Origin of the sequence: Lacrimispora sp., assembly GCF_046972725.1 — a bacterium.
In the GTDB taxonomy this organism is placed as follows: Bacteria; Bacillota; Clostridia; order Lachnospirales; family Lachnospiraceae; genus Lacrimispora.
This window is the reverse complement of the sequence record NZ_JBKVXF010000007.1, coordinates 1-56725: the sequence shown is the minus strand read 5'-3', so window position 1 is coordinate 56725 and position 56725 is coordinate 1. Positions and strand designations below refer to the sequence as shown.

Genomic DNA, 56725 nt, shown 5'->3' with positions numbered 1-56725 from the left:
GTAGCAAAGGAGTTGAAGAGAAGAAAAGCAAGAAAGGTTTTTGTATGTGCCACCTTCGGTCTTTTCACCAACGGCCTTGCAAAGTTTGATGAATATTATGAGAATGGTTTTATTGACCGTATACTCACCACCAACCTGGTATATCAGACACCGGACCTTCTCTCAAGACCGTATTATATCGATGTGGATATGAGCAAATACATCGCACTGATTATAGATAATTTGAATCATGATGCTTCTTTAAGCGATCTTTTGAACCCGACGACCAGAATTAACCGGGTACTGGAACGCTACCGCTCCGGTGACAGGTAATTTGGGGTGGGAAGATGGAAAAATTATCCAGTCAAAAGCTGATGTTAATTGGCCTGACACTTTTCTCCATGTTTTTTGGGGCGGGAAATCTTATTTTTCCGCCCTTTTTAGGTTCGCTGGCTGGCTCACACACATGGACAGCCATGATTGGTTTTGGGATAACAGCAATAGGATTTCCCGTACTGGGTGTGGTTGCCGTAGCAAGGTCCGGAGGATTTTATGAGCTTGCAGAGCGGGTGCATCCAAAATTTGCCTTTGTCTTTACGCTGCTTAATTATTTATCCATCGGGCCATGTCTTGCAATCCCAAGAACGGCGAGTACCTCTTTTGAGATGGCAGTGGTGCCGTTTTTGGGAAATGACCCCTTTCCTGCCGCACAGTTTTTATATTCGGCTGTGTTTTTTGCCATCGCTTTTGCAGTTGCACTGAATCCGGACCGATTGACCCAAAGGCTTGGAAAGATTTTAACGCCCTGCCTGCTTGTGCTGATCGTTGTGGTCTTTGCAGGCTGTGCCGTACACCCGCCAGGTACGTATGGAGCACCGGCAGAGGCATATAGGTCAGGTCCTCTGATCAAAGGCTTCCTGGAAGGATACATGACCATGGATACCTTGGCAGCCCTGACCTTTGGAGTAGTCATAGCCTTAAACATAAAGGCCATAGGGGTAGAAAAGGAATCCGTTGTAGTCGGAGAGACTATAAAGGCCGGATTTATCGCAGGCGGAATCCTGGTTCTTGTATACGGTGCGCTGGCTCATGTGGGGGCAGTAACCGGAGGTGCCTTCGGACCTGCGGATAATGGTGCCCGGACACTGAATCAGGCAGTGCGTTATCTTTACGGCAATACGGGACTTGTTATGCTGGCGGCCATCTTTTTTATCGCCTGCTTAAATACATGCATCGGTCTGATCAGCTGCTGCAGCAAGTATTTTTGTACCATCGTGCCTGGAATCCCATACCGGGTTTGGGCTTTGATATTTGCGGCAGTAAGCTTTATTATCTCCAATGTAGGTCTGACCAGAATACTGGAAATCTCGGTTCCGGTATTAAACGCCATTTATCCGGTGGCGATCGTATTGATTCTGCTCTCTTTTGGGTTTCGGGATGGAATGAGGTGGAGATCCGTCTATATTTGTTCTGTTGGCTTCACAGGTGTTGTCAGCGTTCTTTCCGCTTTGGAACAGGCAGGAATCATATTGCTTCCGAAAGCCCTTTTAATGCTGCCACTTTATACCATGGGGCTTGGCTGGATCGTTCCGGCTTTGGCGGGTATGATGGTTGGAATCTTGTTAAAGTTTTTTATAAATAAGGAGAATTAAAAAAGCCGTGGTACAGGATAACGTCTGTATCACGGTTTTTTCTATAAGTCAATTTATTTCCCAAATCTAGATTTCCACCAAATGATAAGGAATCAAATTAGCAGTCAGCATCTGAGCCTCTCTCTGATGGCAGGTAAAGATAATGATTTGATCCGAGTAAGTCCCTACCAGCCATTTTAAAGCGGTACGCAGCCTGTCATCATCGTAAAGGACGAAGCTGTCATCAAAGATGAATGGCATACGTTCCCTGCCTTCCTGAATTAGGGTGGAGGCAGCAAGACGGAGTGCTAAATATACCTGGTCCATGGTTCCGCTGCTGACCTGCTCTAATGGAACCAGCTTGGTTTTTGTATTTAAAAATACATTTAAATTCTCATCCACGCTCATACTGGTATAGATTCCGCCGGTGATTCCTGCGATTAAGTCTGATGCGGTACGGTTTAAATACAGGCCAAAGGAATCCCGAATGGAAGAAGACAGGCTGGTCATGGTTTCCAGAGCCAGATCAATGGCGGAAATCTCTTCCCTGATCCGGTCATTTTCCCCTAAAATGTGTTTCAGCCCTTCCGCCTGAGTCTTACAGTTGGAAAGATGCTCCAGCTTCTTTTCCAGCTCCCATTGGCTTTTTTGCTGCTTTTCAATGAATTCTCCGCAGCCTTCCTGCTTTTTTTGGAGCTGTTCGATTTCGGCAGCTTTTTGGGTGATTGCAGCTTCTGATTTGACCACAGCAGAGCATAACCGGGTAAATTCAGCCATTCTGGCCTGAAAGGCACGGATGGCTTCCGTGGAAATCTCCGTATTTCCCAAATGTCTGGAAAGGATTTCCTGTAATATCTTTGCACTCATTTCCATATCCTTCTGGCTGTGTTTCAGCTTTAAAAATAAAAGAAGGCCGATGAGGTAAAAGATAATGGCAACACCCATGAATACACCCATAAGAAGCAGCAGGTCCAGCCCGTAATAAGCCGTAAAGTAATTGGATTCTCCCAGATAATAAAGAATTCCCACGCCGCATAAAAGCATGGTTGCAACGATCAGGGAAAGAATGGAGAACACCTTTCTCGGCTTTTTGCTACAGGCTTCTTTGGCTTCCATATATTCATCAAAGTTTTCCTGTGCCTTGACAGAATAAGCATTGATGGAGTCCTGGTCCGTAAACTGGTTGCTGCTTAAAACCTGTCTGCCTCTGGCTACCTTTTTAATGAGTTCTTCCTTTTCCGCCTGCCGTTCTTCCAGTGTAGCCTTTACTTTCGAGCGGAGCTTCTGATACTCTGTGATCTGGTTTTCATATTCCGGTGAGGAGATTTCTTTTTCCGTATTTCGTATCTCACTTAATAAAGAAGTATAGGTACGTGCGGCTTCAGGCACCATCTGAGATTCCAGTTCTTTTCTCTGGGCTTTTAAAAATGCAGAGGCCTTAGTGATGTTGAGGGCAAGGTTGCCCGTATTATTTAAGTTTGCTATGTAATTCTTAAGCTCTGAGACCATACCCTCATCGGTGGCGCTCTTTAACTGCCCGATGCTCACTGTATTGATATAGGCCGTTTCGCTCAGCCCGCACAACAGGTCATCTAAAAATGCTTTGGTAGGTTCGATTTCCCGTCCCGCCGTCTCATCAACAATCTTAAATTCCTTTTTGTTTTTCTGAAAGGTACGTTCGATCCGGTAGATGTGATCCTTGTGTTCCAGACGGATCTGCCCTTCGTAGGTCCCGCTGTTTTCCCAGGGTTCATATTTGGTGTAAAGGTCGTTCTTTGAAGCTCTGCCCCGCTGGCGTTCAATGCCGAAAAGCATGCCGCGGATAAAGGTATGTATGGTGGATTTTCCTGCTTCGTTCTTTCCATAGACAATGTTGAGCCCTTCCCCAAAGGTTAAGTTCCTGCCGTGGAATTTTCCAAAGCCATTGATGTAGATATCAAGTATTCTCATGGGATCAGCTCCTTTCGTCCGTTGTGCGAAGCAGTGCATGAATGCCGTAATAGAGGGCTTTTTTCTCCACCGGGCTCATCTCCGGTTTTTGAAGGGCCTGGATAAAGAAACCGATCATATCGCTGGAATGTTCGGCAAAGAGGGCGGAAAAGTCATATTGGGGCTCGGATTCATCAATGATCTCCATAATTTTAAAACGGGTGGAAAGCATGTCTAAATCAAAGGAGATATCAGGATCCCTCATTCCCCGGATGCGGAAGCGGAAAATATTTTCTGTTCCCCGGTTCTGTATCTCCTGAGTGATTTTCATAGCCAGCTCGGTATTGGTGGTGGCTGTGGTAACATTGACAGCCAGGGAGATGTACTGGAGCTTGGCCAGAGGAATAAACTTTAAGGAAGAGACCACACGGGTCACCTCATTGATCTCTCCGACCATCATGCCGTGGTGCCCGGACTCCGTCTTATCGAGAGGCTCCAAAGAACCGGCAAAGGCCATCCGGTTCTCTAACAGTATCTCCGGCCGGTGGATATGGCCCATAGCAATGTAGGAAAAGTCAAGGTTTGCCATAGCCCCCTTATCAAAGGGGATGTGGTTTGCGTCTCCGCCGTGTCCAAGAAGCACATGGATCCGTCCGTTATTAGGCACTTTTAAGTGGTCCAGGCGGTTTTCCGGAATCTCAGCGGAATAATAGCTGAAACCGTAAACCTCTGTGTTGATCTCCTTAAAATAAACGCTTTCCAGTTCCTCTCCCATTAAATAGGTCACATTGGGAGCCCAGGTAAAGCTTAAAAGAGCGGAGTTTTTCCGGATCCGGTCGTGGTTACCGGCGATGATGACCACATGCACAGATGGAATGGTGGAAAACAGATAGTTTACTTCCTTTAGATCTTTGGCAAGGGGCTGCCGGTGGAATAAGTCACCGGCGATGAAAAGGCAGTCGGCCTCCAGGATCCTGGCCTGGGTTACTGCCTTTGCAAAGGTATCCTTAATATCCTGGCACCGCTCCTTGCTCCAGGGCTTATCGCTGTCCGGGCTCATGCCCCAGTGTACATCTGCAATATGTATGAATTTCATTGTCGTTACCTCGCTGGTCCTATGTGTAAAGATACCACAAATTCCCTGCCGGAAGAGGAAGGGAATTTGTGGTACCGGCTTAAAGTTCGCAGTTGTTAACGGTTCTCGGGAACGGAACCACATCGCGGATGTTGGCCATTCCGGTTAAATACATCACACAGCGCTCAAAGCCTAAACCAAAGCCTGCATGGCGGGTGGAGCCGTATTTTCTTAAATCAAGGTAGAACTCATAATCTTCCTTGTTGAGTGAAAGCTCGTCCATACGTGCAACAAGCTTATCGTAATTATCCTCTCTCTGGCTGCCGCCGATGATCTCTCCGATTCCCGGAACCAGACAGTCCACAGCAGCTACCGTTTTGTTATCCGGGTTCATCTTCATATAGAAAGCCTTGATTTCCTTGGGATAATCCGTAACAAATACCGGCTTTTTATAAAGCTGTTCGGTTAAATACCGCTCATGCTCAGTCTGTAAATCACAGCCCCAGAAAACTTTATAATCAAATTCATCGTTATGCTTTGTAAGAAGCTCAACGGCTTCTGTATAGGTGATATGGGCAAAGTCGGATTCCAGAACATTGTTTAAACGGTTCAGTAAGTCCTTGTCCACAAACTGGTTGAAGAAATTCATCTCTTCCGGTGCATTCTCCAGAACGAAACGGATCACATATTTTAACATGGATTCCGCCAGTGCCATATTGTCATTTAAATCTGCAAATGCCATCTCCGGTTCGATCATCCAGAATTCAGCCGCGTGGCGGGTGGTGTTGGAATTCTCCGCACGGAAGGTAGGTCCGAAGGTATAGATGTTTCGGAATGCCATGGCATAGGTTTCGCCGTTTAACTGTCCGCTTACGGTTAAGTTGGTAGGCTTTCCGAAAAAGTCCTGGGAAAAATCCACGTTGCCGTCTTCGGTCTTAGGCACATTATTTAAATCCAGAGTGGTCACCTGGAACATCTCTCCGGCACCCTCGCAGTCACTTCCTGTAATGAGCGGAGTGTGTACATAAACGAAATCTCTTTCCTGGAAAAACTGGTGAATGGCATAAGCAATCAGAGAACGTACCCGAAAGACTGCCTGGAAGGTGTTGGTTCTTGGACGCAGATGAGAAATGGTCCTTAAATACTCAAAGGAGTGACGTTTTTTCTGAAGGGGATAATCCGGAGAAGAGGTTCCCTCCACAGTAATCTCCGTCGCCTGTATCTCAAAGGGCTGCTTTGCATCGGGAGTTGGAACCAGAGTTCCTGTCACAATAATGGCAGCGCCGACGTTTAATTTGGAAATCTCAGCAAAATTATTCATGGTATCATGATAAACCACCTGAAGGGGTTCAAAATAGGAACCGTCATTTAATACAATAAAACCGAATGCCTTGGAATCACGCAGGCTCCGCACCCAGCCTCCGACCGTAACCTGGGTATTTAAAAATGATTCCTGCTTTTTATATATATGTCTTACTGTTGTTAATTCCATAATAGCTTCTCCTTTATTTGTTCGCATACTTACTAAGATTATACTGTATTTTCGGCCTTGATTCAAGGGGGGCACAGTGCAAAAACTCCATATATGGCTGAAATTGTAAAAAAGTTGATGCAAACACGAAAAATGTCGGAAATTGCACAAAAAATAAAGGTATAAAAACAAAAATTTGTTCACTATTTTTAAAAAGTGTGGTATAATGTAGAAACAATAAAATACACAGCAAGAGGTGATAACGTGATTAAAAAAGAGATGATTGCCATGCTTTTGGCAGGCGGACAAGGCAGCCGGTTAGGGGTGCTGACGCAGAAAGTAGCCAAACCAGCAGTATCCTTTGGCGGCAAGTACCGTATCATCGATTTTCCGCTGAGCAACTGCATCAATTCAGGAGTAGATACAGTAGGCGTTCTGACCCAGTATCAGCCGCTGCGTTTAAACACCCATATCGGAATCGGAATTCCCTGGGATTTGGACCGCAATGTGGGCGGAGTTACCATTCTTCCTCCCTATGAAAGGAGCAAAGGAAGTGACTGGTATACCGGAACGGCCAATGCCATCTACCAGAACCTGGAATATATGGAGACATATAATCCGGATTATGTGTTGATCCTGTCCGGAGACCATATTTATAAGATGGATTATGAGGTCATGCTGGAATACCATAAAGCCAATCATGCAGATATCACGATTGCTGCGATGCCGGTGCCGATAGAGGAAGCGAGCCGGTTTGGGATTCTTATTACAGATGAAAGCAACAGGATTACGGAATTTGAGGAAAAGCCTGCAAATCCCAGAAGCAACCTGGCCTCTATGGGCATATACATATTCAGCTGGAAGGCGTTAAAGGAAGCACTGATCCGCATGTCAGATGTACCGGGGTGTGATTTCGGCAAGCATATCATTCCTTTCTGTTTTGAGGAGGGAAAGCGGGTGTTTGCTTATGAATACAACGGTTACTGGAAGGATGTAGGGACCCTTGGTTCTTACTGGGAGGCCAATATGGAGCTCATAGACATCATACCGGAATTCAACCTTTACGAAGAATACTGGAAGATCTACACAAAAAGCGACATCATTCCCCCGCAGTATGTTTCGGAAGATGCGGTCATAGACCGGAGCATTATAGGAGAAGGCTCTGAAATTTACGGAGAAGTCCGCAATTCTGTCATAGGTGCCGGCGTTGTCATAAAAAAGGGGGCTGTAGTGAAAGACTCTATCGTTATGCGGGAATGTGTGATAGGGGAAGATGCTGTAATCAATAAATCCATACTTGCGGAGAATGTAGCGGTTGGAGCCGGAGCCCAGCTTGGAATCGGAGAATATGAAAAAAGTAAATACGATCCCAAGGTCTATCAGTTCGATCTGGTAACGGTAGGGGAAAACTCCGTGATACCGGAACAGGTAAAGGTGGGAAAGAATACGGCAATCGTTGGAGATACCACGCTGGAGGATTATAAGGATGGGGAGCTTGCTGGCGGAGACTACATTATAAAGGCAGGGGGCATGCGATGAGAGCGATAGGGATTGTATTAGCAGGCGGAAACAGTAAGAGGATGCGGGAGCTTTCCAGCAAAAGGGCCATTGCAGCCATGCCCATTGCAGGAAACTACCGAAGCATTGACTTTGCCCTCAGCAATATGACCAATTCCCATATTCAGAATGTGGCAGTGTTGACCCAGTATAATTCCAGATCCCTGCATCGGCATTTAAGTTCCTCCAAATGGTGGGATTTTGGGAGAAAGCAGGGCGGACTGTTTGTCTTTACTCCTACCATAACCGCGGAAAGCAGCGACTGGTACCGGGGGACCGCAGATGCATTGTATCAGAATCTGGCATTTTTAAAAAGCAGCCATGAGCCTTATGTGGTCATTGCCGCCGGGGATGGCATCTATAAACTTGATTATGGAAAGGTATTGGAATACCATATTGAGAAGAAGTCGGATATCACTGTGGTATGTACGGAGCTTCCCGCGGGAGAGGACATTACCCGTTTCGGACTGGTACAGACCAATCAGGATGGAAGGATCACGGATTTTGAAGAGAAGCCTATGGTGGCTTCCTCCAATACCGTATCCTGCGGTATTTATGTGATCCGGAGACGGCAGCTGATCGAACTGATCGAACAGTGCGCCATGGAGGACCGTTATGATTTTGTCAGTGACATTCTGGTACGTTACCGGAATTTAAAACGGATATACGCCTATAAAATGAACACTTACTGGAGGAACATCGCTTCGGTGGATTCCTATTATAAAACCAACATGGATTTTTTAAAACCGGAAGTCAGGGATTATTTCTTCCGCCGGTATCCGGATGTTTATTCAAAGATCGACGATCTGCCGCCGGCAAAGTATAACCCGGGCGCTGCCGTAAAGAACAGCCTGGTATCCAGCGGCAGCATAGTCAACGGAGTTGTTGAAAATTCCGTTTTGTTTAAGAAGGCTTACATAGGTAACAACTGCGTCATTAAAAATTCCATAATTTTAAATGACGTTTATATAGGAGATAATACGGTCATTGAAAACTGTATTGTGGAAAGCAGGGATACGATCCAGGCCAACACCACCTATATAGGGGCACCTGACAATGTAAAAATTGTCTTGGAAAAAAACGAAAGATACACATTATAAGGAAATGTGACGGGAAGGGGCTTAACATGCAGATTACAGACGTGAGAGTGAGACGTATCGAAAAAGAAGGAAAGATGAAGGCTATTGTATCAATAACACTGGATAATGAATTCGTAATTCATGACATTAAAGTCATTGAAGGGGAAAAAGGGCTATTCATTGCCATGCCAAGCCGTAAGGCAGCAGACGGGGAGTACCGGGATATCGCGCATCCCATCAATTCCAATACCAGGGATACCATCCAGAAGGTGATTCTGGATAAGTATGAAACCACTGCAATGGATATGCCGGAGACAGCATTTGCTTAATAAGAAAATGAGATCCGCAGACAGAAGAACCATCTGTTTGCGGATTCATTATTTACACCATATGGGTTTATGGTTATAATAGAAGTCAGCATTTTTAGAAAGGCAGTTGAACATATGACAATTAGAATCGGTATTGCAGGATATGGAAATCTTGGAAAAGGTGTGGAATGTGCCATAAGGCATAATCCGGATATGGAGCTGGCAGCTGTATTTACCAGAAGAAGCCCGGACTCGTTAAAGATATTGACAGAAGGCGTGAAGGTATATGCCTATGAGGAGATCGTGTCAAAGAAGGATTTCATTGACGTGCTGATCCTTTGTGGAGGAAGTGCTACGGATTTACCGGTCCAGACACCGGAGTTAGTAAGGCATTTTAATGTTGTAGACAGCTTTGACACCCATGCAAAGATCCCGGAACACTTTGCAGCCGTTGATGCAGCTGCAAAACAGGGCAAAAAGGTGGGAATCATTTCTGTAGGCTGGGACCCTGGTATGTTTTCCTTAAACCGCCTGTATGCCGGTGCTGTTCTGCCGGGAGGCCATGACTATACGTTTTGGGGCAGGGGCGTCAGCCAGGGGCACTCGGATGCCATCCGCAGAATTAAGGGCGTAAAGGATGCCAGACAGTATACGATTCCCGTTGATGAAGCCTTAAAAGCGGTCCGTGAAGGCAAAAATCCGGAGTTGACCGTAAGAGAAAAGCATACCAGAGAGTGCTTTGTAGTAGCAAAAGAGGGAGCTGACTTGGAGCGGATCAGAGAAGAGATCGTGACCATGCCAGATTATTTCTCTGATTATGATACTACCGTGCATTTTATCAGTGAGGAAGAACTGATGAGGGATCATAAGGGAATTCCCCACGGCGGCTTTGTGATCCGGACAGGAAGTACCGGCTGGGAGGATAACCACAGCCATGTGATTGAGTATAGCTTAAAACTGGATTCCAACCCGGAATTTACCGCTTCTGTGCTTATTTCTTATGCAAGAGCTGCTTATCGCCTGAATCAGGAAGGACAGAGCGGCGGCAAGACTGTATTTGATATTGCACCGGCGTATTTAAGTTCTTTAACCGGAGAAGAATTGAGAAGACATCTGTTATAAATCGGCAGCAGGAGGGATAGAATATGGCAGTCACAAAGGAAATGGTCCTTTATTACCAGCCGGAGAAGGCAAAGCAAAACGGGAATGATACCAAATCTGCAAAGTTAAAAGCGGTGTTGGTGCGAATGGGGATCCGGATCAGGAATATTACCCAGGACCAGATGAATCAGACCGTAGGATATCTGGCCGGATATGATGGTTTTGAAGAACGTGACTTCGAGGAGTGTCCTTTGGTGGAAGAAGAGATTCTGGTGATGAAAAACTTTTCAAACCGACGGGTAGACGAGCTTTTGATGAGCCTGAGAAGGGCCGGCGTACCGAGGATCGAATTAAAAGCAGTGGTCACGGATACCAACTGCAAATGGAAGTTTTATGATCTGTATGAGGAACTGAAAAAAGAACATGAAGTGATGTCGGGAAATCAGGAATCCTTAGGGGAATCTGATTCTGGCGAATAAAGAAAAGCCGTATGCAGCTCTTAATAAAGCTGTATGCGGCTTTTGAAAATTCTGTTTATTGGTATTCAAAGACATTGGCCCATTGATTCAAAAGCTCTGCTTCTTCCGGCCGTTTCTTAGAGAGCTGTGCGGCTGCTACAATGGGTAGCCAGGACTGGACATATTTCTTTGCGGTACCTGTTTTTTTGCAGAACATATCCATGTACATATCTGCCTTTTTCTGGTCCTTAAGGCAAAAAAGGAGATACGTTCTTGCCACATCAGCACTGGCATTGCCCTGAGTGGCATGCACCCAGTCTAAGACGTAAAAGGTTCCGTCGTCTTTTACAATAATATTGGAGGGATTAAAATCTCCGTGACAGAGTTTTGTGTGCTTTGGCATACTGTCCAGGCGGGTCTGCATATCATACCGGCTCACATCTCCCAGTTCTTCAATCTCCGAGATCTGCCGTGCCATCTTATCCTTTAGCTTATTTAACAGAGGGCATTGCTTTGCCATGACCGACAGATGAAGATCCACCATCTTTTCCATGTAATCCGGTAATTGATCCGGATGCTCCTCCATAAGCTGTTCCAGCGTCTTTCCTTCAATGAATTCAAAGGTAATGGACCATTTGCCTTCAAAAACACCGACTTCCAGTACCTTTGGAACCTTGATTCCGCCGGTTTCCTCCACCCGTGCGGTGATCAATGCTTCGTTCAGGACCTCAGCCTTAGGAAAGTCTGCATGAAATACCTTAATTGCCTTATCCCCATCCCGGTATACCGTTTTTGTTGCAGTTGCAGCGATGACTTTTGCTTCCATAAAATACTTCTCCTTCCATTATTGCGTACAATTGATGTAGGAATCACGTATTTATATTTTACTACAAAACATATAAAAAGTATAGAAATAACAAAAAAATATTGTGTAAATTGTATAGAGCACGTCTGTTAAAAGGAGAACACCCGCACCCCGTAAGCTGGAAGCGAAAATGCGATGGAGTACTCTTTTTCATTCCATTTCAGAGCTTGTGCAGGGTATGACAGAGATTTTTTTCCGGCAGGGTAAAGACCGTGGCTTTCGTCTAGAACAAGGGTATATTTCCCCTTTTTTGGAACGCCCACCCGGTAATCCATCCGCTCTACCGGCGTGAAATTCAAAACAAACAAAAGGCTGTTCCTGCCATCGGCACTGCGGCGGATAAAACTGAAGATACTCCGCTCACTGTCATTGGCATTGACCCAGGAGAAACCTTCCCAGTCATAATCCTTTTCATAAAGGGCAGGAGATTGTTTGTAAAGGTGTAAAAGATCCCTGACGTAGTTTTTTAAATCCATTCCAAGAGGCTCTTCTGCCAGATACCAGTCAAGGGAAGTCTTTTCATCCCATTCGTGGAATTGTCCGAAATCCTGGCCCATAAACAAAAGCTTTTTACCGGGATGTCCCAGCATAAAGGTATAACCCACTTTTAGATTTGAGAATTTATCTTCAAGAAGACCCGGCATTTTTTCGATCATGGAGCATTTTAAATGCACGACTTCATCATGAGATAATACAAGTATATATTTTTCACTGGTAAAATATGTAAGTCCAAAGGTCATTTTATGGTGATTGTATTTTCTGAAATAAGGGTCCAGCTTCATGTATTCAAGAAAATCATGCATCCAGCCCATATTCCATTTAAACGTAAACCCAAGGCCGCCGTTTTCCGGGGCTTCCGTTACCTTTGGCCATGCAGTGGATTCCTCTGCAATGACCATGGCTTTGTTTCCCCGCTTTTTTAAGACACTGTTTAGATGCTTAAAAAATTCTATGGCTTCCAGATTTTCATTGCCTCCGTTCCGGTTGGGCACCCATTCTCCGTTCCCTCTGCCGTAGTCCAGGTAAAGCATGGAGGCAACGGCATCCACACGGAGCCCGTCTACATGGAACTTCTCTACCCAGTACAGGGCGTTGGCAATGAGAAAGTTATCTACTTCGTATTTGCCGTAATCAAAGACTTTGGTTCCCCAGTCCGGATGTTCTCCTTTTTGGGGATCGGCATACTCATAGCAGGCCTGCCCGTCAAAGTCAGAAAGTCCGTGTGCATCCTTTGGAAAATGGGCCGGAACCCAGTCCAGAATGACGCCGATACCTTTTTGGTGCAGATAATCAATGAAATACATAAATTCTTTTGGAGTTCCATACCGGGAAGTAGGTGCAAAGTAACCCGTTACCTGATATCCCCAGGACCCATCATAGGGATGTTCGGCAATTCCCAGAAGCTCTACATGGGTATACCCCATCTCGGCGACGTAATCTCCCAGCTCATGGGCCGCTTCCACATATGTATAAAAGCCATCCTTTTCTTCTCTGTTCTTCTTCTTCCAGGAACCCAGATGAACTTCATAGATGCTGACGGGACCGTCTATGGCATCTTCTTTTTTCCGTTTTGCCATCCAGGCATCATCGTTCCAGACATAACCGGAAAGATCCGTTGTAACAGAAGCGGTCTGAGGCCGGTATTCTGCCTCAAATGCGTAAGGGTCCGCTTTAAAAAGCATCTTACCGCTTTGGGAAGTGATTGCGTACTTATAAAGCGCCCCAACAGAAAGACCTGGAACAAATGCCTCCCAGATTCCTGAATCAGCCAGGCATGTCATGGGGTTTTTATCCGGATTCCAACCGTTGAAATCACCCACTACGCCGACCTGCTTTGCATGGGGCGCCCACACCGCAAAATACATTCCGTCTTCTCCCATATAGGTTTTCGGGTGAGCACCCAGCTTTTCGTAGATTTCGTAATGCTTTCCGTTATTATAAAGATAACGGTCTACCTCGGTAATAAAACCAGTTCCGATTCCATTTTTTTCTTCTGCCATTTGCTCACTCCTCCGTGATCTTTAAGATAGCACTCTGTGCTTACCGTTAGCAATTGGAAGCGTGTTTGCTTCCTGCAGCTTCAATTCCTGGCTTTTAAAGCGGCGCAGGAGAAACTGGTAACGCAGCTGGGCCGCATTCAGTTCATAGATATAGCAATCAATAAGCGTGGGGTCGACCACATGTTCAAAGTGGTTTCTGGCGGCATCAATGGCTGTTTTGGAACGCTCGATTTCATATCTGAGTCTTCGTTCCTCTTCTGATGCGGTCAGGCGTTTTTTAAAAGTTACATGCTTCATTCTACCATCTCCATTTCATAATTTTTACAATATATCTATAAAATTCATTATAACTGGAAAATGGCTTTTTATTCATAAATTACATGTATAACCGGTTATTTACAGGCTTTTGTCTAAAAGTTCCTGCATGTGCCGCCCAAGGCAACACAGCTTTTTGGTGCTGTCTCCAATGGTTAAATAGTAGTAGTTTGCTGTCCCTTCCTTACGGACGCCGATCAGTCCGGCTTCTTTTAAAATCTTTAGATGGTGGGAGACAGCGGGACGGGAAAGACTGGTATTTTCTGTAATGTCCTTTACATTCATTCCCTTAATGGATGGTGGGGTGTGTCCGTAAGCAGAAGCCGTAACTTCATTTCCTTTACTGTCATAAAGGCCGGCACGGGCAAGGGTTTCAATTATGGTAAGACGGACCTCATCTCCAAGGGCGATAAAAAGGGGCATACAATCCTTAAAAAGCAGATGAAAGTCCTGGGCTTCCATTGGTTGCTCCTCCTTTGGTTTAAAAAAATAAACTAAGTTCATCTTACCATCAAGCAATGGAAACGTCAATCCCCTGTCGAGAAAAATTTTTGTAATTTATGCTGTATATACGAATAATATTTCGACAAAATTGTTGAAATGTTACATAAAATGATATGGTTTCTCGTTGTTGGCCTGCGGTTTTTTTGTATACAGTATTTAATAAAAAAACAGTTGACATTTTAGCTTCTCCTGTGCATAATGGTATTATATTCCTGTATGCGTTCTGCGTACAGCCATTCAATTATTTCAAGAACTATGGAAGACGGTTCCATAGTCCCAAAGCTGATATTCCAGCATGAATTCCAGAGTTGACAGTAAGAAAAGAGGTGGATTTTATCGTACAGTATTTTATTTTGCTGTTTTTTTTAGGGGCGGCAGCTTACTTTGATATCCGGGAACACCGGATTCCCAACTGGTGGCTGCTCCTGGGAGTGGTAAACGGCATATTTCTTGCCGTATTTCAAGCAGGCAGTACTTCCGCAGATTTGTATTTTCTAAAGGCGCCATTGTGGTTCCTTTTCCGGCTGCTGGCAGTGACTGCAGTGTTTTTTTTCTTTTTTCTCTGCCGTATGATCGGTGCAGGTGACATTAAGATGGCTGCGCTGATATGCGGGTATCTTGGCTTTCGTACCGGATCTGTGGCAATCGGAGCCGGGTTTCTTATCGGGGCGTTCTGGTCCCTGATCAAAATGGCAGGCAAAGGCAGTCTCTTATACCGCTTTTCCTGTTTTCTGACCTACATCAGGTATGTATTCCAAACAGGTAAAATAACTGCTTATTACCGTCCGGACAGGGATGGGTATGATATGGTCATTCCATTGGGGGTGTGTCTTTTTTTAGGCACATTGATTACCATAGTGGCTTTGCAGTAAAGAGGGAGGTTTTTATTTGTCAGATCGAGTGATGGCGGTTTTTGATGCGGATCCGTTCTATGCGGAGAGATTTGCAGATTTCGTAAACCAGAAGAAATATGTTCCTTTTCATGTAATGGCATTTACAACGCTTGAAAAGCTGATAATTTTCGGAGGTGCTCATGAGATTGAAATTTTGATGGTCCATGCATCTGTTCCCCAGGAGGAGATCGCAAAAGTAAGTGCGGTACAGGTAGTCCTTTTAACCGATGGAGAGCCGGCTTGTGTTGAGAAGCCCTATAAAAGTATTTACAAATACCAGGCGGCAGACAGCATAATGCGGGAGGTAATGGAATGCTGCTGCGCCGGTGCAGAGGAATCTGGCAGTACCATGATTTCCGGCACCAGCCGGATCATAGGCGTCTATTCTCCGGTCAACAGGTGCTTAAAGACTTCGTTTTCCCTTACCATGGGACAGCTTTTATCCAGAGATCTAAAGGTGCTTTATATGAACTTTGAGGATTGCTCGGGGCTTGGAAGACTGATCGGTGAAGAGCACAAAGGCGGTTTATCCGATCTGTTTTACTACTACAGTCAGGAAAAGTATAACTGGGTCCGCCTGGGATCTCTTGTCTATACCTGGGGAGAACTGGATTATGTGCCTCCGGTGCGTTATCCGGAAGACTTAAATCAGATAACAGCTGAAGACGTGGCGGATCTGGTGAGCCGCATTGCCAGAGAAAGTGCGTATGAGTTCATCATTCTGGATCTTGGCCAGTTTGGGAAGAAGGCTGTGGAAGTGCTTGAAGTCTGCGATGAAATTTATATGCCGGTGCAGGAAGACTGTATATCTGCCGCAAAGGTGGAGGAGTTTGAGGAATATCTATCTGCTTGCGGACATGAATCTGTTAAGGCGCGGATTCAGAAGATCAAGCTTCCTTATCACAGCAGCTTCGGACGGAGAGATTCTTATCTGGAGCAGCTTCTGTGGGGAGAACTTGGAGATTATACGCGGCAGCTTTTAAGAAAGCAGCCATAAGGAGGAGCGCATATGGATGAGGAAAAGCGGAAAAGAATGCGGGAGGAGATATTCAAGGAATTAAATGAACAGCAGCAGGTCACCGATGAGGAGCTGTATGCCATTATAGACCGGAGGATTCTGGAATACGGTCAGGAAACCTTTCTGCCGCTGAAAGAGAAGATGGAATTTCGAAGCAGGCTGTTTGATTCCTTCCGCCGTCTGGGAGCCCTTCAGGAACTGGTGGATGACAAGGAAATAACGGAGATTATGGTCAATGGGGCCCATCAGATATTTGTAGAAAGAAGCGGGAAGGTGGAACGGTGCGGCAGGACCTTTGACAGTCAGGAACAGTTGGAAGACACCATTCAACAGATCGTAAGCCGGATAAACCGCACCGTCAATGTATCAAGACCCATTGCTGATGCCAGACTGCCGGACGGATCCAGGGTTCATGTAGTGCTTCCTCCCATTGCTTTAGACGGTCCTGCAGTAACCATAAGAAAATTTCCCAAGCCAATTACCATGGAAAAGCTTTTAAGGCTTGGGGCCGTTACAGAGGAGGCCGCCCATTTTTTAAAAGCCATTGTGGAATCCGGTTATAACATCTTTGTATGCGGCGGGACAAATTCGGGAAAAAGTACGTTTTTAAATGCGCTGTCCGCTTATATTCCAAAAGATGAGAGAATTGTGACCATTGAAGATTCTGCGGAGCTTAAAATCACTCAGATCAAAAATCTGGTAAGGCTTGAGACCAGAGGAGCCAATGGGGAGGGAGAAGGAGAGATTACCATAGGAGATTTAATTAAAGCCTCTCTTAGAATGAACCCGGACAGAATTATCGTCGGAGAAGTCAGGGGAAAAGAAGCCCTTGATATGATATCTGCCATGAACACGGGTCATGACGGCAGTCTCAGCACCGGCCATGGCAACAGTCCCAAAGATATGCTCTCCAGGCTTGAGACGATGGTCCTTATGGGGGCTGATATTCCCCTTGCGGCAGTAAGAAGCCAGGTTGCGGCCGCCATTGATATTTTGATTCATCTTGGAAGATTAAGGGACAAAAGCAGAAGGGTTTTATCCATTGTGGAGGTAGCTGGTTATGAAAATGGTGAAATCAGACTTAACCCGTTGTACCGGTTTGAAGAAGATTATGAAAAACGGGACAGCAGCAAAGCGGTGCGGGGAAGTCTTAAAAAGGTGGGAAACATGGAAAACACCGAAAAACTTAAAGCCGCAGGCATTGAATTATGATAAATACGTTCTGGCACCAATGGAATGGTGCATGTATGGAAGCCAGGGCCTGATTCTTTCAGGGCTGTTCGCCTATGTTTTTTACCGCAGTTTCATAATATTTTTATTACTTCTTCCGTTCGGATACATTTACCCTGTCATAAAAAGAAAAGAACAAAAAGAGAAAAGGCTGCAGCAGTTAAACCTTGAATTTAAGGAAGGGATCTTACTGTTATCCTCCTTTTTAAGTGCCGGGTATTCGGTTGAGAATGCATTTTCCTCTTCCGTAAGGGAACTGGTTTTACTCTATGGAGAACAGGGGCTTATCACAAGAGAATTTAAACACATTGAGAATCAGATAAAGATCAACCGTTCTGTGGAACAGGCCCTTTCAGAATTTGCGGTACGAAGCGGACTTGAAGATGTGAAGAATTTTGCAGAAGTTTTCTCTGCCGCAAAAAGAAGCGGCGGGGAACTGGTATCCATTATCAGTCATACGGCGAATGTAATCCGTGATAAGGTTATGGTCAGACAGGAGATTCTGACAATGACAGCGGCCAAGCAGTTTGAGCAGAAGATCATGAACATGATTCCTTTCTTTATTGTCTTTTACATTGATATAACCTCTCCCGGATTTTTTGACATTATGTATACAACGGGAATCGGAAGGATTTTAATGACCGTCTGCCTGGCTTTTTATCTCATAGCATTTTTCATAGCTAAGCGGATTATGAACATCGAAATTTAAGGAGGAGCCATGTGGAAGAAACGTGGAAAGGGCTGGAAGGTGTTCTTTACCAGGCAGCAGGCAGTCTGTGTAGCAGCGGGAATCGGTCTTTATGCTTTTATGGCCATTGCTTCCGGACGGAATGGAGGAACCATATCAGATGGAGGCGGCTTAAAAAGGGCCGGCCCGGGCCAGGGAGAAATAACCTATGAGATTGAGGTATCAGGTCTTGATAAAGAGGAAGAGCACAGGAAAGTACCGGTAAGAATTCCCGTCAGTGAACGCCGCTATTCAGAGAGAGAAGCAACGGAATTATTTGACCGGCTTGAGAACCGTCTGGAAAAAGAGATACTGGGAGAAAATAAGTCTTTAGCAGAAATCCACAGCAATTTAAGTTTAAAAAGCGGTCTTGACGATTACGGAGTCAAGCTTAGATGGGAGTCGGACAATCCGGAACTGGTGGATTCCCTTGGAAATGTACATAATGAAAGGACAAAGGAGCAAGGAGAGCCGGCGGTACTCCGTGCCCGTGCCCGTGTCGGAAGGCACGAACATACTTATGAGTTCCATGTAACCGTTTACCCTCCGGTCATGACACCGGAGGAGAAAGCTGCAGATGAGTTTTTGACATGGGCAGGTGAGGAAGATTTAAAGCAGCAGACAGAGGATTATCTGAAACTCCCTTCTGTTTATTACGGAAAAAAACTGAACTACTATCTGCCCAAAGACAACAGCTACCGGCTGTTTCCTGTGCTGGGTCTGTTCATGGCAGCTCTTCTTCACATAAAAAAAGGAATGGATAAGCAAAATCGTGCAAAGAAACGGGAGCAGCAGCTTCTGTTTGACTATTCGGAGGTGGTTTCAAAGCTGGTGGTCTATATTGGCGCAGGGCTTACCGTAAGAGGGGCGTTCGAGCGGATTGCAGCAGGCTATGAAGCAGGAATAAAGGAAGGAAAAAGAGAGGTTCGTCCTGCTTATGAGGAGATGTTAAAAACAGTGTTTCAGCTTGAAAGCGGAGTATCAGAAGGGAGAGCCTTTGGTGAGTTTGGACGAAGGTGCGGCCTACAGCCTTATTTAAAGCTTTGCACGCTTCTGGAACAGAGCCAGAAAAATGGGAGCCGGCAGCTGCGTCAGGCGTTAGAGCTTGAGATGGTATCTGCCTTTGAGCAAAGAAAAAACCTGGCTAAAAAGCTGGGAGAAGAGGCAGGAACCAAGCTTTTGCTTCCCCTTCTTTTCATGCTTTTCGTGGTTATGATCATGATCGTAGTTCCTGCATTTCTGTCATTTTATTAGAAAGGAGGTGAGACAATGGGAACATTTTTAAAGACACAGATTATGGATTTTATGAAAGAAGAAGATGGCGTGGGAGTCATTGAGGTGGTTTTGATTCTGGTGGTTTTGATTGGTCTTGTCATTATTTTTAAAGACAGGATTAATGCACTTCTTGAACTTATTTTTAAACAGATTGATAATCAGTCGAAAGAGGTGTACTGATGCGAAAAAGCGGACAGATAACAGTATTTTTGAGCTTGGCGCTGTTATGCATCTTCAGTCTTATGTGCGGACTTATTGAGTCCGCACGGACGGCTGGCGCCAGGTGCTATTTAAAGCTGGCAGCCGATTCTGCCATGGATTCTGTTTTCAGTGAGTATCACAGGGAGGTATGGAACCAATACCGGCTGTTTCTTCTGGAATCAGGGGATACAGAAGAACTTCAAACAGTCTGGAAGGAATATATGGGACCCTATATGGATACCTCCGGCTGGTATTCCATGGAGGTGGAATCCGCAGATGCCATACAAAAGGTCTTCATTACGGATGACGGGGGAGAGCATTTGAATCAGGAGATCCTTGATTATATGAAATTTGGGATATTCCAGGACATACCTGATGCGAAAGGGGCAGCAGACTTACTTAAGAATTTAAAGGAAGCCTCCTCGGTCGGAAAGCTGACAGAGTCCTTTTCCGGACACACCAGAGAGGCAGTCCGGCTGGAACGGGCATTGGAGGACATTAATGACTCTTTGAAAAAGCAAAAAGTTCACTGGCAAAAAGCCGGAGAACGGCTGGAAACTTATGATGGAAGCGGATTCAAGGAAGAAGCCGGAAAACTTGAGAAAGAAATGGAACGGATCCCATATCTTGTAAAGACCTATGGCAGACTGGCAGATCAGTTAAAGACAAGCCTGAATAAAACCAATAAAACGAAAGAGGCGTTAAAAAATGATATCAGTCCGGAGGTGTATCAGGACCTCTATGAAGATACCGGAAGTTATGAATCTTATGTAAACCAGGACGGTGCACGAAGAAGAGAAATTGAAGGGATTCCGGGTAAGCTTGATCCGTTAAAACCGCTCCTCAAACAGGCAAAAGAGCGGGCCGGTGAAGTGGAAGAGATTATTAATCAATGGGATGGTGGCGACAGCGATGATGAAGAGGATGAACCGGACTACGCTGAATTATGGGGATCGGTGGAGAATATCTGGAATAGAATCAAAATCCCTGTATTGTCCTGTTCCAATGGAGTCAAGGACACGGAAAAGCAAAAGACCTTGGAACGCGTGGAGGACTTTGTAAAAAAGGGGCTTTTAACTCTGGTGCTGCCGGAAGGAAGTGAGGTATCAAAAGGAGTGATAAGCGGAGATTCGTTCCCTTCTGCGTCCATGACTGGGGATGGAAAAGTAACGGCAAGCCTGTTGGACCGGGTTGTCTTTGAAGAATATTGCAGCCGCTTTTTGACCAGTTTTTTGTCAGACGAAGAAAAAGATGTTAAGTATGAGATGGAGTACATGGTGTCTGGGAAAAAATCTGATGAGAATAATTTAAAACAGGTAATTACGGATATTGTAGGAATCAGAGAAGGGATGAATCTGATTCATATCCTGTCTGACAGTCAGAAGAGGGAAGAAGCCAAAGCCTTGGCAGCCCTGATTACAGGTGCTGCAGGAGTTGCTCCGCTGACAGGAGTTGTGGCATTTTTCATTATGGGCGTATGGGCATTGGGAGAATCCATTGTAGATGTGAGGATGCTTTTAGAAGGGAAAAAGGTGGTTTTTTTAAAGACCAAGGAAACCTGGAATTTGACATTGTCAAACCTTCTGGAGTTTGAAGGCAGTGAAACTGCCCGCGGAGGAAAGGAAGGGGATAAGGGAATCGATTATACCGGATATTTAAAACTGCTTCTGTTTCTTGGAAAACAGCAGCTTCAGAACTATCGTCTGATGGATGTCATTCAATGGAACATATGCAGAAAACAAGCGGATTTTCGTATGGAAACCTGTATTTACCAGGCTGAAATAAGGGGAAATGTACAATCGAAGCATTTGTTTTTCAGTGGCATAGCTCCTTTTTATCCCATGGAGGTCCGAACGGAAAAGGCTTATTAAAGAAAGGAGGCAGATGATCATGCCCTTTTTCAAAGAATCTGAGAAAATATATAACAAAAAAACGGTTACTCTCCAGGTACAAATCCCCATAAAAATAAACAGATTGTTTGCAAAAAGGGTATTATCATCTGCCTTTTGTTCCCAGCCAAAAGCAAGTTTGACCGTTGAAGCTGCCATGGTACTTCCCCTGTTTTTATTTCTTATGGTGCTGTTAATGATGCCAATGGAGATTATGAACCAGGGCAGAAAAATTCAGACGGCTTTGGAGTCCGCCGGAGAAGAGATGAGCCAGTACGCCTATGTGCTGGACCAGATAAAGCAGGGAGAAAAAATCGATGCAGGGAAAATAAATGGATTATCAGAATCTTTATTAAACGGTTTTACGGAGCAGGGAATTCTGCTTTATGTCAGAAAAAAGATAGAAGGCCAGGTGGACTTAAAAAGAGTTGAGAATATTACCTTTGACAGGTCCTCGGTATTGCAGGACGGGGAGACCATTGATTTAATCATGAATTACCGGGTCAAACTTCCTTTTTCCGCTTTTGGATTACAAAGTGTTCCAATGACGGCCAGATCCTGCCGCAGAGCATGGGTTGGCAAGGAAGGCGGAAAGGGCATAAGGAATGGAGAAGCGGAGGAAATTGTCTATGTGGGAAAGGGAAGTGTAAGATATCACCGGTCAAGGACCTGCCATTATCTATATAATCATTTGCAGCAGACCACACTGGCCGGGGTAGAAAAACTGCGTAATCTGTCTGGTGGGAAGTATAAGCCCTGCAGCAGATGCGGAAAAACAGCCGCAAAAGACAGTGCTGTTTACGTTATGCCGTCAGGGGAACGATATCATACGGATAAAAACTGTTCTTCTATCATATCTTACGTTTCAGCAGTTACCATATCGGAAGTAAGACATCTGGGACCTTGTTCTTATTGTTCCCATTAGGAGGTGAAGCCATGCCGGAAGGTATAACCAAGATAATATTCGGAATTTTTCTTTTTCTTGCAGCGTTACAGGACTGGAAAAGTAAGACCATACATGTGTGGCTGTTCATAACGGCTGCAATTGCAGGAGGAATTCTATGTTTTGCAAACGGACAGATTTCCTATGACCGGATATTAAGCTGTTTGATAGGGATTTTAATTGTGTTTTTAAGCCGGATAACCAATGGGGCTATCGGTACAGGAGATGGTTACTTTTTTGCGGTCAGCGGACTTTTCTTAAGCTCTTTTATGAATCTGAGCCTGTTTATTTACGGAGTGTTTTTTAGCGGATTCATTTGCAGCGGGATCTATTTCTGCTGCCGGATAAGAGGAAAAGATATAAGAAAGGGATCAGTTCCTTTTCTGCCGTTTCTGGTTCCTGTATGGATTGGAATGGTGATCTTATGAAGAGAAGAGTTTCCGGGAGTTTTACTGTGGAAGCAGCGTTTGTTATGGCCATTGTATTATGGGCACTGCTGCTTTCTATTCAGGCAGCGTACCGTATCAGGGACCAGACGGTTGGTGCCATGGCGCTTCAGGAAGCGGTGCAAAGACTTCGCCACAATGAATCGGAAATGCCTGAAGAAGCCGTTGCCTGGGCAGAAAAAAGGGCGGGAACCCCATTTTCCTGGAAGAGATATGGATTTGAGCTGAAAACTACCGGAAATCCTTTAACCGGTAATAGGGTAAACGCATCGGCAGCAGGCGGACGTTGGAAGCTTTCCCTGGAACAAAAGGTGTTTGACCCGGAGAATTTTTTGAGGATGATGACTCTGACCGATCAGGAGGAATAACATGAAGATTACATACAGACGGGAAATGAAGCATAACTATCTGATCATAGACCCGGATGAAAGCGGCTATGACGGTTTTGAAGTTCACATGATGGAAGCAAATGGAATCGAAGGACTAATGAAATTCCGCACCAATCAGGTGGATAACCATAGGTCCTATTACTATGAGATAACTTCAAAGCAGCCGTTAAGCCGGCTGTTGGAGTGTCACAGCCTTGGAGAAGAGGAACTGAAAAAAATAATCGGAGGCATTGCGCAGACTCTTGGCAGATTGGAACCCTATCTGCTGAATGAGAATCAGATTATTCTGGAACCGGAATATATCTATGTGGAACCGGAGTATTTTAACGTTTATCTATGTCTCGTTCCCGGAAGAAAGGGTTCATTTCCGGAAGAGATGACCGGCCTTTTGCGCTATCTTCTTGGAAAGGTGAATCATCAGGATAAAGAATGTGTAGTCATGGCTTATGGATTGTATCAGGAGAGCTTAAAAGACAACTACGGAATATATGACCTTGTGAAGATTATTGGCAGAAAATCAGCAGACATACAGGAAAAAGACATACAAGGACCAGATCCAATGAAAGAAAGAACTCCAAAGGAGGCTTCTGACTCCCCTTTCTTACAGTCGTTGCAGGAGGATAAGAAAAAAGGTATTGATTGTTCTGACAGTTTAAATTCCGGCAATCATGGATTTCCTGTGGCTAAAGCAGCAATTGCTTTTCTGTTACCCATAGCCGGTACTGCGGCCGCATTGTGGTTGTTTTTTGGATTCCCCGGATTTTATGAGTACTGGTATGTCCTTTTCGCAGCAGGAATACTTTCTTCTATTGCTGTTTTTTTCATTTATAGCAAAAATAGTCCAGAGCCGGCGAGGCAAAGTCAGCCAGAAGAACGGTATGACTGGCAGATGATGTTCAGTGAAGAAAATGACATAGAAGAAACGAAAGAACATAGACAATTTAAGGAATATAAAGAGGTTAAGGAATATAAAGAGCTTAAAGAAAATAAAGATAAAGATCTGGCTTTACGTCCGGAAGCGGAGCCGGACTATATGCAGACGGTTTTACTAACGGATACGCCGGAAGGCAAAGAAGTCCGTTATCTGCGGTCGGTGGCTTCAGACATACCGGATGCTTCCATCACTTACGTTCCATATCTGATAGGCAAGCAGGAGGGGCTGGTGGATTATGTCATAGAGAGTGAAACCATTAGCAGAATACATGCAAGAATTGACTGTACAGACGGTGAATATCAGCTCAGTGATTTGAATTCTACCAATGGAACATCTGTAAATGGCCGGATTCTGGAAACAAATGAGACGGTGGCTTTAAAAAAGGGAGATGAAATTTTTATTGCAAATTTCGCGTTTATATTTACATAATATACCGGTTTGTGCTAAAATAAGCATATTATTTTAGAAGGAGAACTGTGATGGAAGACTGGGACAGGCGAAAAAAAGCATATGTCAATTTCTGTTTTATTGCTGTAAATGTCATCTATTTTCTATATTTAGAAACGACAGGCTCCACTGAAAACACAGAATTTATGGTTTCTCATGGTGCAATGTATGCGCCGTATGTTTTGGAAGGCGGTGAGTATTTCCGGTTACTCACTTCTATTTTTATGCATTTTGGGATTAATCATATTATGAATAATATGCTCATTTTGTTTATTCTGGGAGACAATCTGGAAAGAGCTCTGGGTCACGTGAAATATTTCTTCTTTTATCTGCTTTGCGGTGTGGGGGCAAATATATTGTCTATGATAATTAATATTGGAGAATACCGCACAATCGTTTCTGCAGGTGCCTCTGGTGCAATCTTTGGTGTGATCGGCGGACTTTTGTATGCGGTAGCGGTCAACCGTGGGCGGTTGGAAGATCTAAGTACCCGTCAGCTCGTTGTGGTAATCGTGTGTTCCCTGTATTTTGGTTTTTCCAGCACAGGTGTAGATAATGCTGCTCACATTGCAGGGCTTGTAATTGGAATTTTTATGGGGCTTATCCTGTATCGGAAACCAAAGAAGCGTACCAATGTGGATATATGGGGATAAATAAACTGGAAGGAGGTGAGCGTGTGAGAAAAGATGATTGTATTTTCTGCAAAATTGCAAATGGCGAAATACCTGCTGAGACCATCTACGAAGATGATACATTTCGCGTAATTATGGATTTGGGACCGGCATCCAAAGGGCATGCCCTGATTCTTCCAAAAGAGCATTACAAAGATATCTGTGAGCTTGATGGGGAAACCGCATCAAAGGTTCTTCCCTTAGCAGCTAAAATAGGAGGCGCCATGAAAACATCATTAGGCTGTGCCGGATTTAACGTGGTGCAGAATAATGGAAAAGAGGCAGGCCAGACAGTTTTTCATTTTCACGTACATTTGATTCCTCGTTATGAGGGGGGTCCTGTTATGGTTTCATGGGTATCGGGCAAAGAAAGTCCGGAAGACTTAGCACAGACAGGAGCCGCTATAAGGAGCGCCCTGTAATCAGAGGGGCATAATCAATGAGCATACATGAAGATGAAAATATGTTGCTGCAATCCATTTACGGAGAGTACCAGGGACTGCTCCGACGGATCGCAAAGACACTCCATGTACCAGACATGGAATTAGACGATGTAGTACAGGAAACTTTTATTGCGTATTTTGAGAATTATTCGTTGACCTGGACAGATACACGTAAAAAAGGCATGCTGATTAAGATACTCAAGAGAAAATCTATCGATTGTCTCCGTAAAAACGGTCATTATGAAAAAGTCAGCCTTAATGAGGAGGATGCGGCAAATGAGGTTGCATTGCTGGCAAACTATGTCATTACGGACCCGCTTGACGTTATCCTTGAAGAGGAAGCTCTGTTAAAGATAACCGAGGAGATATCAAACATGAGGGAAGAATGGAAAGAGGTGGCTGTTCTGTATTTTTTAAAACAGCTGACGATTTCTGAGATTTGTGAACTGCTGAAGATCACGGGAACGGTATGCCGTTCCCGCATTTACCGGACAAGAGTCTGCTTAAAGAAGATTCTGGGTCCAAGTTTTGATGTATAGAATTACTTCTGAGCAAGAGATTCTATCATTTCAATAATTGCATCAATGGCATTATGCTGCTCACTTTGCTGCATATTGGAGATGTAGCTTTTCCGGTTTTTAAATGTTTCAGTGACAGCCTGAAGCAGAGAATCTCCGGTAAGCTTTTCTTCTTCCAAAAGACAGCTGAATCCCTGTCTTGCAAAGGATTTGGCATTTAGGATCTGGTCTCCTCTGCTGGCAGCGGCAGACAGCGGTATTAGAATGTTTGGTTTTCGAAGGGCCAGTATTTCACAGATGGCGTTGGCACCGGCCCTGGAAATCATAAGATCAGCGGCGGCAAACAGATGCTTTAAAGGTTCGTCAACGTATTCGTATTGTACATATCCTTCTGTATGGATCAGGCTTTCATCCAAATTGCCTTTCCCGCAGATATGTATAATCTGGAAGTTTTTTAGCAGCTTTGGAAGGATGGCTCTCACCGCATTGTTGACGGTTACAGACCCCAGGCTTCCACCGATGATCAGAATTATCGGCCGGTTTTCCGACAGATGGGCATAGGTTATTCCCTTTAACCGATCTCCTTTTAACAGTTCTTTCCGAATGGGAGAACCTGTGAGAACGGCTTTATCTTTTGGAAGATAGGAAAGGGTCTCCGGGAAGTTGCAGCATACTTTGGCAGCCGAAGGAATACAAAGCCTGTTAGCCAGTCCGGGAGTCATATCGGATTCGTGGATAATAACAGGTACTTTGCAGTGCCTGGCAGCCAATACTACAGGAACAGCTACAAAACCACCTTTTGAAAATACTACATCGGGTTTATATTTTTTAATAAATTTTAAGGCTTCTCCATATCCTTTTATTACACGAAAGGGATCGGAAAAATTTTTAAAGTCGAAGTACCGGCGGAATTTCCCTGAGGAGATGCCGATATAGGCAATTCCAGCTCCTTCTATTAATTTCCGCTCAATTCCCTGGTAGGAACCTATATAATGAATGGCGTAATTCCGCTCTTTTAAAGAAGGAATCAGAGCAAGGTTCGGGGTAACATGACCGGCAGTCCCGCCGCCGGTTAAGATGATTTTTTTCATAAAGCATTGCCTCCCAAATTCGATATACTATTAATAGTAAACGCTGACGGTAAAAAGTCAACCCCAAAGAGTGTGGGAACTTAAGGATAACTTGTGTTTAAGAGGTGCAGACGTGGGGCAGGAAAGAAATAATTTTAAAAAATGTTCCATTTTAAAACGGAAAAAAGAAAACGATGTTTCCAGGGAAAAATTAGAAGCCTATCTTCTTGATTATATGCAGAAACACCCGGAATTAACACCTGAGCCGCCTTCTCCGCCGCCTGAAGAATTTCAGATAATCATGGAAGAATTAAGCCGCCGTAATACGAAGCTCCTTATCAGAAGGCAGCTGGAGTGTTTAAACAATTGCCGCAGAATCGTTTATTATTTGCACAAGCCCTTTATAATCGTAATAATGGTTTGTATACTGGTGTCAGTTACAATTCTTGGTGTTTCCGCTGAAAAAGCCCGGTCCCATATCATGGAATCCGTATATGACAGAATGGATGATAGCAGGTGCCAGGGGCATCATATGACTTATAACATTGGCATTCCCTGACAGCACATAATACTGTATAAAACGGCAAACAGGAGAAGTTTTGAAGTTCCCCAGGCAGTTAGACTTAGGATCCGGCTGCTTGGGGTAAAATCATTTCAAATGCTCATGCAGGCCGTTTTTTTATGACTCCCTAAAGAGTTAATTTCTTATGCCATTCCTCTTCCTTAAATCCCACAAGTACAAAGTCCTCTCCGATGACCAGAGGCCGTTTCACAAGCATTCCATCTGTTGCCAGAAGGTCGATCTGCTCTTTTTCGCTCATTCCGGGTAAGATGTCTTTTAGATGCTTTTCCTTATAGAGGATACCGCTGGTATTAAAAAACTTTTTAACGGGAAGTCCGCTTTTTTTGATCCATTCCATAAGTTCCGGAGCGGTGGGATTTTCTTCTTTGATATCTCTTGCCTGGTAGGACACCTGGTGGGCCTCCAGCCATTTTTTTGCATTTTTGCAGGTACTGCAGGGTGGGTATTGTAAAAATAATACACTCATGTTCTTGGCTCCTTCCATTTCTTTTGCATTCTCTTATAGTTTACCTTGAAACCGTTTGAATGAAAAGTAAAGAATTGGAATAGACTGTAATAATCAAGAAAAAATGGGTGAAAAAATGACATTTTTAATGTTTCTGTCAGAGGCGTTGGTTCCGCTTGTTATCTTTTATATTGTAGGGTTTGGCATCCTTTCAAAAAGGCCGGTCTTTGATGATTTCATAAATGGTGCCAAAGATGGAATGAAAACGGTGGCCGGAATTTTGCCTACGCTCATTGGTTTAATGACTGCGGTAGGAGTGCTCCGGGCTTCCGGATTTTTGGATTTTCTTGCAGAATTATTAACAAAACCTGCCTCTTTTTTATTCCTTCCTGCTCCAGTGGTTCCCGTAATTTTAATTCGGCTGGTATCCAACTCAGCAGCCACCGGGCTGGTTCTTGACATTTTTAAGAAATTTGGAACAGACTCTTATATTGGAATGCTGACTTCTGTTATCATGAGCTGTACGGAGACCCTGTTTTACTGTCTGAGCGTATACTTTGGGACAGTAAAAATCAGAAAAACCAGGTATACTTTAACCGGTGCTTTGGCTGCCACAGCAGCAGGAATTGCTGCCAGCGTCTTTTTAAGCCGTTTTTTGGTATAAAAGGGATTATTTCGTCTTGATTTTAAGAATTTCATAAGAATTCAAGTGGTTGTCTAGAAATACATAATCATGTATAATTACGAAGAAGCTTTTATTGTCATAAAGATATGAAAGGGATAAACGTGGATACTTACGGAACTCTTAACGAAGTATTGGTGAGACTGTTTCGGGATGTTATGGATATTGAACAACAGGCGATCATTACCCAGGAATTTAAAGATATAACTAATAATGATATGCATGTAATAGAAGCGATAGGCATCGGAGAACCTAAAAATATGTCGACCATTGCCAGGGAGCTGTCTGTTACGGTTGGTACATTGACCATAGCCATGAACAGTCTTGTGAAGAAAGGGTATGTGACCCGCCAGAGAGGAAAAGAGGACCGGCGAGTCGTATATATCTCCCTTTCAGAAAAAGGGATACAAGCCTATGAACACCATGCGAAATTTCATCAGGAGATGATAGAGAGCATTGTAAAAGCATTAGGTAAGGATGAGATAGAAGTTTTGATCAAAGCTCTGAACAGTTTAAATCAGTGGTTTCGGAGCCTTTAAGAGAATTTAAGGAGGCAATGCGCAATTATGAGAAAGTTCATCGTGATGTTAATGAGCGTTATAATGATGATGTCCCTGGCAGCGTGTACACCAACACAGCCTAAGGTGGAGATGACCTCACCTGGTCCGCAGGTAGAGACTTCTACCGGAGGTGCGAGTGATAAGGTTCCGGACCCCAATGTGGAACCCATGGAGATCATCTCTATATATAGTCAGAACGAGGATGGCAGCGGTTTGAATCAGGCTATGGATGCAGTAGACAAGCTGACCGCAGAAGCGTTGGTGGATAAGCTGGTGGAATACGGCGTTCTGGAAGAAGGGACCAAGGTACTGAACTATGAGTCCAAGGATGGGACAGGTACCCTGAATTTGTCAAAGGCTCCTGTCAAAGGTTCTACCGGAGATTTGATCATGCTGACAGCAGTTGGCAATACCTTTATTGAGAATTTTGAACTGGATAAGTTAAAGGTGCTTGTGAACGGAAAGAATTATACCAGCGATACCATTAAGCAGGGCGATAATGATTATCTGGAATATGTAAAAGATTATAAAAAGATCGGTTAAGTGATATAAAACAGGCAGGAGCCATGGTACGATGCTCCTGCCTGTTTTTCCTTTCAGCCCTTTCTGAGTTCTTTTGCCAGCCAGTTGCGGAATTCCGGCTGAATGACAGAGAAGGGTGCGGGTCCGATATCAAGCAAAAATGTATGAAAATCCTTTAAGTTAAACTTATCCTTTAAGATCTTCTGGGCGGTGTTGCGCATTTCCATAATTTCTAAATATCCTACATAGTATTCCATATAGTTGGTGGGATTTGCCACCAGGCTATTGTAAATGGAATCCGCAATATCCGTATTCTCCACATTATAAAAGGTGCCAAGATATTTTGCAGTCTGCTCCTTATCCCAGCCCTCATAGTTGATGCAGATATCCAGATATGCATAGATGCCGAGAGTTACAGCAGTATTGTGGGCAAGCAGTTTTCCAAGTTCCGGGTCCAGTCCGTTATCCAGTGTATAGGAATAGAATTCCACATATGTGGCCCAGCCTTCCGAATAGCTGGAGAATGAAAGAATACTTCTTAAATCACTTGGCTTTTTGCTTAAAAAGTATACATTCTGATAAAGATGCCCCGGATAACCTTCATGGGCCAGCGTGGTATAAAGGTCATCATTTTGAAAGCGTGGATTGCCGTTGATATAAATGGTATTCTCTTCATACCGGTCCAGCGGGGGAACCAGATAAAAGGCTGGACTAAGGGAAGATTCCAGTGCGGCAGGTACATATTTAACCGTATAGTTACAGGGAGGAAGCTCTGGAAAGTCTGTTGTAATCTGGGTTTTTAAAGATTCCAGGATATCTTCCGGCTTCGTGTAACGGAAGGTATAGGTGTCCAACTGATCCAGGGTCTGAGGGTGATCTTTGGTGATCTGTCCCAGGGCCTTGATATCGGAGGTCATCTGCTTTTCAATTGCCTTTTTTAGATTTGGAATGGTATCGTAGGAAGTTCCCGTATTGGAATGGACCAGATATTCAAAATATTTTTTCCCATCCGGATACCAGTACAGGCCCTTGTCATTTTTACCTGTTCCCATCAGAGAGGTAATCCCTTCTATCAGATTCTTATAAGCAGGAATAAAATGTTCTTCAAGAACCTTAAGGTTCTTTTCTTTATAGCTGGCTTTTTCTTCTGCCGTTAAGTCGGTAAGTCCGTCGATCCGGCTGTTAAATGTTTCCGCCAGAAAATTGTGGTCCGGCTGAATCAAATATGCCTCACAGGATTTTAATACACTGTCGGCAGCAGAATCGGACATGAAAAGGCCGGCTTCAGATTTCTTCCTTTCAAACTCCATGATCTGCGCATAATAATCATCAATGGTGGAAAGCAGTGATAAGTAATGATCCACGTCATCCCGGCTGTAAAAGGCATATTCAGCAAACAGAACCGGAAGCTGTGCCTGGATTCCAATGGTGGAGGTTAAAGGCTGGGCATATAGTTCCAGACCTTCGGATTTAAGCTCTGTTTCTATGTAGGAGTATAGTATCTGATAGGTAAGTCTTTGATCACTGGTAAGCTTTCTGGGATTGAACCGGGTAAGCTTCTTTTTTAACTCCAGTAGATCCTTAGAGTTATTCTTCATTTTATCCAGGGAAAAGTCACCCAGGGTCAGGGGAACGGTATCAAATCCACGGGAAGCAGGATCTGCAATGCTGAAATGAAAACTGATTCCGGAGTTGCTTATTTCTTTTCGGAATAAATCATCTGTAAACAGATTGAATTCCTTCTGCATGGTTAAATCATCGGCCCGGTAGCGTTCGTATCCTGCGCTTGAAGGAGTGGCGGGAGTGCCTGGGGGCGGCGTACATGCACTTAGCAGGGCAACCGATAGAAAAATGGAAAGAATTCTACGGCTCAATTTAAAAAATTTGTTTGTCATATAAGATTCCTCCGTAATTCACTATTAATATTTATATGATGAAATCAAAAAAGTCATGACAAAACAAGGCATAAGAAGGTTTCCCCGCTTGACAAACCCTCCGTAAACCATTACACTAGGGTTACTAACAATTGATCTATGTGAGAATGCGGAGAAAAGAAGAGTAAGAAATATACGGTCATGAGCAGAGACTTCCGGAAGCTGAAAAGGAAGCATGACCTGATTTCCCAATATGGCCTTGGAGCAGCGGAGTTGAATTGACATAACCAATGCATTGAAACTTCGACGGTTACACCCGTTATCGTGTCAGACTGTTTACGCAGACTTATGGAATTTTTTAGAATTCCCGGTCTCAGATGCAGCCGGTAAGGTCCATACTGTAAGGTATGGATAAATTAAAGTGGTAACACGGGATATTTCCCCGTCTTTAAATTTCCGAAAGGATTTTTAAGACGGGGTTTCTTTTTTCGGGAAATAAAATAAATTTCCAATCACATCTCATTTTAGAAACAAGGAGGAAGGAACATGAGCAAAGATATAAACAAAAAACCTTATTATATTACCACCGCCATTGCCTATGCATCAGGAAAGCCTCATATCGGCAACACCTATGAGGCAGTATTGGCGGATGCCATCGCCCGCTTTAAAAGAGCGGAGGGCTATGACGTATTTTTCCAGACCGGAACCGATGAACATGGCCAGAAAATTGAAGAAAAGGCGGAAGCAGCAGGACTGACTCCAAAGGCATTTGTCGATCAGGCAGCCGGTGAAATCAGAAAAATTTGGGATTTAATGAATACCTCTTATGATAAATTTATGCGGACGACCGATGAAGACCATGAAAAGCAGGTTCAGAAAATTTTTAAAAGGCTTTACGACCAGGGCGATATCTATAAAGGATATTATGAAGGCTTATACTGTACGCCCTGTGAATCCTTTTTCACCGAATCCCAGTTAGTAGATGGAAAGTGCCCGGACTGCGGCCGTGAAGTAAAGCCGGCAAAGGAAGAGGCTTATTTCTTCCGTATGAGCAAATATGCAGACCGGCTCATCAGACACATCAACGAAAATCCGGAGTTTATACAGCCGGTCTCCAGGAAAAATGAGATGATGAACAACTTCCTTCTTCCGGGTCTTCAGGATCTTTGTGTTTCCAGAACCACCTTTACCTGGGGAATTCCTGTAGACTTTGACCCAAAGCATGTGACCTACGTATGGCTTGACGCTTTGACAAATTATATTACAGGAATCGGCTATGACTGTGACGGGAACAGCACCAGCCAGTTTGCAACATACTGGCCGGCCAACTTACACCTGATCGGAAAGGACATCATCCGCTTCCATACCATTTACTGGCCAATATTCCTTATGGCATTGGATGTGCCCCTTCCTAAGCAGGTGTTTGGACATCCGTGGCTGTTACAGGGAGATGGGAAGATGAGCAAATCAAAAGGAAATGTTCTCTACGCAGATACTCTCGTAGATTTCTTCGGCGTAGATGCCGTTCGTTACTTTGTTCTTCATGAAATGCCGTTTGAAAATGACGGTGTGATTTCCTGGGAGCTAATGGTAGAACGCATGAATTCCGACCTTGCCAATATCCTTGGAAATCTTGTAAACCGTACTATTTCCATGTCTAATAAATACTTTGGAGGTGTGGTTACTGACGGAAAGGATACCGATTCCTTTGACGATGATTTAAAAGCCGTAGTTCTGGAAGAAGTGAAGAAGGTTCAGGAAAGGATGGATAAGCTTCGTGTTGCAGATGCCATAACAGCCATCTTTAACATATTCAGAAGAAGTAATAAGTATATTGATGAAACTGCTCCCTGGACGCTTGCAAAGGATGAGGCGAAAAAGGCCCGGCTGGAAACAGTTCTTTATAACCTGACAGAAGCCATTACCATCGGAGCTTCTCTTCTTGAATCCTTTATGCCGGAGACTTCAAAGAAGATACTTGCACAGCTTTGCACCACAAAGAGAGAATTATCTGAGATGGATGTCTTTGGCCGTTATCCGTCCGGTAACAAGGTAACGGAAAAGCCTGAGATTTTATTTGCACGTATGGATATGAAAGAAGTGCTGGAAAAGGTGGAGGCCATGAATGCAGCCTCCTCGTCTGATGCCGGTGAAGCTGGTGATACAGAAGCAGACGTTATTGACATCGAAGCAAAACCAGAGATCGAATACGATGACTTTGCAAAGCTGCAGTTCCAGGTAGGAGAGATCATTGCCTGTGAAGCGGTGCCGAAATCTAAAAAACTTCTCTGTTCCCAGGTACGGATCGGAAGTCAGGTGAAGCAGATTGTCAGCGGAATCAAGGCTCATTACTCTCCGGAAGAAATGGTTGGCAAAAAGGTGATGGTTGTGGTAAACTTAAAACCAGCAAAACTGGCTGGCGTCATGTCTGAAGGCATGCTTTTATGTGCAGAAGATGCAGAAGGCAACTTATCCCTTATGATTCCGGAAAAACCAATGCCGGCAGGAGCAGAGATCTGCTGATGTAAGGGAGTATCAGAAGATATGAGATAGAAAATTATGATAGGCCGGATTTTATAAATCCGGCCTATCATTTTGAAAAGGAGAATCCCATGCAGAAGACAATAAGTGCCCGGAGAGAAGGAATCACTGGCAGTACGTTAAAGATTATCGCAATTGTAACCATGTTCATTGATCACATAGGTGCAGTTATTATTGAAAATGGAATACTGAAGCAACAGGGAATGGACCAGGCCGGCCTGTGGGTGATTGTGGATCTGGTTCTTCGTACCGTAGGAAGAATATCATTTCCCATCTTCTGCTTTCTGCTGGTAGAAGGTTTTCTTCATACAAGAAATGTAAAACGGTACGGTGCCAGACTGCTTATATTTGCACTGGTTTCCGAGATACCCTTTGACCTGGCTATGTACGGAGAATGGTTTCACCCGGAATACCAGAATGTATTTTTTACACTGTTTTTGGGACTTTGGGTCCTTTCCGTTTATAAAAAAGCGTACGGCGACCCTTTAAAGCAGTCATTTGCCATCGTTGCCGGATGCGGTGCGTCTGTTTTTCTGAAATGTGATTATAATATTATTGGAATCGTAATGATCCTGATGTTTTATATTTTCCGGGAAAACAAAAAGATGCAGACCATATTTGCGGGAGCCATTGCTGTTTTGGAAAGTCTTGCCTGTTTTGGTGCGGCAGTTCTGGCGCTGGTCCCCATTCGGATGTACAATGGAAAAAGAGGGGAAAGGAGCATGAAATATTTTTTCTACGGATTTTATCCTGCGCACCTCCTTTTCCTCTATTTGTTATATAAACTGCTGATTGAATGATTTTATAGGAGATATCCATGATTTTTGATACACATACCCATTATGATGATGAGGCTTTTGATGAAGACAGAGAGGAATTGCTTGCGTCCCTTTTTCAACAGGGAATCGAAGCAGTCACCAATGTGGGAGCCAGCATAAAGACCTCTGAAAATACTTTGAAACTGGTGGACCAATACCCCAAGGTCTATGGAGCCATCGGCGTCCACCCCAATGAAGTCTTAGAACTGAACGAAGAGAAATTAAACTGGCTGAAGATACAGTCCTCTCATGAAAAAATAGTTGCAATCGGCGAAATCGGTCTTGATTATCACTGGGAAGAGCCGGACCGTGAGGTTCAGAAGACCTGGTTTATCCGTCAGCTGTCCCTGGCAAGAGAAGAGAAGCTTCCGGTGATCATTCACAGCCGTGATGCGGCAAAAGACACTCTGGATATTATGAAAGCCGAAAAGTCAGAAGAGATCGGAGGCGTTATCCACTGCTTTTCCTATGGAAAAGAAATGGCCAGAGAATATTTAAACATGGGCTTTTATCTTGGAATCGGCGGAGTGCTTACCTTTAAGAATGCCAAAAAGCTGAAAGAAGTTGTGGAGTACATGCCAATGGAACAGCTGGTATTAGAAACCGACTGCCCCTACCTTGCGCCCGTTCCCAACCGGGGAAAGAGAAACTCCTCCTTGAACCTGCCTTATGTGGTGCAGGAAATCAGCGCCATCAAGGGGATTCCGGAAGAAGAGATTATTAAAATAACCAGTCAAAATGCCAGAAAGCTGTACAGGCTTAAGTAACAGGAACGAGAAAATGGAGGACAAGCATGCCGACACTGGGAAATCCCCAAAAAACCATAGAGATTATTCAAAAGTATGAATTTGCATTCCAGAAAAAGTTCGGGCAGAATTTTTTAATCGATACTCATGTACTGGACAAAATCATTGCAGCAGCAGGGGTAACAAAAGAGGACTGCGTCCTGGAGATCGGTCCGGGAATCGGAACCATGACCCAGTATCTGGCTGAGAGCGCCCGCCATGTGGTTGCTGTGGAGATTGATTCTAACTTAATTCCTATTCTGAATGAGACCCTTGCAGATTATGACAATGTAACGGTGATCCACGGTGATATTTTAAAGGTTGATGTGAATCAGATCATTAATGAATACAACGAAGGGCGCCCCATTAAGGTGGTGGCAAATCTTCCCTATTATATTACTACCCCCATTATCATGGGCCTGTTTGAAGGCATGGTTCCCATCGATAATATTACTGTCATGGTACAAAAGGAGGTGGCAGACCGGATGCAGGTAGGACCCGGCTCCAAGGATTACGGAGCCTTGTCCCTGGCGGTTCAGTATTATGCAGAGCCTTACATCGTGGCAAACGTTCCGCCCAACTGCTTTATGCCCCGTCCCGGGGTGGGTTCGGCGGTGATCCGCCTCACAAGGCATAAGACCTCACCGGTAGAAGTAAAAGAACCGGACCTTATGTTCCGGCTGATCCGGGCCTCCTTTAACCAGAGAAGAAAAACCCTGCAGAATGGATTAAATAATTCTCCGGAAGTTGATTTTTCCAGGGAACAGATCATAGAAGCCATTGAAAGCCTGGGCCTTTCTCCGTCAGTACGGGGGGAAACGTTGACTCTGGAGCAATTTGCGGCTTTAAGCAACTCTTTTACAGATTTAAGAGATAAATAACGGATAAGCTATGTATGGTGACTGATCATTTGAAGTATGATAATATAATCTTATCATGTTGTTTATTTTAGAGAATGGAGTGTTGCTTATGAGGAGAAAAAATGGTATTGGAAAAATGCTTGCATGGGGAGCAGCCGCTGCAGCCGCAGGAATTGCCGCAAAAAAGACCTATGACTATTGCCGCACAAAAAAAGAGAATAAGAAAGATGTTCCTGTAGCGGCAGATGGTGAATGCCTGGATGTGAAGAACAAAAAGGCGTATTTTGTGGGAGGCGGTCTTGGAAGCATGGCCGGCGCCGCATACTTAATCAGAGACTGCGGCATGGCCGGTGAGCAGATCACTATATTTGAAGGTATGCACATCTTAGGCGGAAGCAATGATGGAATCGGAACTCCTGAAAAAGGATTTGTGTGCCGGGGAGGACGTATGTTAAATGAAGAAACATACGAAAACTTCTGGGAATTGTTCCGTTCTATTCCATCCATTGGGAATCCGGGACGAAGCGTGACCGAAGAAATCCTTAATTTTGACCATGCCCATCCGACCCATGCAAAAGCCAGACTGATCGATAAAGACGGAAAGATTCTGGATGTAAAAAGCATGGGATTTACCCAGAAAGAGCGGATGGCCCTGTTAAAGCTTATGAACACAGCGGAAGAAAAGCTTGATGATATGACCATTGAAGAGTGGTTTGCCGATATGCCCCATTTCTTTACAACCAATTTCTGGTATATGTGGCAGACAACCTTTGCCTTTCAGAAGTGGAGCAGCCTCTTTGAATTCCGACGCTATATGCGCCGCATGATTTTGGAATTTTCACGAATCGATACTCTGGAAGGAGTTACAAGGACCCCTCTCAATCAGTACGACAGTGTGATTCGTCCTCTGGAACTGTATTTGAGGAAACAAGGGGTTATTTTTGCGGAAAACTGTACGGTAAAAGATATTGATTTTGCCGATGGAGACGGAATCGTCGCAAAGGTGCTTCATTTGAAGGATCACGGTGTGGAAAGAACGGTAGAATTAGGGGCTGGAGACATCTGCATCATGACCAATGCATGTATGACCGACAGTGCAACTCTTGGCGATCTTCATACGCCTGCTCCGGCTCCTGCCCTAAGACCCATATCCGGGGAACTATGGAGCCGCGTGGCAGCAAAGAAACAGGGACTGGGGAATCCTTATCCGTTCTTTGGTGATGTCCATGAAACAAACTGGGAAAGTTTTACCGTAACCAGCCGGGGCAATAAGCTTTTAAAACTCATCGAAAACTTTTCCGGCAATGTACCGGGAAGCGGTGCTCTTATGACCTTTAAGGATTCCAACTGGCTGATGAGTATCGTAGTAGCTGCCCAGCCTCACTTCATCAATCAGCCCATGGATCAGACCATCTTCTGGGGGTACGGTCTTTATACGGACCAGCCAGGCAACTACGTAAAAAAGCCCATGAAAGACTGTACCGGGGAGGAGATGCTTACCGAGCTGCTCCATCACCTTCATATGGAAGATAAAAAAGAGGAGCTTCTTGCAGATGTGGTCAACGTCATACCATGTATGATGCCGTACGTTGATGCCCAGTTTCAGCCAAGAAAAATGGTGGACCGGCCGAAGGTGGTCCCAGAAGGTTCTGAGAACTTTGCCATGGTCAGCCAGTTTGTAGAGATTCCGGATGACATGGTATTTACGGAAGAGTATTCGGTCCGTGCCGCAAGGATAGCCGTTTATTCCCTTATGGGAGTGAAGAAAAAGATATGCCCCGTCACCCCTTACGTGAAGGACCCGGGGGTTCTGTTAAAAGCGGTCAAGACGTCCTATCGTTAAAAAGATTCCATTCATCAAAAACTCTTAGAATGGATGCAGTTTTTATCTGAACAACTCTGAAAATAGGGTAAAAAATAATCCTCGAAATGATTGAAGCACCATTTCAAGGATTATTTTTATGCCTGAATTTATCTTATCTCACATAGCTTATAAATAAAGTCGTTACTCTAAAGAATCATCATAACAGGCACGTATCCCCCCGATGAATTTAGCTCTGGTCCGGGCGGCCACTACATGCGCAGAGCCGATATACCGGGTCTTGATACGGACAGGAACAGCTACGGCCCGCAGGTGCATGCCGATTAAAGTGTCGCCGATATCGATTCCGGCATGGGCTTTTATCCATTCCACAGCTACCGGCTGAGACAGAGTATGATAGGCTGCTGTCGCAAAGGAGCCTCCGGCCTTTCGCTGAGGAACCACGTTGACAGGCTCGTAGCCATATCGCTCTGCCGCCTCCCGTTCCAGAATCAGGGCGCGGTTTAAGTGTTCGCAGCACTGGGCAGCCACATAGATTCCCTGGGTATGAAATACTTCATAAATGGCTGAGAAAACTTCCTGGCCGATTTCTTCGCTGGAATGAGAGCCGATGCGATGATCTGAGATCTCACTGGTTGAGCAGCCGATGACAACTAGATTACCTTCCTTTAAGCGGGCGGAATCGAATAGCTCTCTGGCAGCTTCAAGCGCCTGCATTCTGATTTCTTCTAACATGACGATATCCTTCCTTTCAGACGGGGGAATATATGCTGCCTATAATGCTTCCCGGATGGCAGCAGCCATTTCCTCATATTCCTTATCCGTAAGATAGACCTTATCCGGATTCATGGCAAAGGTACCGCCCCATTCATCGCCTCCGTTATATTTGGGAACGATGTGCATGTGAAGGTGGCAGCCGGTATCTCCATAAGCGCCGTAATTAACCTTATCCGGATGAAATACTTTATGAACGGCCTTGGAAACCTTGGAGACTTCTGCAAAAAATGCATTCCGTTCTTCATCACTGATATCCACCATTTCGCTTACATGGTCCTTATATGCAAGGATTACTCTGCCTTTTTTGCTCTGCTCCTTAAATAAGTATAGAAAACCGGTTTCCATTTCACAGACCGGATAGCCGAATTTTGCAACCAGATCTCCCTTCATGCAGTATGCACAGTTTGGATCTTTCATAATCATGTACCTTCTTTCTAAGCATGTAATGTTTTGTTTTCTCTGAGGCCTCTTAAGCTTTGCCTTTTAAATGGTTGGCCACCTTTACATCTTCCTTTTTAATATGGTTGATGAGCCACCCGGCAATGGTGCTGTTGACTTCCCCTACCAGTGCCACGGTTGGTCCATCTTTATCAAGCTTCTGGCAGATTCCTGCAACCACCTTTTTGAAATCCTCGTGGTAACGTTTATGATTTGCATAATCAGGGTACTTGCTCTGAATCTGAAGCTTCTCCTCATCGCTGAAGTGTTTAGCCGTATAATCCTGAAGGAATTTGGTGATGTTCGCCAGTTCGCTTCGACCCTTACCGGATGCGCAGGCATTTAGAAGGTTGTTGATTGCATCTATGAGCTGGCGGTGTTCCGTATCAATTAATTGGTTGCCTGTCTCCAGATCTTTTGTAAAAGTATATGCCATATTGATTCCTCCATGAATTGATTTTTACTAACATTTTACACCATAATTTCTAAAATTCCAACCTCTATTTTTCCTTCCAGCTCAAATAAAGATTTGCAACAACATCTTCAATAGGGGCTTTTTTAACTTCCACATCCCGAATTTGTGGAAAACCGGATAAAATTCCTAATACCTGGTGGACAGGAACGGCTTTCCGGTCAAATTCATACTCGTGGATTCCGTTTTCGGAACGAAGCAGTTTCATCCCCGGAAGAGAAAGCGGCGGGTCCTGAGAGGACGTTGTGATCTCGATCCGGTAGAAGCCGCCCAGCACATCCCGAAGTTCATCAAAGTTCCCGTCAAAGGCAATCCTGCCTTTGTTTAACAGCACGATCCTCTGAGCCATCTCTTCCAGATCGTCCATGTCATGGCTGGTGACGACCACAGTCGTTCCCTGTTCTTTGTTGATTTTTTTCAGAAAATGTATCATTTGCTGTTTGGCAAGCACATCCAGACCTAACGTGGGCTCATCAAGAAAAATAAGTTCCGGGCCGTGTAAAAGAAGCATGGCAATATCTGCCCGCATTCGCTGGCCAAGGCTGAGTTCTCTTGCAAATGTTTTTAAAATATCAGTAAGATCCAGCAACCGGGTAACCATATGAAGGTTTCTCTGATAGACTTCATCAGGAATGTTCCAGACCTCCTTTTTCCACTCAAAGCTCGTAATGACGGGATGGTCCCACCATAGCTCCGTCCGCTGGCCAAATAAGATTCCCACCCGTCTCATAAGAGCAATCCGGTCCTTAAGGGGATCCATTCCAAGCACAGAGACCCTTCCTTTCGTAGGCTTAAGAATGCCTGACAGAATTTTGATGGTAGTGCTTTTTCCTGCTCCGTTTGCCCCTGCATAAGCCACGAATTCACCAGAGCTTATGGTAAGGGATACCTGGTCCAGGGCGGTCACTACCCTTTTATCCGGGTGGAACATGTTTTTTATAATATCTTTTGCTTTTCCGCTTCTTTGCCACTGTGTATAATTTTTTGTTACATTATCGATGTCCAAAGCCGGAGTATCTTGGAGAACCATAGGTTGCATAATATTTCATTCCTTTCTTAAAAAGTGTGAGAGCGGCAAATGAGAAAACCGCGGTTACTGCAGGCAGTAAAAGAGCCGGCAGCAGGTTCAATGATGACATGCCTTCCTTTCCAGCCTTCAGGAGTAAAAAAGACGGAAACCAGGCACAAAGCCCGATGGGAAGTATGGTAAGGAATATCCGTTTGACTGCAGGATTTATATTGCCCAGCGGATAGGTTTTTAAGGAAGAGAACATATCTCTTCCAACCATAGAGATTTCCTCCGCAGCCGCCGGAGCGTAAAAAGCCATGCAGGATATAAGATAGAGAAACGAAATGACCAGCAGGCAGGAGCAGACCGCATACAGAAGAAACAGCAGGATCCATAGGGGGCTTATAACCATGGAAGTTATAGAAGCACCGTAAAAGGCAAGACCTGCGCCCAGCAAAAACATGGGTGAGCCGGAAAATGGGCAGAAGCCCTGAGCCAAAAGCTCAGTCCATAAGGGAACCGGCTGGATCATTACGTGGTCAAGCTGCCCCCGCCCGATGATACGGCTGATCATTCCAGAATTATTTCCCACAAAAAATATCATAAAAATTCCATCAATAAAAACGGAGTAGCCCATCATAAACAGAATATCCTCCCGGCTCATACCGGCAAAGTTCTTAAAGTTTGAAGACAAAAGATAAACACCTGCTATGTTGCAGCCGCCGCTTACCACGTCAGAGAAAAGCTGTAAAAAGAAGTACCGTGTGTCACGGAGAAACCACAATAGATCCATTTTTCCGTACTGCCGGAACAGCCGGAAGAGAGTTTTGAAATTATCCACCAAAAGAGACCATCCTTTCTTTGCTTTTTCGAAAAATATAAATGGCTGAAGCCCATAAAATCAGATTCCAAAAAACCTGAAGTCCCAAAATTGCCAGATGATTATCGGCAGAGCCCGTGTATATGGTCAAGGGCCCGTGGGCAATAGAACCAAGTGGCAGCAGGGAGAATAATGTTCCGATTTCCTTGGGAAATAAAGAAAATGGGATCATCTCTCCTGAGAGAAGTGCATATATGGCCTCCCGCACCGCCAGAGCCGCCCAACACCCGTTTTTTAAATGTATGGCAAGAGAAGCAAAAAGCAAATCAATGGCAAACCCGAGAGACGCTGCCAGAATAAGGCTTAAAAAAGCCAGAATGCCATTTGACACTGACGACGGCCAGGGGTCTATACCAAGAAGCGGAGATAAAAGCCACAATGGAAGACCAAAGAACATAAAATTTGGAATCCACCACCGCCCAATGGTTTCTGCAAAAAAGCTTATTTCTACCGGTACGGGCCGAAGAAACCGTCCGATGACAGAGCCTTCCCACAAAGAAGAAGTGGCAGGAGAGATGATGTTTAACTCCTGGTGAAATATGGTTGCCATCAGGGTGTATGTCATCAATTGGTGCAAGGAGGTCCCCTGGGTCAGGGCGCCGCCCTTTTCCAGAGACTTCCAGATAAATATAAGCATGACAAACTGGACGGCCTGAACGAAATAGCCGCCTGCAACGAATAAAAATCCGCCGTCAAATATTTGTTTTGTACACATGAACATTGTGGAACGTATGGCTTTTAGAAGAGAGCCATAACCGGAAAGAATATTATTTTTCTGATTCATGAGTGAAATTCCTCCATTTTGTGCGAAATCATCGATGAAAGTATGATTTTACGTCCGTATAGAACGCCTCATATCGAAAAAATAGCACAAAAAATCCCGGCATACAGCGGCCGGGCAGAATTTCAGTCATACATCAAAATAATTACCGGATGTCAGACAAAATCTGAGGTGAGACGCTGCTTTTTTCGTAAAAATGGGCAGAGTTATACACGGACTGTCCATAGTTACAGAAAATTACAGTAATAAACTTAAGATTCATCCATAATGAAGTTGATTTCATTGTGACCGGTTTCATATCGTCTCACCTCCTTTTCAAAAGAATTTTAAACATCATAACATTTTACTATATAAAAGTCAATAAAGGCAAAATCAGAATTTCGATAAAGCTGCTTCATCCGCAACAATGATCACATCCGGGTGAAGCTGTAAAATAGAAGCAGGAACCCGAGGAGTCACCGGCCCTTTGATGGCCTTCTGCAGAATATCCGCTTTATCGCCTCCGCTTACTACCAGTAAGATCTTTTTGGCTCTCATGATGGTGCCGATGCCCATGGTATATGCCTGTCTGGGAACCTCATCAATGGATTTAAAAAAACGCTTATTGGCTTCGATGGTGCTTTCCTGAAGGTCAACAATGTGTGTATCCTTCGGAAAGATATCGGAAGGCTCATTGAAACCGATGTGTCCGTTGTGACCCAGTCCGAGAAGCTGTAAATCGATGCCGCCCAGGTTTTGTATGGCTTCTTCGTAGCGGGCTGCTTCTTTTTGCGCGTCGGGTTCCGTTCCATCGGGAATATTTGTATTTATTTCTTTGATGTTTACATGGCGAAACAGATTTTCATGCATAAAGTGATAATAACTCTGGTCATTGTCCCGGGCCAGCCCCTTATATTCGTCAAGATTCGCCGTTTTGACCTGAGAAAAGTCCAAATCTCCCTTATTGTACCATTCGACCAGCTGCTTGTAGATGCCAACCGGTGTGGACCCGGTTGCCAGTCCCAAAACACAGTTTGGTTTCATGATGACCTGTGCAGAAATAATGTTGGCTGCTTTGCGGCTCATATCATAATAATCTTTTGCGCGATAAAGCTTCATTTCTTTATCCCTCCGTTGATTGGAAAAAATTTTTATTTTATTCTTCCAACAGGATAACATTTTTATGCCATGGTTGCAATGGTATTTTGCATAAAAAGGCTATTTCCCTCTGCCGCTAGTTCAAGGCCGCTGCATTTCCAAATTATTTCAAACTAAGGGATAGTCAGGATTTCCCTGTTTTATAAGAAATTTTAAACAATTTCTGTCATGGAAAAATATCCCTTTGCATAAAATAACTATAAAGGAGTGGTGGCATGTCTAACTATCGAAGACTAATCTCATATATTTATGCCTACGAAGGCGGAATCAAAGGAAAAAACATCGGATTTGCCAAGATAGAGACGAGAGGAATCCAGTGCAAGATTACGGTAAGTGTCAAACGGATTTATGTGGGAGGCAATGATATTGGGGTGTACTTATTAGCCGGAGAGCAGGAAATATATCTTGGAAATATTTTTATCCGAGGTGGTTCTGGTGAATTCAGAACTGTGGTATCAGCTAGTGATATCGAGCATTCCGGCGTTACCGTGGATCAGTGCTTCGGACTGACCATCCACGACGTAAAGAATACATGGCGTTCCTATACGACCATATGGGAAGACGCTGTTGCCCATGCAGCTGAAGTTGAATTAAATAAAGCGTCCCAATCCGAACCGGATGCGGATCGGCCTGCAATATCAGAAGAGCAGATTAAAAAAGCTGTCCGTGAAATTGAAGAGGAATTTCCTTTGCAGTCAAGTGAAGCCACAGAAGATAAAGAAGAATCTCCCACCCAGACCTTAACAATGGACCGTGAGGAGACACCTTTGAAGACAGAGACGGTAGAGACGGAAGAGGTTTTAGATGTCTCTTTATCAGGAGTCACCGGCCCAACGGGAGCCCGGCCGCCAGTACCAACAGGAGCCACAGGCCCAACAGGAACACAACCGGTTATGCCAGGGGCCACCGGTCCAACGGGAGCCCGGCCATCAATACCAACAGGAGCTACAGGTCCAACAGCCGCCCGGCCGTCAGTATCAACAGGAACCACCGGTCCAACGGCAGCGCAGCCGTCAATGCCAACGGGAGCCACAGGCCCAACAGTCGCCCAGCCGTCAGTACCAACAGGAACCACAGGCCCAACAGCCGCCCAGCCCCAGGTACCAACAGGAACCACAGGCCCAACAAGTGCCCGTCCTGCAACTTCACCTGGGATGACAGGCCCTGTGCGGGGAACGAATCCACAGTCAGTACCGACAATAACAGGCCCGATGCAAATCACCCGTCCGACTCCAACAGGACCTGTCCCAATCACCAATCCAGCCATGAGAGGACCAATACCAGGGGTCCGTCCGGCAACGACAGGTCCAACAGCCCCGGGATCACAAGTTCCAGGCCCTACGATCACCGGTCCTACCGCAGGCTGGGATCAGGGAGTACCACCCTTTAACACAGGGCCGGTACCAGGATCAAGGACGGTTACGCCCGGCCAGGTACCCGGCTGGTGGCAGACACCAATGCCATCTTCTACCGGTCCTGTTCCAGGTGTGCCTCAGATGAACAGGCCCATCAGTTCCGATCCGGTTCCTTCCGCCACAGGCCCCATGTCCCAGGAGTGGAAGAAACCCGGACAGGAAGAAAAAGCAGATATTCAGGAAAAGGACCACCTGAACAGTGAAACTCAGGAAGATGAATCTCAGGAAAATGAAATTCAAGAAAATGAAATTCAGGAAAATGAAATTCAGGAAAATGAAACTCAGGAAAATGAAATTCATGACAAAAAAACCGGTCAGGTAAGCGCAGAAGCGGTAGCCGCCAGAAAGCTATCTGAGGAAGAACAACCGGCAGCCCCCGGAAAAACCCTTCTCTACCGGGCGGATGCAGTGGTTAAAGAGGCAACGGAAACCAAAATGGAGACACCAAAATTGGGAAATCCGGATGAATTAGAGCGTCTTCGTCAGAATGAAGACCAGGAGGAAAATCCCCATACGGTTGTGTGGGAAAAACTGAGACGGGAACATACAAGGATACTTGCTTTTGACTATGAAGATGGTTGTGAGATTCTGACCATTAAACCACAGGATATCGGTCTTCTTCCAAGAGATACCTGGGTTTACGGCAATAACAGTTTCCTTCTCCACGGATATTATAATTATCGGTACTTAATCCTTGCAAAGCTTTTCAATCCAAACGGAACCCCTCGCTATTTGCTGGGAGTTCCCGGCCATTATTACAGCAATGAGCGCTACATGGCATCCATGTTCGGCTTCCCGAACTTTGTGCTGTCAAAAGAGCAGCCGGTGGAAGACGGAAGATTTGGCTTTTGGTATACGGATATAAAATTAGGGGGCTGATAAAGCCCCCTGTCTGTATTTACATATGTTTTCATGGGTCAACTCCCCGGAGTGCCGAATTTGGAACCGATGGCTTTACAATACTGAGAAATTCCTCTAATTCACTTTTGGAAAATGATTCAAATCCCGGACATAAGACCTCTTCCGATTCTTTGTAGTTCTGGAGAAAATAAGAAGATGGGCCTTTCAGCCATTTCCCGATATCCATAAAATCCTCAGCACTGTGAATTCCTTTGACCACTGTGGTCCGAAATTCCCATGGAACATGCCCTTCCATTAAAAATTCAGCACTTTTTTCCACCTGCTTCATCCGCATTCCCGAAAAACCGGAAGCCATTTCATAATTGTTTCTTCCCGCTTTAATATCCATTGCCACATAGTCCACCAGTCTATGGGAAACCAGTTTTTTTAACACCTCCGGCCGATAGCCATTGGTATCCAGCTTAATGAGATATCCCAGATCCTTCCCTTTTTTCAAAAAGGCTTCCAAATCTGCCTGAAGAGTGGGTTCTCCTCCGGTAACGCAGATTCCTTCTAAAATTCCCTTTCGTTTTTGCAGGAAACCAAGTATTTCCTCCTCTGAAAAAAGCGGTTTTGCATCATTTCCGATCAGCCCGCTGTTATGGCAGAAGGGACACCTAAAGTTGCAGCCGCCGAGAAAAATAGTAGCAGCAACGTGGCCTGGATAATCCAGAAGGGTGGTCTTTTGAAGTCCACAGAGTTTCATACCTTCACCATTCCTTTGTTTCGTGTTATACTGACATTATACCATAATAAAGAACAAAGAGGAACGAATATGACCACAGATGAAAAGTATATGCGTGCAGCCATTGTTCAGGCGAAAAAAGCCAGCGCCATCGGTGAAGTCCCCATCGGCTGTGTCATTGTTTATGAAAATAAAATTATCGCCCGCGGCTATAACCGCCGAACCATAGATAAAAATGTCCTCTCCCACGCAGAAATCAATGCCATAAAAAAAGCCTGTAAAATAATTGGAGACTGGAGGCTGGAAGGCTGCACCATGTATGTGACACTGGAGCCGTGCCCCATGTGTGCCGGAGCCATCGTTCAGGCAAGAATACCCAGAGTAGTCATTGGCTGCATGAACCAGAAAGCCGGATGTGCCGGATCCATTCTGGATATGCTGCACGAGTCCCGGTTCAATCATCAGGTGGAGACAGAGACCGGAGTTTTAGGAGATGACTGTTCCCATATGATGAAAGAATTTTTCAAAGAATTACGGGAAAAGAAAAAACAGAAACTGGAAGAGGCAAATACCCCGTAAATCCTTGACAATCGGGGCATTTCCATGTATACTTAACAGCGATTCAACCAAAACATGTCATAAAGCTTCCGTGCAGCCGGGGAGATAGCGGTGCCCTGTACCTGCAATCCGCTCCAGCAGGGGTGATGTCTCACCCAGGGCCGGCTATTGCAGGGCTGCCCCTGATAAGTGGCGATGACGTTTGGGTCTTACGCAACAGAACTTCGTGAACCGTGTCAGGGCAGGAATGCAGCAGCACTAAATGAATGATTCTGTGTGCCGTGAGGGAGCCTGGACTGAGTTTACTGTCAGGGTAACGCCTGTGATAGCGGTTCAAAGTGAGACGCACGGATTTAATATAATAATGATCGGACACCGGGAAGCAGAGAGCTGTTTAGCGGTGTCTTTTTACAATTCATGAATACCATTTTTAATATTTTCTTACTTTTCTTATTTCATGCAGTTTCCCCTTGCCCGCCATTCCCCTTTGTATTATAATTGAGAATAAAATGGGTATAATAGTACCTATTTCTCAATGACAAATCTATTAAAGATGAGGTGCGCTTTCATGATGAGAATTGGAATGCTTACAAGCGGGGGAGACTGTCAGAGTTTAAACGCTACCATGCGTGGCGTGGCAAAAGCGCTGTACCGGATTTCAAACGACATAGAGATCATAGGATTTGAAGATGGCTATAAAGGCCTTATTTATTCAGATTACCGCGTAATGAAACAGGAAGAATTTTCAGGAATCTTAACAAAGGGCGGAACCATTCTTGGCACCTCCAGACAGCCGTTCAAGCTTATGCGTACCCCGGATAATAATGGTCTTGATAAGGTGGAAGCTATGAAGAACACCTATAGAAAGCTGAAATTAGAATGTCTGGTTGTTTTAGGCGGCAATGGAAGCCAGAAGACAGCCAATCTTCTTCGGGAGGAAGGACTTAATGTTGTTTCTCTTCCAAAGACAATTGATAATGATTTGTGGGGAACCGATATGACCTTTGGTTTCCAAAGTGCTGTCAATGTAGCAACCAATGCCATTGACTGCATTCATACGACAGCCGCTTCCCATGGCAGGGTTTTTATTGTGGAAGTAATGGGCCATAAGGTCGGTTGGCTCACGTTATATGCAGGCATTGCAGGAGGAGCGGATATCATACTTCTTCCTGAGATCCCTTACGATCTCGATATAGTCATCAATGCCTTAAAAACCAGAACAAAGAACGGCAAAAAGTTTTCCATTATTGCTGTGGCAGAAGGGGCAATTTCAAAAGAAGATGCCTTACTTACAAAAAAAGAGCTGAAAGAAAAAAAGAAGAGCGGAGCGATCTATCCTTCCATCGCATATGAGATAGGAGCCATGATCACAGAACGGACAGGCCAGGAAGTACGGGTCACTGTACCGGGCCATATGCAAAGAGGCGGAGATCCCTGTCCTTATGACCGGGTCTTATCTACCCGGCTCGGTGCAGAAGCCGCCATGCTCATAAAGAACAAAGATTATGGAAATATGGTAGTGGTTAAGAACAATGAAATTGTGAAGATGCCGCTTGCCGATATTGCCGGCAAATTAAAAACAGTCGATCCCCGGAGCTCCATCGTCAGGGAAGCCAAGATGATAGGAATCAGTTTCGGGGACGAATAAGGAGTTTATAAGCATGTCATATACGGCATTGTATCGGAAATGGCGTCCTTCCTCCTTTTCAGATGTAAAAGGACAGGACCATATCGTACAAACATTAAAAAACCAGATAGTATCCGGACGTATCGGGCATGCATATCTGTTTTGCGGAACCAGAGGAACCGGTAAGACCAGTATAGCAAAGATATTTGCCAAAGCGGTCAACTGTGAGCACCCTGAAGACGGCAGTCCATGCGGGGAATGCGGGACCTGTAAAGGCATCACAGCCGGGGCTTCCTTAAATGTGGTCGAGATCGATGCAGCGTCCAATAACGGCGTGGAGAACATCAGGGATATCAGAGATCAGGTCCAGTATCCCCCTACAGAAGGAAAATACCGGGTTTATATCATTGACGAGGTTCATATGCTTTCTACAGGAGCATTTAATGCACTGTTAAAGACTCTGGAAGAGCCTCCGTCCTATGTCATATTCATCCTGGCGACTACGGAAGTCCAGAAGATTCCGGTGACGGTTTTGTCACGGTGCCAGAGATATGATTTTAAGCGTATTACAGTAGATACCATTGCGGATCATTTAAAAGGCCTTACAGCGGCAGAGCACATTCAGGTAGAAGACAGAGCCATTACTTATATTGCAAAAGCTGCAGACGGCGCACTTCGGGATGCCCTCAGTCTTCTGGATCAGTGCATTGCCTTTCATTACGGAGAAGTACTTACCTATGATAATGTACTTGATGTGCTGGGAGCAGTGGATATAACCGTATACGGAAAACTTTTCCGTGCGGTTACAGAGAACCGGACGAAGGATTGCATCACCTGTCTGGAAGAACTGGTGATACAGGGCAGGGAGCTGGGGCAGTTTGTTGTTGATTTTATCTGGTATTTAAGAAATCTTCTGATTTTAAAATCTGTTGATGAGGGAGACACGCTGCTTGATATGTCAACAGAAAATCAGGCGGTTCTAAAAGAAGACAGTGCCCGGGTGGACCAGGAGACCCTTCTTCGTTATATCCGGGTGTTCTCCGATCTGTCCAATCAGCTCCGCTATGCATCCCAGAAGCGGGTTCTTATCGAGGTGGCTATTATAAAACTTACCCGTCCGCAGATGGAACAGAATCTGGATTCTCTGATTGAACGCATCAAAAGCATTGAAAAGCAGCTGGAGAATGGTGTGGCTGTAAAAGAGGCCCCCAAGGAAGCTTTACCACCGGCCGGGGAGCTTACTCCGGCAGAACGGGTCACTCTTCCAAAAGGACAGCTGGAGGATTTGAATCTGATCCGCAGTGAATGGGGGAAGATTATCCGGGAATTAGGCGGTCCTATCCGGGCCAGTTTTCGCGATACCGTAGTAGAGCCTGCAGGCGAAAGCTGCCTGTGTGTGGTATTTTCAGATCAGAGCAACTACATGATCGGAAGCCGGGATACTACGATTTCAGAGATTGAGCGGTACGTGGAAGACCATTACAAGAAGACGATTGAATTTAAAACAAGGCTCCGCGGCGGAGGCGAAAGGCTGGATACCATATACGTCAGCGATGAAGAGTTAAAAGCGAATATTTTAATGGATATCACAATAGAAGAATAAAAAGAACAGGAAATCAGGAGGATATACACCATGGCAAAACGTGGAGGTTTTCCGGGCGCAATGCCTGGCAATATGAACAATTTAATGAAGCAGGCGCAGAAGATGCAGCGCCAGATGGAAGAGACAACAAAGGAACTGGAAGAAAAGGAATATACAGCAACAGCAGGCGGCGGAGCCGTTTCTGTTACAGTTTCCGGAAAAAAAGAAGTTACGTCTGTAAAATTGTCCAAAGAAGTAGTGGACCCTGATGATATCGAGATGCTGGAAGACCTTATTATGGCTGCCACCAACGAGGCATTTCGCCAGATGGAAGAGGAAAGCAGTGCTGCCATGTCCAAGCTGACCGGCGGTCTTGGCGGCCTGGGCGGAGGCTTTCCGTTCTAATTATGGATTATTTCAGCAGTCAGATAACCAAATTGATTGGAGAACTGTCAAAGCTTCCGGGCATTGGCAGTAAATCCGCACAGCGCCTGGCGTTTCACATTATTAATATGCCGGAAGAACAAGTGGCAGGCCTTGCTTCATCCATTACAGAAGCAAAACGCAATGTACATTACTGCAAGGAATGCTTTACCCTGACAGATCAGGAACGATGCCCTATTTGCAAAAGCGAAAAACGCAATCACAAGGTAATCATGGTTGTGGAAGATACAAGAGATTTAGCAGCATATGAAAAAACCGGAAAGTTTGAAGGCGTTTACCATGTTCTTCATGGAGCCATTTCCCCTATGCTGGGAATCGGACCGGGAGATATCAAGCTAAAGGAACTGATGCAGAGACTGCAGGGAGACGTGGAAGAGGTGATTATAGCAACCAATTCCAGCCTTGAAGGAGAGACGACAGCTATGTATATCAGCAAGCTGATCAAACCTACAGGAATCAGAGTTACCCGTATAGCCAGCGGAGTTCCCGTTGGAGGAGACTTAGAGTACATAGATGAGGTGACATTGTTACGGGCCCTGGAAGGCAGGGTCGAGCTGTAACCTATTTGCCTTGTTAGGAGATGCAAAATAATGGATAAGTACGAGTTTAATATAAAGGTTGAACAGATAAAAAAACTGGTTGGCAAAAACGACTATGAGACGGCGATGAAGATTGCTGATACAATAGACTGGAGAAGAGTCCGCAACACCAATCTGCTATCCATGGTCGCCATGGTATATGAAAAGAATGAAGATTATCAGGAAGCCAAGGATATCTTGCTTCAGGCGTTTGAACGTGCCCCCATCGGAAAGCGGCTGCTGTATAAACTTGCGGAGCTGGCAATCAAAGAGGGAAATATCGAAGAAGCAGAAGCGTATTATAAAGAGTTTGGGGATCTGGCATCTGAGGACCCCAGGCAGCAGCTTCTGCGCTATATGATATTAAAATCCAAAGGAGCACCCGCCCAGCAGCTCATTCATTCCCTTGAGTCCTACACAAGTGTAGAGCTTGATGAAAAATGGCTGTATGAACTGGCTGAATTATATAGTCTTGCAGGCATGCCGGACCGCTGTGTAGAAACCTGTGACCGGATTATGCTTATGTTTGGCCTCGGAAAATATGTAGACAAGGCGATGGAACTAAAGATACAGTATGCCCCTCTTACGAATTATCAGATGGATCTTGTGGAGAACCGGGACAAATACGAAGCAAAGCTGCGTGCCGTAGAGCAGGAATACCGTTCCGGAAGACCGCTTGATGAAGAGCCGGAAGAAGAGTATTATGATGAAGAACCTGCTTCCGGGGATTCTGATCTGATGTATCAGGCAAATCCCATGACTTCCGACATCGAAGCCTCCATGCAGGTGGCTGAGGTTCAGGAAACCCTTGCAAGAGAGATGTCTAAAATCTCATACGATGAACCCGTGATGCAGGAAGAAAGCAGAATGGAACACACGAGAGTGTTGGAAGATATTCGAAGAGTGGGCCGCCCCATGACTTCCATTAAGAGGCCCAGAGGAGTCTATATTCCGGAAGAGGAAGAAACGGCAGAGTCCTTTTCAGAACCTGTAATCGAAGAAGAGGAACCGGAAGCACCTGGTCTTGATGAATCCGCAATGGCCCGGTATAATGAACCGGAGTATGAATATGACAGCTACGAAGAAGAAAATCAGTTTGCAGCCAATAACCAGTATACATCAGGGAATGGCTATGAAAGTAACCGTGTTTATGAAGAAGCTGCGGACTCTGAAGAAGATGGAGCTTATGCAGGAGAAGGCGATCGTGGGGATACCTTTGCTTATGCGGAAGATAAACCTCATGTTGATCACCCTATGTATGCAGAAGACGATGAGCAAATACAAGAGAATGCCTATTTAGGCGATGATCCTTATTTGAATAATCATATGGAAGATAACTCTTACGCAGACGACACCATTGCTTCCGCCGATTATAAGAATGAATCATCGGATAATTACCAGAATCCGGAATACGCTGCCCGTCAGGCTGCCATAACTGCCGAAGATATGCAAGAATATGCCTCCCAGCCTGAGATCCCATACAAACTGCATTCAACCGGGAGTGAAGCCTTAGCAGAATCTAAAGAAAGTATCAACCAAACCTCAAGGTTCATTCAGGAGAATGATCTGGAATTTGAAGATCTTTATGAGGAAGAAGATGATATGGAAGAGATTCCGGTCCGCAACCACTTAATGATCGAAGCAAGAACCCCTGAAAAAGGACTTCAAATAGCAGTCGAAGCATTAAAACAGATTCATAAAGAAAACGGATTAAAGAATCCGGTTGCCAAAATCACCGGTTCCAAATTATCCAAGCGCGGAGTAATGTCATGCGCGGACAAGCTGGCAGGAAAAGATCTTGTGATTGAAGAAGCAGGAGATCTTACTCCGGCCGCACTGAATGAACTGAATGTGCTGATGGAGCGTGACAACAGCGGAATGATTGTTGTTCTCATTGACAATCCCAAGCAGATGGAGATGCTTCACCAGGAGCATTCGGTCCTTGCCAGTAAATTCGAGTGCATCGGAAGCGGAGAAGCGGAAGCAGACCCTGCTCCGCAAGAACCCCCTTCCTATAAAAACCAGCTTTTAAGAGAAGAGGCATATAATGACTACGGAAAATCTGCCTTAAGTCAGCAGGAATCATATGCGGATGATGGTCAGGACGATGCTTACGTTCAGGAAGAAAGTTACCTTCAGGACAATGCCTATGACCAGGAAGGCAGTTACAATCAGAATGATGCCAACCGGAAAGAAGCAGCTCCTAAGAGGAAAAGATTCTTTCAGTCAAACCGTGCAAACCAGCAGGAAAAATCGTTCCGGCCCATAAATAATTATCAGCAGAGTGATTCTTATCAGCCTGGAAATGAATATGCACCGGCAGCTTCTTCTCACAATGAAGAGATGGATCTTGATGAGTTTGCACAATACGCCTGCCGTTATGCCAATGAAATTGATTGCAGCATTACAGGAAAAAGTATGCTCGCATTATACGAAAGAATTGAAATCATGGAGGAAGATGGCATCCCGCTGACCAGAGAGAATGCCGAAAGCCTGATAGAAGAAGCAGCAGACCGTGCAGAAAAGCCATCCATAGGAAAGCGGATTAAAGGCCTGTTTTCTACTAAATACGATAAAGATGGCCTGCTGGTCTTAAAAGAAGAACATTTCATATATTAACGGAGTATAAAATTGAATATTAAACTTATTGCACTAGACTTGGACGGAACCCTTCTGGACAGCCGAAAGCAGCTATCCGAAGCGAACCGTCAGGCTCTGTACCGATGTATTGAGAACGGCATCTGGGTTGTTCCCTGCACCGGCCGGGCCGTAGATGGAATTCCATCAGAAGTAATAAACATTCCTGGTGTCCGTTACACAATCACTACCAACGGGGCTGTCATATATGATATAAAAGAAGATACAGTAATGGATACCTGTATGCTGCCATGGGAACTTGCTCTGGAGATTTTGGAGTTTTTAGACTCCCGCCACGTGATGTACGATCCTTATATCGACCGTCGTGGAATCACAGAGCCCCGTTTTATTGAAAATCTATCTGACTATGGCCTGTCTTTGGAATTACAAAAGATGGTGAAAATGACCAGGGACATCTACCCGAACATCATAGAGTATGTAAAGAAGTCTCATAAGCCCGTAGAGAAAATCAATCTATTCTTTTCGGATATGGAAGAACGGGAAAAACTAAGAGCGGAACTTAAAAAAAGAGATGATATTCTTGTAACCTCTTCCATGCCCAACAACCTGGAAATCAATGCCCCCGGTGCAACCAAAGGAGAAGCAATTCGCCGACTGGCTGCCCATCTGGGAATAGATATGAAACAGACCATGGCGATAGGAGACGGAGAAAATGATTTCACCATGATCCGAATGGCAGGAGTCGGCGTTGTTATGAAAAATGGAAGCGATGAATTACGTGCAGAAGCAGATTACGTTACAGATAGCAATGATGAAAGCGGAGTAGCCTCCGCCATTACCAGGTTAATATTTGGTGCTGAACTATGACGAGGATTTATATGGAAAACTGGTTATCAGTAATTGTTGGTGTTTATCTTATAGGAATGATTTTATACGGTCATCACAGAGGATTTATCCGGTTGGTTGTGTCTATGCTGGCGCTGGTTCTTTCATTGGCCATTGTCCGTGTCTCGTTACCGGTTGTAACGGATTATTTAAAGGAACACACCGGCCTTCAACAGACAATTTCAGAAAGTATGAAAAAATCCATTGGACTGCAGGAAGAAGAAGGTTCCGGTGAGGGTTCATCCGAAGTGCCATCTGTCCAGCGGACAGTCATTGAAGAACTGAATTTACCTCAGACAATGAAAAATGCCCTGATTGAAAATAATAACAGTGAAATATATCAGATGCTGGGGGTACAGGCATTTACCGATTATATAGGGAGCTACCTTGCAAACAAGATATTAAACTCTGTAGGTTTTATTGTTTTATTTGCCGTCGTATACGTGGCTATAAAACTGATTGCAGGCTGGCTGGATATTATATCACGTTTACCCATTCTTTCGGGCATCAACAAAATTGCAGGTGCATTGCTGGGCGGAATTCAGGGACTGGTGTTTGTATGGCTGGCCTGTATCCTTATCACGGCCTTTTCCGGTACGTCATGGGGACTTCTGCTTTCTCAGCAGATCGAAGCCAGCAAGTGGCTATCCTATTTATACAGTCATAATTTTTTAAATCTGATGGTTTTAGGGGTTCTCCAGGGGTTCCAATAAGAAAAAAGTTGTATTTATCATATGTGCAATTAAAACAAATCTACAAATAAAGGTGGTAAAAGCCCTGTTTGTAGATTTTTTCATTTCCAGCCAAATGCAGAAAAATCTATATTAGTACCCTATATATAGAGGGAAAAACGATCTTATAAAAATTGTTTGAACAAATGGAACAAATTCCCTTGACAATATCTTTAGGACATGTTATATTATAGTTCCGATGCGGAATACTCCACATCAGCAATCAAATCAAGCGATTGAAAAAAATAAAAAAGTTGTTGACAAGCGAACGGCTGCATGATATACTACATGAGTTGCTGATCGACAAGATAACAGCAAAAAGCACTTTGAAAACAGAAGATTGAACAGTATGTAAAACCCTGAAAATTCT

General features: G+C 44.6%; 57 protein-coding genes, 1 other RNA gene and 1 other annotated feature (1 of these 59 cut by a window edge). Of the genes, 40 read left to right on the top strand and 18 right to left on the bottom strand.

Annotated elements, in window-relative coordinates; genetic code table 11:
- Positions 1-312, top strand: partial view of a ribose-phosphate pyrophosphokinase gene (locus ACLTWA_RS18470; protein WP_412329376.1) — the final stretch only. It extends 867 nt beyond the left edge of the window; only the last 312 of its 1179 coding nucleotides appear in the window; the start codon falls outside the window, past its left edge; it ends in the stop codon at positions 310-312.
- Between the two features lie 14 nt (positions 313-326).
- Entirely contained in the window at positions 327-1631 is a 1305-nt protein-coding gene (gene brnQ / locus ACLTWA_RS18465) for a branched-chain amino acid transport system II carrier protein (RefSeq protein WP_412329375.1), read from the top strand.
- Positions 1632-1697: 66 nt separating this feature from the next.
- On the opposite strand, the gene ACLTWA_RS18460 is transcribed toward brnQ, so the two are convergent.
- The 3 genes from ACLTWA_RS18460 to asnS all read right to left on the bottom strand — a co-directional run bounded on the left by ACLTWA_RS18460 (position 1698) and on the right by asnS (position 6106).
- Positions 1698-3560 (bottom strand): ATP-binding protein, encoded by a 1863-nt coding sequence (locus tag ACLTWA_RS18460; RefSeq protein ID WP_412329374.1) that lies wholly within the window; start codon positions 3558-3560, stop codon positions 1698-1700.
- Positions 3561-3564: 4 nt separating this feature from the next.
- Complete coding sequence (locus tag ACLTWA_RS18455) at positions 3565-4635, bottom strand: metallophosphoesterase family protein (protein ID WP_412329373.1); 1071 nt, start codon at positions 4633-4635, stop codon at positions 3565-3567.
- A gap of 79 nt (positions 4636-4714) precedes the next feature.
- Complete coding sequence (gene asnS, locus ACLTWA_RS18450) at positions 4715-6106, bottom strand: asparagine--tRNA ligase (RefSeq protein WP_412329372.1); 1392 nt, start codon at positions 6104-6106, stop codon at positions 4715-4717.
- 243 nt (positions 6107-6349) lie between these two features.
- Between asnS and ACLTWA_RS18445 the strand changes: the two genes are divergently transcribed.
- The 5 genes from ACLTWA_RS18445 to ACLTWA_RS18425 all read left to right on the top strand — a co-directional run bounded on the left by ACLTWA_RS18445 (position 6350) and on the right by ACLTWA_RS18425 (position 10609).
- The gene (locus ACLTWA_RS18445; protein WP_412329371.1) at positions 6350-7624 is read left to right on the top strand and encodes a glucose-1-phosphate adenylyltransferase; all 1275 of its coding nucleotides are present in this window, start codon (positions 6350-6352) and stop codon (positions 7622-7624) included.
- On the top strand, positions 7621-8742 hold the full coding sequence (gene glgD / locus ACLTWA_RS18440; RefSeq protein ID WP_412329370.1) for a glucose-1-phosphate adenylyltransferase subunit GlgD: 1122 nt from the start codon (positions 7621-7623) through the stop codon (positions 8740-8742). The genes ACLTWA_RS18445 and glgD overlap by 4 nt, the downstream gene beginning before the upstream one ends.
- Before the next feature lie 26 nt (positions 8743-8768).
- A complete protein-coding gene (gene spoVG, locus ACLTWA_RS18435; protein ID WP_412329369.1) occupies positions 8769-9050 on the top strand; it encodes a septation regulator SpoVG in 282 nt (93 codons plus the stop codon).
- 114 nt (positions 9051-9164) lie between these two features.
- Positions 9165-10151: a diaminopimelate dehydrogenase gene (locus ACLTWA_RS18430; protein WP_412329368.1), complete on the top strand. Its 987-nt coding sequence runs from the start codon at positions 9165-9167 to the stop codon at positions 10149-10151.
- A gap of 23 nt (positions 10152-10174) precedes the next feature.
- The gene (locus tag ACLTWA_RS18425; RefSeq protein WP_412329367.1) at positions 10175-10609 is read left to right on the top strand and encodes a DUF3783 domain-containing protein; all 435 of its coding nucleotides are present in this window, start codon (positions 10175-10177) and stop codon (positions 10607-10609) included.
- 55 nt (positions 10610-10664) lie between these two features.
- On the opposite strand, the gene ACLTWA_RS18420 is transcribed toward ACLTWA_RS18425, so the two are convergent.
- From ACLTWA_RS18420 to ACLTWA_RS18405, 4 genes are all read right to left on the bottom strand, one after another.
- A complete protein-coding gene (locus ACLTWA_RS18420; protein ID WP_412329366.1) occupies positions 10665-11414 on the bottom strand; it encodes a phosphotransferase family protein in 750 nt (249 codons plus the stop codon).
- A gap of 128 nt (positions 11415-11542) precedes the next feature.
- Complete coding sequence (glgB, locus tag ACLTWA_RS18415; protein WP_412329365.1) at positions 11543-13453, bottom strand: 1,4-alpha-glucan branching protein GlgB; 1911 nt, start codon at positions 13451-13453, stop codon at positions 11543-11545.
- 21 nt (positions 13454-13474) lie between these two features.
- A complete protein-coding gene (locus ACLTWA_RS18410) occupies positions 13475-13750 on the bottom strand; it encodes a YaaL family protein (protein ID WP_412329364.1) in 276 nt (91 codons plus the stop codon).
- A gap of 99 nt (positions 13751-13849) precedes the next feature.
- Positions 13850-14230 (bottom strand): ArsR/SmtB family transcription factor, encoded by a 381-nt coding sequence (locus tag ACLTWA_RS18405; protein ID WP_412329363.1) that lies wholly within the window; start codon positions 14228-14230, stop codon positions 13850-13852.
- A gap of 350 nt (positions 14231-14580) precedes the next feature.
- Here ACLTWA_RS18405 and ACLTWA_RS18400 point away from each other — a divergent pair, with 350 nt between their 5' ends.
- The 14 genes from ACLTWA_RS18400 to ACLTWA_RS18335 are packed head-to-tail and all read left to right on the top strand — an operon-like array spanning position 14581 to position 26317.
- The gene (locus tag ACLTWA_RS18400) at positions 14581-15144 is read left to right on the top strand and encodes a prepilin peptidase (protein ID WP_412329362.1); all 564 of its coding nucleotides are present in this window, start codon (positions 14581-14583) and stop codon (positions 15142-15144) included.
- Positions 15145-15160: 16 nt separating this feature from the next.
- On the top strand, positions 15161-16162 hold the full coding sequence (locus ACLTWA_RS18395) for a hypothetical protein (protein ID WP_412329361.1): 1002 nt from the start codon (positions 15161-15163) through the stop codon (positions 16160-16162).
- Positions 16163-16174: 12 nt separating this feature from the next.
- On the top strand, positions 16175-17395 hold the full coding sequence (locus ACLTWA_RS18390) for a CpaF family protein (RefSeq protein WP_412329360.1): 1221 nt from the start codon (positions 16175-16177) through the stop codon (positions 17393-17395).
- On the top strand, positions 17295-18122 hold the full coding sequence (locus ACLTWA_RS18385; protein WP_412329359.1) for a type II secretion system F family protein: 828 nt from the start codon (positions 17295-17297) through the stop codon (positions 18120-18122). Before ACLTWA_RS18390 ends, ACLTWA_RS18385 begins: the two co-directional genes overlap by 101 nt.
- 9 nt (positions 18123-18131) lie before the next feature.
- A complete protein-coding gene (locus ACLTWA_RS18380) occupies positions 18132-19394 on the top strand; it encodes an immunoglobulin-like domain-containing protein (protein ID WP_412329358.1) in 1263 nt (420 codons plus the stop codon).
- Between the two features lie 15 nt (positions 19395-19409).
- Positions 19410-19595, top strand: coding sequence for a Flp1 family type IVb pilin (locus tag ACLTWA_RS18375; RefSeq protein WP_412329357.1), 186 nt, complete (start codon positions 19410-19412; stop codon positions 19593-19595).
- The gene (locus ACLTWA_RS18370; protein ID WP_412329356.1) at positions 19595-21487 is read left to right on the top strand and encodes a DUF5702 domain-containing protein; all 1893 of its coding nucleotides are present in this window, start codon (positions 19595-19597) and stop codon (positions 21485-21487) included. The genes ACLTWA_RS18375 and ACLTWA_RS18370 overlap by 1 nt, the downstream gene beginning before the upstream one ends.
- 19 nt (positions 21488-21506) lie before the next feature.
- On the top strand, positions 21507-22430 hold the full coding sequence (locus tag ACLTWA_RS18365) for a hypothetical protein (RefSeq protein ID WP_412329355.1): 924 nt from the start codon (positions 21507-21509) through the stop codon (positions 22428-22430).
- A gap of 11 nt (positions 22431-22441) precedes the next feature.
- Positions 22442-22876, top strand: a complete 435-nt coding sequence (locus tag ACLTWA_RS18360) for a prepilin peptidase (protein ID WP_412329354.1) — start codon at positions 22442-22444, stop codon at positions 22874-22876.
- Positions 22873-23262 (top strand): TadE/TadG family type IV pilus assembly protein, encoded by a 390-nt coding sequence (locus ACLTWA_RS18355; protein WP_412329353.1) that lies wholly within the window; start codon positions 22873-22875, stop codon positions 23260-23262. The genes ACLTWA_RS18360 and ACLTWA_RS18355 overlap by 4 nt, the downstream gene beginning before the upstream one ends.
- 1 nt (position 23263) lies before the next feature.
- Positions 23264-24646, top strand: a complete 1383-nt coding sequence (locus ACLTWA_RS18350) for a DUF6382 domain-containing protein (protein WP_412329352.1) — start codon at positions 23264-23266, stop codon at positions 24644-24646.
- A 50-nt stretch (positions 24647-24696) separates the two neighbouring features.
- Positions 24697-25317, top strand: coding sequence for a rhomboid family intramembrane serine protease (locus tag ACLTWA_RS18345; protein ID WP_412329351.1), 621 nt, complete (start codon positions 24697-24699; stop codon positions 25315-25317).
- A 23-nt stretch (positions 25318-25340) separates the two neighbouring features.
- On the top strand, positions 25341-25757 hold the full coding sequence (locus ACLTWA_RS18340; protein ID WP_412329350.1) for an HIT family protein: 417 nt from the start codon (positions 25341-25343) through the stop codon (positions 25755-25757).
- Positions 25758-25774: 17 nt separating this feature from the next.
- Positions 25775-26317 carry an RNA polymerase sigma factor gene (locus tag ACLTWA_RS18335; protein WP_412329349.1) on the top strand — a complete coding sequence of 181 codons (543 nt, stop codon included), beginning with the start codon at positions 25775-25777 and terminating at the stop codon, positions 26315-26317.
- Positions 26318-26319: 2 nt separating this feature from the next.
- On the opposite strand, the gene ACLTWA_RS18330 is transcribed toward ACLTWA_RS18335, so the two are convergent.
- Complete coding sequence (locus ACLTWA_RS18330; protein WP_412329348.1) at positions 26320-27387, bottom strand: undecaprenyldiphospho-muramoylpentapeptide beta-N-acetylglucosaminyltransferase; 1068 nt, start codon at positions 27385-27387, stop codon at positions 26320-26322.
- Between the two features lie 112 nt (positions 27388-27499).
- Here ACLTWA_RS18330 and ACLTWA_RS18325 point away from each other — a divergent pair, with 112 nt between their 5' ends.
- Positions 27500-27925: a hypothetical protein gene (locus tag ACLTWA_RS18325; RefSeq protein WP_412329347.1), complete on the top strand. Its 426-nt coding sequence runs from the start codon at positions 27500-27502 to the stop codon at positions 27923-27925.
- A gap of 130 nt (positions 27926-28055) precedes the next feature.
- Here ACLTWA_RS18325 and ACLTWA_RS18320 read toward each other — a convergent pair whose 3' ends face one another.
- Positions 28056-28415 (bottom strand): arsenate reductase family protein, encoded by a 360-nt coding sequence (locus tag ACLTWA_RS18320; protein ID WP_412329346.1) that lies wholly within the window; start codon positions 28413-28415, stop codon positions 28056-28058.
- Between the two features lie 115 nt (positions 28416-28530).
- On the opposite strand from ACLTWA_RS18320, the gene ACLTWA_RS18315 reads away from it, so the two are divergent.
- The 3 genes from ACLTWA_RS18315 to ACLTWA_RS18305 all read left to right on the top strand — a co-directional run bounded on the left by ACLTWA_RS18315 (position 28531) and on the right by ACLTWA_RS18305 (position 30179).
- The gene (locus tag ACLTWA_RS18315; protein ID WP_412329345.1) at positions 28531-29058 is read left to right on the top strand and encodes a nucleoside recognition domain-containing protein; all 528 of its coding nucleotides are present in this window, start codon (positions 28531-28533) and stop codon (positions 29056-29058) included.
- Between the two features lie 107 nt (positions 29059-29165).
- Positions 29166-29615: a MarR family winged helix-turn-helix transcriptional regulator gene (locus ACLTWA_RS18310; RefSeq protein WP_412329344.1), complete on the top strand. Its 450-nt coding sequence runs from the start codon at positions 29166-29168 to the stop codon at positions 29613-29615.
- A gap of 27 nt (positions 29616-29642) precedes the next feature.
- Entirely contained in the window at positions 29643-30179 is a 537-nt protein-coding gene (locus ACLTWA_RS18305) for a GerMN domain-containing protein (protein WP_412329343.1), read from the top strand.
- A 53-nt stretch (positions 30180-30232) separates the two neighbouring features.
- On the opposite strand, the gene ACLTWA_RS18300 is transcribed toward ACLTWA_RS18305, so the two are convergent.
- Positions 30233-32053, bottom strand: a complete 1821-nt coding sequence (locus ACLTWA_RS18300; RefSeq protein WP_412329342.1) for a DUF885 domain-containing protein — start codon at positions 32051-32053, stop codon at positions 30233-30235.
- Between the two features lie 142 nt (positions 32054-32195).
- Positions 32196-32485, top strand: a binding site (T-box leader).
- Between the two features lie 93 nt (positions 32486-32578).
- Between ACLTWA_RS18300 and metG the strand changes: the two genes are divergently transcribed.
- From metG to ACLTWA_RS18275, 5 genes are all read left to right on the top strand, one after another.
- The gene (gene metG / locus ACLTWA_RS18295) at positions 32579-34555 is read left to right on the top strand and encodes a methionine--tRNA ligase (RefSeq protein WP_412329341.1); all 1977 of its coding nucleotides are present in this window, start codon (positions 32579-32581) and stop codon (positions 34553-34555) included.
- A gap of 89 nt (positions 34556-34644) precedes the next feature.
- Positions 34645-35373: a TraX family protein gene (locus ACLTWA_RS18290; protein ID WP_412329340.1), complete on the top strand. Its 729-nt coding sequence runs from the start codon at positions 34645-34647 to the stop codon at positions 35371-35373.
- A 17-nt stretch (positions 35374-35390) separates the two neighbouring features.
- Positions 35391-36158 (top strand): TatD family hydrolase, encoded by a 768-nt coding sequence (locus ACLTWA_RS18285; protein ID WP_412329339.1) that lies wholly within the window; start codon positions 35391-35393, stop codon positions 36156-36158.
- A gap of 26 nt (positions 36159-36184) precedes the next feature.
- The gene (rsmA, locus tag ACLTWA_RS18280; RefSeq protein WP_412329338.1) at positions 36185-37057 is read left to right on the top strand and encodes a 16S rRNA (adenine(1518)-N(6)/adenine(1519)-N(6))-dimethyltransferase RsmA; all 873 of its coding nucleotides are present in this window, start codon (positions 36185-36187) and stop codon (positions 37055-37057) included.
- Positions 37058-37145: 88 nt separating this feature from the next.
- Positions 37146-38879, top strand: coding sequence for an oleate hydratase (locus ACLTWA_RS18275; RefSeq protein WP_412329337.1), 1734 nt, complete (start codon positions 37146-37148; stop codon positions 38877-38879).
- A 162-nt stretch (positions 38880-39041) separates the two neighbouring features.
- On the opposite strand, the gene ACLTWA_RS18270 is transcribed toward ACLTWA_RS18275, so the two are convergent.
- The 7 genes from ACLTWA_RS18270 to nagB form a co-directional block, all read right to left on the bottom strand.
- Positions 39042-39593: a TIGR01440 family protein gene (locus ACLTWA_RS18270; protein ID WP_412329336.1), complete on the bottom strand. Its 552-nt coding sequence runs from the start codon at positions 39591-39593 to the stop codon at positions 39042-39044.
- A 39-nt stretch (positions 39594-39632) separates the two neighbouring features.
- Entirely contained in the window at positions 39633-40052 is a 420-nt protein-coding gene (locus ACLTWA_RS18265; protein WP_412329335.1) for an HIT family protein, read from the bottom strand.
- Positions 40053-40104: 52 nt separating this feature from the next.
- Positions 40105-40509 (bottom strand): bacteriohemerythrin, encoded by a 405-nt coding sequence (locus ACLTWA_RS18260; RefSeq protein WP_412329334.1) that lies wholly within the window; start codon positions 40507-40509, stop codon positions 40105-40107.
- Positions 40510-40573: 64 nt separating this feature from the next.
- Entirely contained in the window at positions 40574-41584 is a 1011-nt protein-coding gene (locus ACLTWA_RS18255; protein WP_412329333.1) for an ATP-binding cassette domain-containing protein, read from the bottom strand.
- Positions 41538-42395, bottom strand: a complete 858-nt coding sequence (locus tag ACLTWA_RS18250; RefSeq protein WP_412329332.1) for an ABC-2 family transporter protein — start codon at positions 42393-42395, stop codon at positions 41538-41540. The genes ACLTWA_RS18255 and ACLTWA_RS18250 overlap by 47 nt, the downstream gene beginning before the upstream one ends.
- Entirely contained in the window at positions 42388-43218 is an 831-nt protein-coding gene (locus ACLTWA_RS18245; RefSeq protein WP_412329331.1) for a hypothetical protein, read from the bottom strand. Before ACLTWA_RS18245 ends, ACLTWA_RS18250 begins: the two co-directional genes overlap by 8 nt.
- A 369-nt stretch (positions 43219-43587) precedes the next feature.
- The gene (gene nagB, locus ACLTWA_RS18240) at positions 43588-44313 is read right to left on the bottom strand and encodes a glucosamine-6-phosphate deaminase (RefSeq protein WP_412329330.1); all 726 of its coding nucleotides are present in this window, start codon (positions 44311-44313) and stop codon (positions 43588-43590) included.
- Between the two features lie 254 nt (positions 44314-44567).
- Between nagB and ACLTWA_RS18235 the strand changes: the two genes are divergently transcribed.
- Positions 44568-46646, top strand: a complete 2079-nt coding sequence (locus tag ACLTWA_RS18235; protein WP_412329329.1) for a DUF6128 domain-containing protein — start codon at positions 44568-44570, stop codon at positions 46644-46646.
- Between the two features lie 31 nt (positions 46647-46677).
- On the opposite strand, the gene ACLTWA_RS18230 is transcribed toward ACLTWA_RS18235, so the two are convergent.
- Positions 46678-47373, bottom strand: a complete 696-nt coding sequence (locus tag ACLTWA_RS18230; RefSeq protein WP_412329328.1) for an anaerobic ribonucleoside-triphosphate reductase activating protein — start codon at positions 47371-47373, stop codon at positions 46678-46680.
- Between the two features lie 69 nt (positions 47374-47442).
- Between ACLTWA_RS18230 and tadA the strand changes: the two genes are divergently transcribed.
- From tadA to ACLTWA_RS18185, 9 genes are all read left to right on the top strand, one after another.
- A complete protein-coding gene (gene tadA / locus ACLTWA_RS18225; RefSeq protein ID WP_412329327.1) occupies positions 47443-47931 on the top strand; it encodes a tRNA adenosine(34) deaminase TadA in 489 nt (162 codons plus the stop codon).
- A gap of 68 nt (positions 47932-47999) precedes the next feature.
- Positions 48000-48261, top strand: an RNA gene (gene ffs / locus ACLTWA_RS18220) — signal recognition particle sRNA large type.
- Positions 48262-48478: 217 nt separating this feature from the next.
- Positions 48479-49558, top strand: a complete 1080-nt coding sequence (locus ACLTWA_RS18215; RefSeq protein WP_412329326.1) for a 6-phosphofructokinase — start codon at positions 48479-48481, stop codon at positions 49556-49558.
- A 13-nt stretch (positions 49559-49571) separates the two neighbouring features.
- The gene (gene dnaX, locus ACLTWA_RS18210; RefSeq protein ID WP_412329325.1) at positions 49572-51140 is read left to right on the top strand and encodes a DNA polymerase III subunit gamma/tau; all 1569 of its coding nucleotides are present in this window, start codon (positions 49572-49574) and stop codon (positions 51138-51140) included.
- Positions 51141-51170: 30 nt separating this feature from the next.
- Positions 51171-51524 (top strand): YbaB/EbfC family nucleoid-associated protein, encoded by a 354-nt coding sequence (locus tag ACLTWA_RS18205; protein ID WP_412329324.1) that lies wholly within the window; start codon positions 51171-51173, stop codon positions 51522-51524.
- 2 nt (positions 51525-51526) lie between these two features.
- Positions 51527-52123 (top strand): recombination mediator RecR, encoded by a 597-nt coding sequence (recR, locus tag ACLTWA_RS18200; RefSeq protein WP_412329323.1) that lies wholly within the window; start codon positions 51527-51529, stop codon positions 52121-52123.
- A gap of 30 nt (positions 52124-52153) precedes the next feature.
- Complete coding sequence (locus ACLTWA_RS18195; RefSeq protein WP_412329322.1) at positions 52154-54760, top strand: tetratricopeptide repeat protein; 2607 nt, start codon at positions 52154-52156, stop codon at positions 54758-54760.
- A 12-nt stretch (positions 54761-54772) separates the two neighbouring features.
- Positions 54773-55606: a Cof-type HAD-IIB family hydrolase gene (locus ACLTWA_RS18190; RefSeq protein ID WP_412329321.1), complete on the top strand. Its 834-nt coding sequence runs from the start codon at positions 54773-54775 to the stop codon at positions 55604-55606.
- Positions 55607-55617: 11 nt separating this feature from the next.
- Complete coding sequence (locus ACLTWA_RS18185; RefSeq protein WP_412329320.1) at positions 55618-56337, top strand: CvpA family protein; 720 nt, start codon at positions 55618-55620, stop codon at positions 56335-56337.
- The last annotated feature ends 388 nt before the right edge of the window (positions 56338-56725 follow it).

What these genes read in the sequence shown, in the direction of transcription:
- brnQ (WP_412329375.1), top strand. Translation starts at nt 327, where the DNA reads ATGGAAAAATTATCCAGTCAAAAGCTGATGTTAATTGGCCTGACACTT.
- ACLTWA_RS18460 (WP_412329374.1), bottom strand. Translation starts at nt 3,560, where the DNA reads ATGAGAATACTTGATATCTACATCAATGGCTTTGGAAAATTCCACGGC.
- ACLTWA_RS18455 (WP_412329373.1), bottom strand. Translation starts at nt 4,635, where the DNA reads ATGAAATTCATACATATTGCAGATGTACACTGGGGCATGAGCCCGGAC.
- asnS (WP_412329372.1), bottom strand. Translation starts at nt 6,106, where the DNA reads ATGGAATTAACAACAGTAAGACATATATATAAAAAGCAGGAATCATTT.
- glgD (WP_412329370.1), top strand. Translation starts at nt 7,621, where the DNA reads ATGAGAGCGATAGGGATTGTATTAGCAGGCGGAAACAGTAAGAGGATG.
- spoVG (WP_412329369.1), top strand. Translation starts at nt 8,769, where the DNA reads ATGCAGATTACAGACGTGAGAGTGAGACGTATCGAAAAAGAAGGAAAG.
- ACLTWA_RS18430 (WP_412329368.1), top strand. Translation starts at nt 9,165, where the DNA reads ATGACAATTAGAATCGGTATTGCAGGATATGGAAATCTTGGAAAAGGT.
- ACLTWA_RS18425 (WP_412329367.1), top strand. Translation starts at nt 10,175, where the DNA reads ATGGCAGTCACAAAGGAAATGGTCCTTTATTACCAGCCGGAGAAGGCA.
- ACLTWA_RS18420 (WP_412329366.1), bottom strand. Translation starts at nt 11,414, where the DNA reads ATGGAAGCAAAAGTCATCGCTGCAACTGCAACAAAAACGGTATACCGG.
- glgB (WP_412329365.1), bottom strand. Translation starts at nt 13,453, where the DNA reads ATGGCAGAAGAAAAAAATGGAATCGGAACTGGTTTTATTACCGAGGTA.
- ACLTWA_RS18410 (WP_412329364.1), bottom strand. Translation starts at nt 13,750, where the DNA reads ATGAAGCATGTAACTTTTAAAAAACGCCTGACCGCATCAGAAGAGGAA.
- ACLTWA_RS18405 (WP_412329363.1), bottom strand. Translation starts at nt 14,230, where the DNA reads ATGGAAGCCCAGGACTTTCATCTGCTTTTTAAGGATTGTATGCCCCTT.
- ACLTWA_RS18390 (WP_412329360.1), top strand. Translation starts at nt 16,175, where the DNA reads ATGGATGAGGAAAAGCGGAAAAGAATGCGGGAGGAGATATTCAAGGAA.
- ACLTWA_RS18385 (WP_412329359.1), top strand. Translation starts at nt 17,295, where the DNA reads ATGAAAAACGGGACAGCAGCAAAGCGGTGCGGGGAAGTCTTAAAAAGG.
- ACLTWA_RS18380 (WP_412329358.1), top strand. Translation starts at nt 18,132, where the DNA reads ATGTGGAAGAAACGTGGAAAGGGCTGGAAGGTGTTCTTTACCAGGCAG.
- ACLTWA_RS18375 (WP_412329357.1), top strand. Translation starts at nt 19,410, where the DNA reads ATGGGAACATTTTTAAAGACACAGATTATGGATTTTATGAAAGAAGAA.
- ACLTWA_RS18370 (WP_412329356.1), top strand. Translation starts at nt 19,595, where the DNA reads ATGCGAAAAAGCGGACAGATAACAGTATTTTTGAGCTTGGCGCTGTTA.
- ACLTWA_RS18365 (WP_412329355.1), top strand. Translation starts at nt 21,507, where the DNA reads ATGCCCTTTTTCAAAGAATCTGAGAAAATATATAACAAAAAAACGGTT.
- ACLTWA_RS18360 (WP_412329354.1), top strand. Translation starts at nt 22,442, where the DNA reads ATGCCGGAAGGTATAACCAAGATAATATTCGGAATTTTTCTTTTTCTT.
- ACLTWA_RS18355 (WP_412329353.1), top strand. Translation starts at nt 22,873, where the DNA reads ATGAAGAGAAGAGTTTCCGGGAGTTTTACTGTGGAAGCAGCGTTTGTT.
- ACLTWA_RS18350 (WP_412329352.1), top strand. Translation starts at nt 23,264, where the DNA reads ATGAAGATTACATACAGACGGGAAATGAAGCATAACTATCTGATCATA.
- ACLTWA_RS18345 (WP_412329351.1), top strand. Translation starts at nt 24,697, where the DNA reads ATGGAAGACTGGGACAGGCGAAAAAAAGCATATGTCAATTTCTGTTTT.
- ACLTWA_RS18335 (WP_412329349.1), top strand. Translation starts at nt 25,775, where the DNA reads ATGAGCATACATGAAGATGAAAATATGTTGCTGCAATCCATTTACGGA.
- ACLTWA_RS18330 (WP_412329348.1), bottom strand. Translation starts at nt 27,387, where the DNA reads ATGAAAAAAATCATCTTAACCGGCGGCGGGACTGCCGGTCATGTTACC.
- ACLTWA_RS18320 (WP_412329346.1), bottom strand. Translation starts at nt 28,415, where the DNA reads ATGAGTGTATTATTTTTACAATACCCACCCTGCAGTACCTGCAAAAAT.
- ACLTWA_RS18315 (WP_412329345.1), top strand. Translation starts at nt 28,531, where the DNA reads ATGACATTTTTAATGTTTCTGTCAGAGGCGTTGGTTCCGCTTGTTATC.
- ACLTWA_RS18310 (WP_412329344.1), top strand. Translation starts at nt 29,166, where the DNA reads ATGAAAGGGATAAACGTGGATACTTACGGAACTCTTAACGAAGTATTG.
- ACLTWA_RS18305 (WP_412329343.1), top strand. Translation starts at nt 29,643, where the DNA reads ATGAGAAAGTTCATCGTGATGTTAATGAGCGTTATAATGATGATGTCC.
- ACLTWA_RS18300 (WP_412329342.1), bottom strand. Translation starts at nt 32,053, where the DNA reads ATGACAAACAAATTTTTTAAATTGAGCCGTAGAATTCTTTCCATTTTT.
- metG (WP_412329341.1), top strand. Translation starts at nt 32,579, where the DNA reads ATGAGCAAAGATATAAACAAAAAACCTTATTATATTACCACCGCCATT.
- ACLTWA_RS18290 (WP_412329340.1), top strand. Translation starts at nt 34,645, where the DNA reads ATGCAGAAGACAATAAGTGCCCGGAGAGAAGGAATCACTGGCAGTACG.
- ACLTWA_RS18285 (WP_412329339.1), top strand. Translation starts at nt 35,391, where the DNA reads ATGATTTTTGATACACATACCCATTATGATGATGAGGCTTTTGATGAA.
- rsmA (WP_412329338.1), top strand. Translation starts at nt 36,185, where the DNA reads ATGCCGACACTGGGAAATCCCCAAAAAACCATAGAGATTATTCAAAAG.
- ACLTWA_RS18275 (WP_412329337.1), top strand. Translation starts at nt 37,146, where the DNA reads ATGAGGAGAAAAAATGGTATTGGAAAAATGCTTGCATGGGGAGCAGCC.
- ACLTWA_RS18270 (WP_412329336.1), bottom strand. Translation starts at nt 39,593, where the DNA reads ATGTTAGAAGAAATCAGAATGCAGGCGCTTGAAGCTGCCAGAGAGCTA.
- ACLTWA_RS18265 (WP_412329335.1), bottom strand. Translation starts at nt 40,052, where the DNA reads ATGAAAGATCCAAACTGTGCATACTGCATGAAGGGAGATCTGGTTGCA.
- ACLTWA_RS18260 (WP_412329334.1), bottom strand. Translation starts at nt 40,509, where the DNA reads ATGGCATATACTTTTACAAAAGATCTGGAGACAGGCAACCAATTAATT.
- ACLTWA_RS18255 (WP_412329333.1), bottom strand. Translation starts at nt 41,584, where the DNA reads ATGCAACCTATGGTTCTCCAAGATACTCCGGCTTTGGACATCGATAAT.
- ACLTWA_RS18245 (WP_412329331.1), bottom strand. Translation starts at nt 43,218, where the DNA reads ATGAATCAGAAAAATAATATTCTTTCCGGTTATGGCTCTCTTCTAAAA.
- nagB (WP_412329330.1), bottom strand. Translation starts at nt 44,313, where the DNA reads ATGAAGCTTTATCGCGCAAAAGATTATTATGATATGAGCCGCAAAGCA.
- ACLTWA_RS18235 (WP_412329329.1), top strand. Translation starts at nt 44,568, where the DNA reads ATGTCTAACTATCGAAGACTAATCTCATATATTTATGCCTACGAAGGC.
- ACLTWA_RS18230 (WP_412329328.1), bottom strand. Translation starts at nt 47,373, where the DNA reads ATGAAACTCTGTGGACTTCAAAAGACCACCCTTCTGGATTATCCAGGC.
- tadA (WP_412329327.1), top strand. Translation starts at nt 47,443, where the DNA reads ATGACCACAGATGAAAAGTATATGCGTGCAGCCATTGTTCAGGCGAAA.
- ACLTWA_RS18215 (WP_412329326.1), top strand. Translation starts at nt 48,479, where the DNA reads ATGATGAGAATTGGAATGCTTACAAGCGGGGGAGACTGTCAGAGTTTA.
- dnaX (WP_412329325.1), top strand. Translation starts at nt 49,572, where the DNA reads ATGTCATATACGGCATTGTATCGGAAATGGCGTCCTTCCTCCTTTTCA.
- ACLTWA_RS18205 (WP_412329324.1), top strand. Translation starts at nt 51,171, where the DNA reads ATGGCAAAACGTGGAGGTTTTCCGGGCGCAATGCCTGGCAATATGAAC.
- recR (WP_412329323.1), top strand. Translation starts at nt 51,527, where the DNA reads ATGGATTATTTCAGCAGTCAGATAACCAAATTGATTGGAGAACTGTCA.
- ACLTWA_RS18195 (WP_412329322.1), top strand. Translation starts at nt 52,154, where the DNA reads ATGGATAAGTACGAGTTTAATATAAAGGTTGAACAGATAAAAAAACTG.
- ACLTWA_RS18185 (WP_412329320.1), top strand. Translation starts at nt 55,618, where the DNA reads ATGGAAAACTGGTTATCAGTAATTGTTGGTGTTTATCTTATAGGAATG.